Source organism: Sphingomonas sp. Leaf22, assembly GCF_001421715.1.
Taxonomy (GTDB): Bacteria; Pseudomonadota; Alphaproteobacteria; order Sphingomonadales; family Sphingomonadaceae; genus Sphingomonas.
This window is the reverse complement of record NZ_LMKP01000016.1, coordinates 1-54,694: the sequence shown is the minus strand read 5'-3', so window position 1 is coordinate 54,694 and position 54,694 is coordinate 1. Positions and strand designations below refer to the sequence as shown.

The window sequence follows — 54,694 nt, the reverse complement described above, 5'->3', positions numbered from 1 at the left end:
TCCAACGCGACGCCACTCGACCCTGGGTTATCTCAGCCCCATGGACTTCGAGCGGCAGGCGCAGGTAGCTTAACCTCGTGTCTACCAGACCGGCAGCAGCTCAGATCTCTTCATCGCTCACTCCGCTTCCCTGGCCCTCCTTCATAACTGGAATTTTCCAGCTCAAAGCGGTCCAAAAAACCGGCAGCAGGTCACTGCAGGCCAGACTCTAATCGTTCGTGGAGGAAAATCAGGGGGTCACGTCACGACGAGGCATCTGCCGGATCGATGAGCTCAGCTTCAGTCGATGATCTGGTGCGGGCGGCGACGCCGCATGAGAGTGGTTTTCGTGGCCGCCCGTGTTGTCGCCTTACCCTTCCGCAAGCAGGGCCCTTAAATTGGCGAGGACCATAATCGCTGCATTTGCTTCGGTGATATCGAGGAGCCGAGACAAGGCACGAACCGCACGCCCGGCATCGATCGGCTCTGCAGCGCGACTACCAGCCTTCGTGAACGGGCCATCCGTTTCTGTCAGCAGACGATCACGCGGCAGTGATCGGATGAAAGCCGCCTTTCCCTCCCTCTCGAGCATTTGCTCGTTGACGGAAAAATAGCAGCCCAAGTCAGCAGCTCGTCGCGCGTCCGACGCTGATCCGGTGAACCAGTGGAGCACGATCCGTCCGCGATCAGACGGCAAATGAGCCTCGACCATGTCAAGCACGGCCTTCGCCGAACGCACGCTATGCACCGACAGGATCTTTCCACCGGCGTCGGCACACGCCTGAAGGACGTGGGCGAAAACTTTCTTTTGCGCATCGAATGACGCATAATAGCGGGGACCGGCATCAAGGCCTACCTCGCCGACGTAGCGCGTTTCGGGTAGCAGCTTCTCCCACAGCCCAATTTCGCCGGCGCGCTCGCCGACGAGCTGGGGGTGAAGTCCCAAGGCGGCACGCACGTGCTTGGTCGAGGCCGTAACCTCCGCGTTCCGCCGCCATGCCTTCGGCGTCGTCGTCACCGTCAACGTGAACACGCCAGCTTGGTCGCTGCGATCTACAGCACGCTCGAAATCCGGGTAAAGGTCCAGGTGGCAATGAAAATCAACTAGGTTCGTCATCAGCTGCGTCTACTTCGGTTTTGTACGTACGCCATCCAGAAGCCGACCGACTTCCTCCAGCCCACGGGCATAGACACCGGCCATTTTAGTCTGGTCGTCGATGCCGTGATCGTAGAGGGGACCGGGCTTGTGTATCAGCACCTTGGCGAGTTCGGGCCTCGCGCGGAGCCTCGCGATCGCTAGCTGGAAGGACCGCACCTGCACCCCTTCGGCCTCAGCGCTGTTCAACGGTCGGCGCTTCATGTCGGTCAGGTAATATTCGGTCGGATCACCATCCGGGATCGATGCGCGTCGGATCAGGCACGGAAGGCAATAGCCACAATGCCCCTGCGCGTGGCCCGCCCAGCGTAGCTTTGCGGGTGATGAGCATGAAATTGACTTGTCTGCAATCGACAGCAGGAATGCCTTGTCCGCACACCCCTCGACCATCTCACCCTTGGTCATCGCCCAGTACGGGTTGGCGAGCGAGCCATCGATACCAAGCGCGGCTACGAGCTCGATCCATCGTGCCATGTAGAAGGGATGCGTCGTGCGGGTACTGAGTGCACCCAAGCGCAACGGATCCAAGGGCACGTTCAGCGCGATCAGGCCGTTCTCCGGCACCTTCAGCTCGAACCGACGACGCAGTGCCGTACCGGCTGCTACACCAAATGCGAAAAATAGGAACGAGCGCGCGCGTGTCGATGTCTCTGATCCCACGCCGTCAGCGAGATCGTGCGCGAACACCATCGGCAGGCGGACCCACTCGAAGCGGCGCTTGGGGAACCGGGCCTTTAACTCGGCATGGCACAGGTACTGCGCTTTGCTCCCTGCCCCCTCGCCCGCATGGCTGACCAAGAGGGGTTTTTCATCCTTCGTCAGGCTGTCGATCGCCCCGATCAGGCTATCAAGCCCGCCCGAGAACAGGTTGACGCCGAGGAGGTCGGTTTGAAGCAATGGCGCAGGGACCGATCCGGCCAGACGTTCCTTGCCCGCCGGTCGGTTGCGGAATTCGATTGACCAACGATCGCCGCTCAAGAAACCGAGCGCACGGATGACGATCGGCCGCGCACGCTCCCAAGCCGCAACATCGCTGACCGGCGTGACGATGCGGATCTCGCGGGTCCAACCATCCTGCGCTTCGGTCGCGCGCGAAATCCGGGTGTCGGCAGCGTAGACCAGCGCTCCGAGGATCAACAGATCGATGCCGATCTCGTCGGGCACCAGGTCGAGCTTGCGGAGGTCATTGAGTGCCGTTTGTATCCCGTAGGCGATTCCGCCCGCGTTCAGGAGCTGGACGTCTGAGCGGACCTCGTCCGTGCCCATGTCGACGGATGGTACGTCTCTGGCGCCCATAGTGCCGACTAGGAGATGACGCTTCATCGTGCGACCTCCGCATCGCCCATCGCCTGAAGGATCTGATACGCGTCCTCGTACACCGATGTCACGAACCCGTTGATCTCCGTCGGCGATAAGGCCTGAATGTTGCTCCCCGCTCGGGAGACGGCATCGCTGACGCCGCGCTGGATGAAGTCGTGCAGCATATCCTCGACGTTCTGGGCAGCCGCGGGATTGGCCGGAAGCGCGACGGCCTTGGTCCCGATGTCATTACAGATGCGCGCTTCGATGGTATGCGCTACATAGAGTTCGAAGACCGTCGTCATCTGCTCGGGCGTCAGTCCATCGATATCCGTGATGCCGGCATCGGCGAGATCGGCGATCGTCTCGAGGAAGGCGTTGCGCGCAATCCCCTGGTCGATCGAACCGTCTTCGGGGCAGACGTAATCGGCTAGGCCAGCGAACACTTCCTCGATCGGACGACCCGCAAGCGCTGTAAGGTTCAGCTCACGCAGCGTCTGGGCGATACCGTTCGCCTGGACCGATTGCAGCAGCCGGACGACATTGGCACCGGACGCGCGCGCGGTGCCCATTCGTTGTGCGGCACGCCGCGGGCTCCCCATCGACGACCGGACATAACCGGATACGGCGCGCCCGAGACTCTTACGGTCGGTCCCGCCCGATTTAGCGAATGTCGTGAATGCGCTGCGGGGTGTGCTGAAGCGGCCCGCGGGACCAGGTGGCGGTAGAGGAGGTGCGGCGCCATCGCCCTGATCGGCTCCATCACCGGCGTTACCGTCACCATCTTGGCCGTCGGCACCATCGTCGTTCCCGTCCGCGTCGCTGCGGTCGGAATCATCGATGAAGGTCGGAACGAGCGGCCGATCGTTCGTCGGTCCATCGAAGGAAGACGAGGTACCCATTAAGCTTTGATCCCCGTCCGTAAAGCAGCCGTCGCGGTCGCTTGAAGCGCCGGGTTATCGCTGATCTTGCTCCACCGCTCGATCAGGTTCTGGAAGCGGCGCTTCTCGCCCTCCTCGGTCAACACCTCGTTCCAGCCCGCGACGATCCACGGCCCGCTGGTTTCAGGCAGCATGCCTAACATATCGACCAGCGCCGATTGCAGATGCGGTTGCGTGCGGACCAAGATCGTGGCCCCATCGATCCCGGCGGGCGGACGCACAAAATCGCCTGCGGCGAGGATCCGGCGTCGAACGAAATCGAACACCAGCGACGCTTCCGGTTTCGCCAACGCTCGCAGCTCGGCGTCCATCCCCGAGACCGTCATGCGACGCCCCATCAGCCGCTCGACGACCGCGGCGAGCGGACCCAGCGCCGAGGCGGCAGCGAGGTAATCCTTTCTGTCCTTCGTGACGAAGAGATACGGACGCAGGTCGAAGTCGCTGATCGGCGGTTGCAGCTTCGCCCAGGCCTTAATGACGTCCGAGGCCCTCCATTGTGTCAGGACCGGATTTTCGGGCAGTGCCGGTGTCGGTGCCGCCTTCACCGGTGCTGCGGCTGGTTTCTTCGCCCCGATTGCGGGCTCCACTGCGGGTTTCACCGGGGCCGCCTTCGGTTCACCCTCCAGGATGCTCAGATCTTTGCATCGACCGTCTGGATCGTTCGCGGACGCGAGACCGATTTCGTCGAACAGCGTCGGAATGAACCGTTCGGCCAACATGAGCTTTGCCAAGACCGGTAGTTTGATCGCAGCCCCGAAACCCCGAGCGTCAGCGGTGCGCTCACGCAGCAGCAGACTGTTCAAGAACCGCTTGATCTGCCTCGGATTGCCGGACGTCCCGCTGGCGAGCAATGGGACGATCTGCTCGGTCAGGACGAGATCTTCGGCCACGTCCTTGGCGCGGTCGCCGAGTGCCGCTTGTACGGCACCGCTGTCGAAGCCGGTCGGGTCCCATGGCCGCTTCAACGCTGCGCGTGCTACCTTGACCAATTTGTCGAACTGCTCGTTGTCCTCGCCGAGGCGCGCACCTACCAGCAGCAAGGTGACATAGATGTACGTCTCGACGCCGCCCAGCGACGGTATCCGAAGCGGGACTTGGATCAATTTCTCGAGATAGTTGCGGGCATAATCCCGCGGACCGGTCGTATCCGGCAGATCGGGGAAATGTTTTCGGACTGAATATTCGATCATTGCCTCGTCCGCGGCGATGACGAATGCCGTACGATCCATCATCACGAACAACCGCATCGCTTCGAGCGTTTCGATTGCTGGTTCCGGCAAGCAGCGGTCGAGATCGTCGATCAGGACGACGAGTTGCTTCAGACCAGCGCGGCGCAGCAGTTCGTCGAACGCCTTGCGGAACTCTTCGACCTCCTGCGGAACCCGCCGACTTTCCTTCTTTTTCAGCAGCCCTTCGGCACCTTTAACGACCTTGTCGATCTCGTCCTTGTCGAAGTTTTTTTTGGGGTCAGCGAAAAAGCCCTTCACCATTCCCACCACGGAGCCGATCTGATCGAGGTTGGGCATCCCCGACATCGCGGTAAACGCGAGGCCGCCCCCCATCCGCGCGATCTTGAGCCAGTCGAGCCGTTTGACGACATCCATTACGGCGTCGGCGGCTTTCGTCGCGAGAGAGCGCTTCTCGATCAATTGAGTGACGACGCCCTCGATCAGGGCGATCTTGGCATCTTCGAGCCCCTGAAACCGCCAAGCGTTGAACTTGATGCAGAGGATATCGTCGTGGCCATCCAAGGCATTCTCGATCATCTCGAGCACACTCGATTTCCCCGCGCCCCAGTCCCCGTGGACGCCGACCGTTACCGCTCGTTCAGGATTCTCACTGATGAGCCCGACAATGGTGGTCGCGATCGCTTCGTTGTTCAGTAGATCGAACTTGGTTTCATTGTCTGCGAGCAGCACGTGTTCCCCCTCCCGGAACACGGCGTGCCCCCCACCCGATCCGTTCTTAAGCATCCTGCATGAAGTCAGTGTTCGATCAAGGGCGTTTTCTTGATCAATCGAGAATGGATGTTGTCCTTCGCAAAAGGCCGATGCGCCATCCAGTTCGGCTAGCGGATGCCACGATCAAGATGAATGAAGGGCCACTTACTTCACCTTGTCACCCCAAAGCGGTCAGCCAGCCTTCCACCATGAACATATATCTGATTCCCGCCAGATTTGCTGATATGCGGACCGTCTGCTGTAATCCTGAAAGCCGCCCTCACCCCGCCTTGCTGGAATGCCGGTAATGGGACGAAAGCGCAGTTCCCGCCTGTGCTTCTGCATCGCCGGACGAAGCAGCACGCCAGACGCGCGTAGTTGTCAAACGGTACGACCGATCATCCCGCCTCATCCTGTACGACCCGCTCGACTTTGCTGGCCAGCGGAGCGACAGCACGGGCACACGGTGACGGGCGGACGAGTCGCCGCGCCCCCTGCCCCGGATGAGTTTCTCACCGGGGCTGCAGCTGGTGGCAGCAGCATGGTGCTGCCAGCCAGCGAGGAACCGGCAACATGATCCGTCTCAGCGATACCCAGCGCATTCTCCTGTCCTGCGCCTCACAGCGCAGCAACGGCAGCCTCCTGCCGCTGCCGGCAATGATCAGACCCGGCGGTGGCACGTCCAGGGCCATGGCGGCACTGCTGCGCCAAGGCTTCGCGCATGAGCGCGAAACCGGCGAACCGGCTGCGACGCACCGTGTCGACGACGATATCCGCTACGGCGTGTTCATTACCGCCGCAGGTGCGGCGGCAATCGGTGTCGAACCCGAAGATCCGGGTGCAGCCAATGCCGTCGCCGTTGCTGGCAGCCCTGCTGCACCGGCGACAAGACCGCACTCGAAGACCGCAACCATCATCACCCTGCTTGCCCGCGCTCAGGGCGCAACCGCAGCCGAACTCATCGAGGCGACCGGCTGGCTGCCCCATACCACACGGGCGGCACTCACCGGCATCCGCAAAAAGGGCCATGCCATCGACCGCGGCAAACGTGAGGGCGTAACCTGCTACCGCATCGTCGAGGCAGGGTGATGGCGCTGGCAGACGAAGTGGCTTCGCTCGACACGCTCGGCATTGGCGAACTGCGCGCACGCTGGAGCAGGCTGACCGGTGGCCCGGTGCCGAAGGTCGGCACCAGCATGCTGCGTCTGGCGCTGGCATGGGAGCTTCAGGCGCATGCCCTCGGCGGCTTTCCCCGCGCCACATCGCAGGCGCTCGACCAGCTCGGACGCGGTGCGACACGCACCGCCCCGCCCCGTGCCGGTATGCGGCTGGTGCGTGAGTGGCAGGGGCAGGTCCATGTCGTCGAGATCGGCGAGGACGAGGTCATTCGCTGGGACGGACGCACGTGGCGCTCGCTGAGCGAGGTCGCCCGCGCCATCACCGGTACGCGCTGGTCGGGCCCCGCCTTTTTCGGCCTGAAGACGAAGCCGGCATGAAGACCGTTCGCTGCGCGATCTACACCCGCAAGTCGTCCGAGGAAGGTCTGGAGCAGGGCTTCAACAGTCTCGATGCCCAGCGCGAGGCCTGTGCCGCCTATATCCTCAGTCAGGCAAGCGAGGGCTGGAACGCCCTGCCAGACGTCTATGACGACGGCGGGCTGTCGGGGGGTACGCTGCAACGCCCGGCGCTGCAGCGCCTGCTCGCCGACGTCGCGGCAGGCCGGGTGGACATTATCGTCGTCTACAAGGTCGACCGGCTGACCCGGTCGCTGTTCGACTTTGCGAAACTGGTGGAAACGCTGGACAGGACCGGCACCAGCTTCGTGTCGGTGACCCAGTCATTCAACACCACCACCAGCATGGGGCGGCTGACGCTCAACATGCTGCTGTCGTTCGCCCAGTTCGAGCGCGAAGTGACCGCCGAACGCATCCGCGACAAGATTGCCGCCAGCAAGGCAAAGGGCATGTGGATGGGGGGCACTCCCCCGCTTGGCTATGCTCCCAGCGAGCGCAGCCTGACCATTGTCCCGGATCATGCTGCGCTGATCCGCGACCTGTTTGCCCGCTATCTGACGCTTGGCAGCGTGCCGCTGCTCGAGGCTGACCTGCTGGCGCAGCGGGTCACCATACCCAAACGCACGACCATCGGCGGCAAACCCATCGGCGGCGGGGCGTTCACCCGCGGGCATCTCTACCAGATACTTCGCAACGTCATCTACACCGGCCGGATCGCACACAAGGGCACAGTCTATCCCGGCAGGCACGATGCAATCATCGACGAGGGAACATTTGCGGCGGTACAGGAGCGGCTGGCCGCGAACCTGCAGGGTGAGCGTAACAGGACCCGCACAGCCAGTCCCAGCCTGCTTGCGGGCAGGATCGTCGATGAAGACGGCGATCCGCTGATTGCCACCCATGCCAGCAAGGGCAAGGTGCGCCATCGCTACTATGTCAGCAGGGAGCTGCATCACGGTCGCAGTAGAACGGGCATGCGGCTCCCGGCGCGCGAAATAGAAGCACTGGTTGCCGGCCAGCTGGCCGACCTGCTGGCAACGCCCCTGACGCTGGCCGCAAACGCTGCATTCGTCCTGAACGCAGGCCAGATCGTCAAACTGCATGCGGACTGCCAGACCCTTGCCGGACAGGTTCCGCACCCTCGCCTCCCGGTCCTTGCCGAACTGGTACAGCGGGTCCAGGTCGGGGCAGCAGACGTGTCGATCACCGTCCATGCGGCGGCACTGGCGGCGATGCTCGGCATCGGGCGGGAACCGGACGCACCTGCCACCCTCGAGCTCTGCTGCGCGGCGCGACTGACCCGCTCGGGGCGAGCGTTGCGGCTGGTGCAGGATGGCGGTGCTGTGCCGCAGGCAACGCCGGACCGGGCGCTGGTCCGGCTGCTGGTGCAGGCCCGTCGCTGGTGGACACTGCTACGCACCGGCGAGATCAACACCACCGAACTGGCGCAGCGCGAAGGGGTGACGCCGTCCTATCTGGCACGCGTCGTCCGGCTGGCATTCCTGTCGCCGGCAGTCACGCAGGCAATCCTCGCCGGGCGGCAACGTGCCGGCGTAACCGTTGCCAGCCTGACGCTCGGCGAAGGCGTCATGGCCGACTGGCAGGCGCAGAAGGGGGCGCTGCTGCCGAACTGAGCCTTCTCGCGGGGCGGTCGCTGCGCCGTGTGACATTCAGTCAAAAACTGCCCCGCCCCTGCACATTCTGCTTGCCTGTCTGCGCCAGCAGAGCAACTACACCCCTGCCCCTCGTGAAAGCCGGGGGGCGGGGCGTGAGAACCCCTCCAAACATGCTCGGTCACGACTTTGTCGAGGCCGGGTGGCATGCGCGCATGTCCAGCCGGCAACGGTAAAGGCGCATGCGCCTGACTGTTTGGCAGGTTCTCAACATCCGGCTTCTGGCCGTCGCTCCGAGAGGACATAGGCGCGACGAACGAGGTCATCGGCAACGGCGTCGCCTGCAACAGGAGATGTCATGACCGATCTGAATATCATCAGTGAGCCTGCCGGGCCCGCTGCTGTCGACTGGCGCACGCGCCAGCTTACCCACCAGTCTTCCGCGCGCGAAAACGTGTTCGAGCATATCCTGCTCGGCCAGATCGGTGCCGAACTGCTCGACCGGGGTGTCGACTATGATGAACTGCACAGCAGCGTCGACAAGGACGGCTTCGACGTCCTGCTCGAAGCCGGCAATATCCAGCGCCACATCCAGCTGAAGGTCATGGTGAAGGGCGGCAAGCGCAGCGACGTCACTATCCATCGCCGTCTGACAAATCGTCCGTCCGGCTGCGTGGTCTGGCTGACCTACGATCCGGCGCTGCGCAGCTTCTGCGACATTCGCTGGTTCGGTGGCCAGCCCGGTGAACCGCTGCCTGAACTCGGTGACCGGGTTGCGCGGCACAGCCGTGCCAATGCGCAGGGTCAGAAGGCCGAGCGCCCCGATCACCGCATCATCGTCGCAAGGCGCTTCGAGCGGATCAGGGATATTGCCGGGCTGGTTGACCGGCTGTTCGGTCGGGTCGCAGTCGATGCATAGGCCGTCGTTCGCCGCCCACGCCATCTGCGTGCTCGCCCTTGCCGGCATCGCAACCTCCGCGTCTGCACGAAAGGCGCCAAGAGCGGTCTGGCAGGTCAGCCGCACCAGCGATCCGATCACCGGTGCGTCCAGCTGCGTGGTCGCAGCATGGGATCAGGCAGCGGGTACGAGCTACTCGCGGACCGGGTCGCTCTATCCGTTTGTCGAGAACAGCAGCGTGCATGGTCTGCTGGTCGGGGTCAGCAGCGGCGGTCGCATGCGCCTCCCGACCGGCGATATCGTCTGGCGCGTCGATGACCGGCCATTCCGGACCCTCACTGCGGCGAATAACCCTCCGGGTGCAGCAGCCTCTGCCGTACCGGCGGGCAATCCGGCGATGCAGCAGCTCGTCGACCAGCAGATGCGGATCGTAGCCGCCGCCACCGCGACCAGCACGGTTGCCAGTGGCAAGACAGCACGTGCGATGCTCGACGAGTTGCTCGCCGGCAAGGGACTGATCTTTCGTTCGGCAGCCACCACGACCAGCTACGGCCTGCCGAACGATTCAGGGCAGCAGGTCGGCCTGCTTACCAAAGATGGTGTGAGACCCTACCCCATCGATGACAGCTTCAGGGCCGGGCTGGCTGCGTGCGGGATTGCAAATATCACCTGAAACCGAACAGCGGACGCTGTCCGGTACTCCAGACCTTGCTGCATACCCGCCCGTTTCCCTCTTCTTTACCCATCGCGAACACTGGTGTATTGGCCCGGGAAAGAGGAGTGACCGATGGACGGGAATGAACTGGAGCGAATAGCCGGGCCGCACGACAGCAAGGCGGCGAAGATCCGGGCACTGAACGAGGCGGGTGTCAGTACGACCGATATCTCGACCTTCCTCGGTATCCGCTATCAACACACCTACAATGTCCTGCTGCGCGCAGGACGGATCAAACGCGACAGCGATACAGGAGAACAGGCACCCGTTCTGGCGCTGGATGTCGGGTCGGACGGCACAGTAGTGCTGCCCGCATCGGTGCTCGATGATTTCGATCTACAGCAAGGTGGTCAGCTGTTCGTCCGACAGACACCGGACGGCCTGCTGCTGATGCCAAGGCAGGCCGCCATTGCCGAAATGGCACGTGTCGCAGCCGAACGCATGCCCGAGCATGCATCACTGCTGAAAAGCCTGTTGCAAGGTTACACAGATTAATACATAGCTACTCCATAATGTAACGGATGGAGGATGCAGTGTGACCAATACCCATATAAACCGGCATACGCTCGACCCGCTCAAGATCGAACTGCGGCCGCTCGCTACGCTTGTACCGGCGGCGCGCAACGCACGCCGGCACAGCGAAAAACAGATCGAACAGGTCGCCGCCTCGATCCGGCATTTCGGGTTCACCAACCCGATCATCATCGAGGCGGACGGGACCATCGTCGCAGGGCATGCCCGTTTCGAGGCGTCGAAGGCACTGGGCATCGTTGATGTGCCGACGATCCAGATCACGCACCTTACTGCGGACGAGCTGCGCGCATACCGGATCGCTGACAACAAGATCGCAGCCAATGCCGAATGGGATGACGAAATCCTGCGGCTTGAGTTCGAGGAACTGGTCGAGATCGAGACCCGCTACGACATCGAAATCACCGGCTTCTCGACTACCGAAATCGACCTTCTCCTCGATATGAGCCCGGCTGAGGCGAAACTTGAGGAACAGCCCAAACTCAACCACCGGGAGGTTTCCGGGGTTGAACGCGGCGACGTCTGGATCCTTGGCTCGCACCGGCTGCTTTGCGGGGATTCGCGTGACACCGCTTCGTTTGACCGGCTGATGAATCTCGAGCTTGCCCGGATGGTGTTCTCCGATCCGCCGTTCGACGGGCATGTCGGGGGTCTTGGCCGCACGAAGCACCGCGAGTTCGCCATGGCGAGCGGTGAGATGTCGCAGGCCGAGTTCACTGCCTTCCTGCGGACGGTGTTCGCCAATGCCGCTACCGTCAGTCAGGACGGCGCGATCCACTATCAGTGCATGGACTGGCGGCACATGGCTGAGATGCTGGAGGCAGGACACAGCGTCTATTCCGGCCTGCAGAACCTGTGCGTCTGGGCCAAGGACAATGGCGGCATGGGCAGCTTCTACCGGTCGCAGCACGAACTGGTGTTCGTCTGGAAGGTTGGCGAAGCACCGCACCTCAACACGGTGCAGCTCGGCAAGAACGGTCGCTACCGGACCAACATCTGGAACTACCGGGGAGCGACCAAAACCGGCCACGATGCCGAGCTTGCCCTCCACCCGACGGTCAAGCCGGTTACGATGGTCATGGACGCGATCAAGGACACCTCGAAGCGCGGGGAGATCGTCCTTGACCCCTTTGGTGGATCGGGCTCGACCCTGATTGCGGCCCACAAGACGGGCCGGTGCGCCAGACTGATCGAGTATGAACCGACCTTCTGTGCCGTCACCATTCGACGCTGGCAGAAGATTGCGCGCGGCAAGGCTGTTCTGGAAGCGACCGGTGAAACCTTCGCTGACGTCTACGCACGTCGCAACGCCGAGATCGAGCGGCTCGGCGAGCTTGCGCTGGAGGACGCGGCATGAGCGACCAGATCAGGCGCAGGCCCGGCGGTCAGTTTGCCGCCGGACAGTCCGGGAACTCCGCTGGTGCCAGGCTGAGGAAGCCTGACCAGCTGCTTACCCTGAAAGATATGCTTCAGACTGACCTTCGGGTGGCATCCGAAGTGGTGGGCTTCAAGGACGGCAAGCCGGTCACCCGGTATGAGAATGCCGTACGGATGCTGGCGAAAGGCGATTCGGCAAACCGGCTGGCAACCCGTGACTTCGTGGAGCACAGTACGAACGCAGCCCGGAATCTGGAGGCCCTTGAACGGAGCGAGGCCCGGCGGGAGCAGGAGCAGGCTCGCCGGGAACGAGGCCGGTAACGATGGAACGCAACGTCATTGGCAGATCTGCCCTGAAACCTCCCTGCGAAGACAGCCCCGGCGAACGTCCGGCGTCGGTGGATCCCCTCCGGCAGGAGGATGTTTTCCGGATCGTGCTGGCCACGGCCAACGTCCCGGTTTCGATCCCGCGGGGTCGCGGGCGGCGTGTGGTCACCCTGTACGAAGCCCAGATCCGCCGGCTCGCTGTCGGGCGGGTTTACCGGCGGGCAGCGGTGATGGACTTCATACGGCTTGTCCACCGGGCTGCTGCTGCCAGTTCGGACGCCGCACCCGATACGCCACACCCGCCTGCGGTTGCGCGACTTGAGGAGAGCCTCGAACGGCTGCGGGTGGTCGCGGCGTCGGCCGATGCCAGCGAACTCGATCGCAGGGCTGCGACGTTCTACGAAATGCTGCTCGATACGCTCGGCGACAACCCACCTGAATAAGCCCCGGCCCAGCCTGACAGCAGCAAATTCGAGGTATCAGTCAATAGCGGTACACCACCTCTGGAAACGCCCGGAAAACCGGGACGAAACACTGGAAATGCGTCATTTGACCCTGCAGGGCGCTGCAGGCCTGAACCCTGCCTGCAGAACTGCATGAAATTTCCTGCAAGCTTCCTGCTCCTGTGCAACCGCAATCATGCCATTGTTGGCGTAAAAGTGTTTCCGGTGCAGGTACTTGGAATGCAGAAACGCGTTCTTCGTCACCAGAAATCTGTGCAAAAAAACTGAAATGCGGAAACCCCCGTTGAAAGAGGCCAGATGCCATTTACCGGCGAAGCACGGTCTGATCCCGAAGGACAACGCAACGCGAAGACTCCGTCCGCTACCGCCGCATAACCGGAGCCTTTGATCCGGGACGTTTCCGGTGCGGCAAGACAGGAACCGGCGGCTCTGCAAACGCCGATGCGATCAACCAGTATGAAAATGCATCAGGACGAGAACCGTACTGCATGCGACTGAAGCAGAGAAAACCTTCCGCAGACCCCGTATCGACGGGTATCGGACGGCTCTCCGCACTACCGAACTGAACCGGAATGGCGCGGGAAGGCGCGCCTTCCGGCTGAATTATCCGATTTGGTCAGTCACTTACGAAGTCTTGGCGGAGCCCATTACATTTCGAACGATCGATATCGGTTCTTGTAAGTCACCGAAATCGCGAGAAATTTACTTGTAAAGCGTACCGCTGGAGAAAAGGCCCTCGAATCACGTGAATTAGGTACCGAGAGAGGCCAAATTCGTACAATTCGGAACCCACATTCCGGATTAATTTTCAGTAAAAACAACGACTTGGTGGCGGAGCGGGAGGGATTCGAACCCTCGATACGGTTTTGCCGTATACTCACTTTCCAGGCGAGCGCCTTCGACCACTCGGCCACCGCTCCGCATTGCCGGAAGGTGGGTTCCCTAGGGCGCGGCGGGGTTTCGTGCAAGCGGGAGTTGCGGGGACGGCGCGCGGCGGGCAGGATGGCCCGATGCATCTCGTCTCGCTGATCGCCGCGCTGCTTCAGGCCGCCGCTCCCGCCGCCCCGCCGACCCCGGCCGATCCGGTCGACGGCGACTGGCGGACGATCCCCGACGACGAACTGCTCGTGATGACGCTGGCCGGCGACAAGCGGGTCGTGATCCGGCTGGCCCCGCGCTATGCACCGGTGCATGTCGACAATTTGCGCAAGCTGGCGCGGGCGCATTGGTGGGACGGCAGCTCGGTATACCGGGTGCAGGACAACTATGTCGCGCAATGGGGCGACGTCACCGAGAAGAAGCCGTTGCCGTCAAGCGTCATCGCCAATCCGCCGGCCGAATATGTGACCGGCAGCTATGATGCGGTGACGCAGATGACGCGGCGCGATCCCTACGCAGCGAAGAGCGGGCATAGCGCCGACGGATGGCCGGTGGCGAGCGATGGCAAGGCGGCGTGGCTGACGCACTGTTATGCAATGGTCGGCGTCGGACGCGATATGGCACCGAGCACCGGCAGCGGTGCCGAACTCTATGCGGTGATCGGCCACGCCCCACGCCATCTCGACCGCAATGTCGCGCTGATCGGGCGCGTGGTCGAGGGGATGGAGTATCTGTCGTCGCTGCCGCGCGGTACCGGCACCATGGGATTTTACGCGCCCGATCAGACGCCTACTCCGATCCGCTCGGTACGACTGGCCAGCGAGTTGCCGGCTGGCGAGCGGCCTCATTTCCAATATCGGGCTGCCGACAATGCCCGCTATTCCGCATGGGTAAAGGGGCGCGAAAATCGCGAGCCGCCCTTTTTCGAAGTACCGGCCGGCGGGGCGGATATCTGTAACGCCATGCCGCCGGTCCGGCCGACGCCCACGAAATAGAGGTCAGACGCGCGAGACGAGCAGCGCCGCGCCGAAGCCGATGAAGATTCCGCCGGTCGCCCGGTCGAACCAGCGGCGGACGCGCGGACGGGTCAGATGGCGCGCAAGCGAGCGACCGCCCACCGCATAGGCGGCGTACCACAGGCATTCGACCACCGCGAACGTGGCGACCAGAATCGCGAACTGCACCGGCTGCGAACCCGCAGGGTCGACGAACTGCGGCAGGAAGGCGGTGGCGAACAGCAACAGCTTGGGGTTGCTGATCCCGACCAGAAAGCCACCGCGAAACAGGTGGCCGGACGGCATGGCATCGGGCGCGACGTCGAGCGGTGCCGACCGTGCCGTGATCGCGCGAAACCCCAGCCATGCCAGATAGGCGGCCCCGGCATAGCGCAACACGTCGAACAGTCCCGGCACCGCCGTCAACAGCGCCGCCAGCCCCGCCGCCGATGCCATCAACACCCCGACCAGCGCAGTCAGGCAGCCCGCCATCGCTGGCAGGGTGCCGCGCCAGCCGAGGGTTACGCTTCGGCTGAGGATATGCAACATGTTCGGGCCGGGCGTGCCGCACAGCACGACCACCGCCGCGACGAACAACAGCCAGCTATGCAGCGCCACGACGGTGTGCGATCAGCCCCGGACCCAGTCGGCGACGGCGGTCGCGACGGTGTTCGCGGCCTGGTTGATCGCCGGGCCGACGCTGTTCGCGTCGATCGTCGCGACCGGCGCGCGTGCTTCGAAGCGGCGCTTTTCGAACGCGGTCGACCCGGCGCGCTGCAGGGTCGCATCATAGACGACGACCGCTTCGCTGCGCCCGGCATCAATGCCGAATTCGCGCAATTCGCCGTTCAATTGCGCACCCGGATCGGCAAAGCCCTGCCGCGTGCTCAGCACCACCATGTTCGCGCGCGACGTCAGCGTATCGGACAGCAGCCGGGCGAACAGGCGCGCGGGCGGTTCGACCCATTGCGCTTCCTTGACATAGGCGATGCTGGTCGCGCTCGACTGCACCGGCACGCGGGTCACCGCCAGTTCCTGCGGAACGACCGGCACCTGCACCGTGATCGAACGCGCCTGCGCCGAACTCTGCGTCGCGCCGGCGGCGATCGGCGCGGCGGGGGCGAGCGTGAGCAACGCGGGTGGCGGTTCGGCACCGAAGCGGATGCACCCGGCCAGCGACAGGAGCAGCAGAACCGACAGCTTCTTCATGGGGAGCATCCTTGTCTTCCGCGTCACTTCTTGGGGTCGTAGTCGGGCAGCTTCGAACGGCCGACCAGCGCGGTCGCGCCACCCTGATCGACCTTTTCCGCGACCGAGGCGAGCGCGCCGGTCATCGCGCGCAGGTCGCCGACCAGCTGGTTCACCTGCGGGATGGTCTGCTTGCTGAACGCCTGTAGCCCCGGCTTCGCATCGCCGATCGCGTCGTTCAGCGTCTCGGCGCTCTTCTGCGCGCTGGCGATGGTGCGGTTCAGTTGCTGGATCGTCGGCTGGATGTCGTTCGACAGCACGCCGTTGGTCGTCGCCGCCAGCTCACCGATCTGTTGCGAGGCGACACCGGCGCGCTGGATCGCGATCCGCGTTTCGGCCAGCGTCGCCGCGATTTCGGGCCCACGATCTGCCAGCGCGTCAGTCAGCCGGTTGGTGCTGTCGAGGATCGCGGCGATCGAATTCTGGTTGCGGTCGGACAGCACGTCGGCCAGCCGCTCGGTCAGGGTGGTGACGCGTTCGAGCAACTGCGGCGCGGAGCTGAGCAACGCAGCGACGCCGCCCGCCTTTGGAGGGATGACCGGTACGCCCATCGGGCACGACTGTTCGGCATTCGTTTCGGGACAGGCGATCGGCGGCGCGCCCTTGACCGCGCCGTCGAGCGTGATGGTCGAGACGCCGGTAAAGCTGCCGACGATCGTCGCCGTCGTGCCGAGCAGGACCGGGGTCTCGTCCTTCACCTTGATGCGGACGCGGACGAATTGCGGGTCCTTCGGCCACAGGGCGATATCCTCGACCTGACCCGAGGGGACGCCCGAAAACGATACCGGCGACCCCTTTGCCAGGCCGTCGACGGCCTGTTTGAAGAAGACGTCATATTCTTTTTCACTGCCGCCGCCGATACGGGCGAGCCACACGGTGAACAGCGCCAGCATGACCAGCAGGATCAGCACCACCGCGCCGACAAGGACATGGTTCGACCGGGTTTCCATCAGCGCCTCTGGGCTTGCGGCGAGGCCGGCTCTGCGCCGGCGTCGCGGTCGTGGTTGCGGGCGGCGATGCGTTCCTGCGCATCGGTCGCGGCGCGGCCACGGGGTCCGTTGAAATATTCCTGGATCCACGGATGGTCCAGCGCGAGCAGTTCGTCGATCGTGCCGACGGCGATGACCTTCTTGTCCGCCAGCACAGCCACGCGGTCGCAAATGGCGTGCAGCGTGTCGAGGTCGTGGGTGATGAGGAAGACGGTGAGCCCCAGCGTCTTTTGCAGCGACGCGGTGAGGTCGTCGAACGCCGCCGCACCGATCGGATCGAGGCCGGCGGTCGGTTCGTCGAGGAACAGCAATTGCGGATCGAGCGCGAGGGCGCGCGCCAGCCCGGCACGCTTCTTCATGCCGCCCGACAACTCCGACGGATATTTCGGCCCGGCATTGGCCGGCAGGCCGGTCATCACGACCTTGTACCCGGCAATCTCGTCGAGCAGCGCAGGCTTGAGCTTCGGGTAGAATTCCTTCAGCGGCACCTGCACGTTTTCGGCGACGGTCAGCGTCGAGAACAGTGCGCCGCCTTGAAACAGCACGCCCCATTTCTTGCGGATTTCGGTCGCTTCGGTTTCCTCGCGGCCGATCGTGTTCTCACCGAACACCTCGATCGTGCCGGCGGTTGGCGTCTGAAGCCCGATGATCGAGCGCATCAGCACCGATTTGCCGGTGCCCGATCCGCCGACCACGCCGAGGATCTCGCCACGCCGCACGTCGAGATCGAGGTCCTCGTGAATGACCTGGTCGCCGAACTGGTTCTTGAGACCACGGACGCGGATGAGGGATTCGCGCTCGCTCATATCCAGCCGATCCATGCGAAGAAGATCGCGAAAAACGCGTCGAGCACGATCACTAGGAAGATCGCCTGCACCACCGCCGCCGTCGTCCGGCTGCCGACCTGTTCGGCATCGCTTTCGACCTGCATGCCGTGGAAACAGCCGGCCATGCCGATGATCGCACCGAATACCGGTGCCTTGATCAGACCGATATACAGGTCGGTGATCGGCACGACTTCGCGGATGCGGGTGACGAAGGTGATCGGCGGGATGCCGAGCTGTGCCCAGCTGAGCAATCCGCCGCCGATGATGGCGATGATCGACGCATAGAAGCCGAGCAACAGCATCATGACGATCGCGGCGATGACGCGCGGCAGGACCAGCGCCTCCATCGGCGACACGCCGATCGTGCGCATCGCGTCGATCTCTTCGGTCAGCTTCATCGTGCCGAGCTGCGCGGCGAACGCCGAGCCCGAGCGACCCGCGACCATGATCGCGGTCATCAACACGCCCAGTTCGCGGAAGGTGAGGCGACCGATCAGGTTGATCGTGAACACTTCTGCACCGAATTGTCGCAGCTGCACCGCGCCCTGCTGCGCGATGACCATCCCGATCAGGAAGCTCATCAACCCGATGATGCCGAGCGCCGAGACGCCGACGACCTCGAACCGTTGCACCGTCGCATTGAAGCGGAAACGGCGCGGGTGACGCAGGATGTTTAGGAACGCGATGACGGTCGCGCCCATGAAGCCGAGCAGGCCCAGCATCTGTCGCGCGCTGCCCGATACCGCTTCGCCGATCTCTTCCAGCACCCGCAGCGGCGGGCTGAGCGCCTTGCCCTTGCGGACGACCGGATCGTCGGCGGCCGCGACCTGATCGAACAGGTGCTGGCTGTCGGTGTTCAATCCCTCGATGGCGACGTCGCGGTCGCGCGCGAAGCGGTGGACCAGCCACGCACCGACCGTATCGATCCGGTCGACTTGCGACAGGTCGATCCGGCTGACCGGTCCGTCGACCTCGTTCAGTCGTTCGGGCAGGTCGCCGACATGGGCGAGCGACAGGTTGCCGGTGAAGCGCAGCACGCCACCGCCATCGGCCCGGTCGTGCGAAAAATCGGCGGAAGCGCTCATCGCAGCCATCCATCGGCGATTTGCGGCGTCGCGGCAAGATGGTACGCGCTTGGCGCATGCGCCACCGCGACCTCGCCATCTATGACATGGACAAGACCATCACCCGCGTCGCGACATGGACGCCGTTCCTGCGCCATGCGCTGAAGGAGCGCGGACGGGGTGCCTTGTGGCTGCTGCCGATCGCGGGGATCGCCGTCACCGGCTATGTCTTGCGCCTGTACGGTCGCGACCGGTTGAAGGAGATGACGCACCGGCTGGTGCTGGGTCGCACGGTGCCGGGCGAACGATTGACCGATACGGCGCGCGCCTTTGCGCGGGCTACGGTCGCCACCGGCCTGCTCGATGGCGCGCGGGCGCGAATCGAAGCCGACCGTGCCGATGGTCGGATGCTGGTGCTCGCCACCGCATCCTATCGTTTCTACGCACAGGAGATCGCGGACCTGCTCGGCTTCGACGCGGTCATCGCCACCAACTGCGCGCAGGAGCAAGGCGGCAACGTGCTGGCGCGAATCGATGGCGAGAATTGCTACGGCGCGGCCAAACTGCGCGCGATCGAGGCGTGGACCGCCGAACAAGGGATCGCGCGCGGCGACGTGGCGGTCCGGTTCTACAGCGATCACGTCTCGGACGCGCCGGTATTCGACTGGGCCGACGAACCGTTTCCGGTCAACGCCCATGCCCCGCTGAAGGCGCTGGCGCGCAAACGGGGCTGGCCGGTGCTCGACTGGCGCGACTGACGCTGGGGCGGATCGGGTCGGAATGGGGCGGCTCGTCTTCCGTGCGGTTCGACCGCTGTAAACGTTACGCGGGCCAAACGGTTCAATGCCCGCGGCGGACCCTTTTCCCGACATGCTCCCCCCGTCCCTCGTCAGGAAGGAGAAGAGCCTTCAGCGCTTCGACGTCCCCAGCCGCTTCGCGTTCGCCGTCGCCTTGGCATGGATCGGGGTCAGCGCCCGGCCGCCGGCACCGATCACGCCCGCGGTCAGCCGCATCGCCCGGTCCTGCCCTGCCGCGATCCGCCGTGCGGACGGCAACCGGCCGGCGGTGCCGAGCGACCAAGCGTCCTGCATCGCCTGCATCCACAGCCCCTGCATCGCCGCCATGTCCTTCGCCAGCGAATCGCCCGCCTTCGAAAAGGCCTGCGTCTTTTCGGTGACCATGCCGGTCAGTTCGACGTGATCGGCGGTCCATGGATTGCGTAGGCCGGCATCGATCATCGGCATCCGCCGGTCGATCACCACGGCGGAGGCAGCCATCGTTTCCCACAGGCGCAGGCTGGTCTGGGCAGCGTCGGTCCACATCTGCCACCACAGGGTCATTGGCATCGTCATCGCTGGTTCCTTCGACAAGGTCCGCCGCGGATCGGGTGCAGCGCCACCGCCTTACCCGATGACCATTCTTTATACCATGCGCGTGATCGTCGCTTGACCCGCATCCTGCCGCATTGCAGCAAGTGTGCCCATGACGACTCTGCCCCCGATCACCAACAATCCCGACATCCGCTTTCTCGGCCGGCTGCTCGGTGACGTCATCCGCACCTATGGCGGGGACGCGCTGTTCAAACGGATCGAGCATATCCGATCGACGTCGGTCGACCGGCATCGCGGGGTGGCCGGGGCCGATACGATCGACCTGGGGCTCGACAGCCTCAGCCTCGACGATACGATCGCGTTCGTGCGCGGGTTCATGATGTTCTCGATGCTCGCCAATCTGGCCGAGGATCGGCAGGGCATCGCAGCCGAACCGGGGGCCGATGTCGCGACCGCGATCGAGAAATTGCAGGCCGAGGGCATCGGGCGCGATGCGGTGCTGGCACTGCTCGACCATGCGCTGATCGCGCCGGTACTGACCGCGCACCCGACCGAGGTGCGGCGCAAGTCGATGATCGACCACAAGAACCGCATCGCCGACCTGATGCTGTTGAAGGATCAGGGCGCCGAGGAAACGCCCGAGGGCGACCGGGTCGACGAAGCGATCCTGCGCCAGATCGCGCTGCTGTGGCAGACCCGCGTCCTGCGCCGCGAACGGCTGTACGTCGCCGACGAGGTCGAAACCGCGCTCAGCTATCTGCGCGACGTGTTCCTGCCCACCCTGCCCGCGCTGTATGCCCGGTGGGAACGGGTGCTGGGCCAGCGCCCGCCGTCGTTCCTGAAACCCGGCAGCTGGATCGGTGGCGACCGCGACGGCAATCCGTTCGTCGATGCCGCCGCGCTCAGGCTGGCGCTGGCCAAGGCCGCCGATGCGGTGCTCGGCTATTATCTCGACCAGCTCCACAGCCTCGGTGCCGAACTATCGATCTCGACCGAGCATGTCCCGGTCGACGAGGCGATCGCGGCACTGGCCGACAAGAGCGGCGACAATGCCGCATCCCGTGCCGACGAACCGTTCCGCCGGGCGATCAGCGGCATCTATGCGCGCCTTGCCGCCACCCACCAGAAGCTGACCGGAAAGGTCGCGCCGCGCCCTGGCAATTTGACCGGCGAACCCTATGCCGATCCGGCGGCGTTCCGCGCCGATCTCGCGTCGCTCGCCCGCGGACTGGTGCAGCAGAATAACGGTCCGCTGTCGACCGGCGGCGCGCTCGGCCGGCTGATCCGCGCGGTCGAGACGTTCGGTTTCCACCTCGCCACACTCGACATGCGCCAGAACAGCGTGATTCATGAGGGCGTCGTCGCCGAACTGCTGAAGGTCGCCGGGGTTGAGGCGGATTATACGGCGCTGGACGAGGATGCGCGCGTCGAACTGCTGCGCCGCGAACTCGAAAGCCCGCGCCCGCTGACCAGTCCCTATGCCGAATATTCGGAGCAGACCGCATCCGAACTGGCGATCCTGCGCGCCGCCGCCGACGCCCATGCCCGCTATGGCCGCGAGTGCATCCGCCATTACATCGTGTCGATGGCGCAGTCGGTATCGGACCTGCTCGAAGTGCATCTGCTGCTGAAGGAGAGCGGCCTGTACGTCCCGGGCGAGACCCCGCAGGCGCATATCATGGCGATCCCGCTGTTCGAGACGGTCGCCGATCTGGAAGCGGCACCGGCGATCATGACGCGGTGGCTGGCGTTGCCCGAAGTCGCGGCGATCGCACAGAAGCGCGGCCATCAGGAAGTGATGATCGGCTACTCCGATTCGAACAAGGACGGCGGCTACCTGACCTCGACCTGGCAATTGTCGAAGGGGTCGACGGCGCTGGCGCCGGTGTTCGAAGAGGCGGGCATCGGGATGCAGTTGTTCCACGGGCGCGGTGGCGCGGTGGGGCGCGGCGGCGGGTCGTCGTTCGCCGCGATCCGGGCGCAGCCGCACGACACGGTGCAGGGCCGCATCCGCATCACTGAACAGGGCGAGGTCATCGCGGCGAAGTACGGCACGCGCGACAGTGCCGTCACGAACCTAGAAGCAATGACGTCGGCGACGTTGCTCGCCAGCCTCGAACCTGATTCGCTGAACCCCGCCGATGCGGCACGCTTCGCTGCCGCCATGGACACGCTGTCCGATACGGCGTTCAAGACCTATCGCGGCCTCGTCTATGGCACCGATGGCTTCACCACCTTCTTCCGACAAGCGACGCCGATCGCCGAGATCGCCGGACTGAAGATCGGGTCGCGCCCGGCCAGCCGGAAGAAATCCGACGCGATCGAGGACCTGCGCGCGATTCCGTGGGTGTTCAGCTGGGCACAGGCGCGGATCATGCTGCCGGGCTGGTACGGGGTCGGCGCGGCGCTGCAATCGTTCGAGGACAAGGGATTGCTGCGCGAGATGGCGACCGCATGGCCGCTGTTCGCGGCGACTTTGGCCAATATGGAAATGGTGCTCGCCAAGTCCGACATGGACGTCGCGGCGCGCTATGCCGGGCTGGTCGAGGACAAGGCGCTGTCGGAGGCAATCTTCGGCCGGATTCGCGAAGGCTGGCAGGCGACGCATGACGGGTTGCTGTCGGTCACCCGCCAGACGCGGCTGCTGGAAAAGAGCCCCGCGCTCGAAGCGTCGATCCGGCTGCGCACGCCGTATATCGAGCCGCTGAACCTGCTCCAGATCGAACTGCTCAAGCGGCACCGTGCGGGCGAGGCCGATGCCCGGATCGGCGAGGGCATCCTGCTGTCGATCAACGCCATCGCGACGGCGCTGCGCAACAGCGGCTGACGGGCGGAGCCTGTCCAGCCTGCGGCGCGGGCCACAGGACCCGATCCGGCGCAGCTGCACCGGATCGGGCGCGTGGTTACTTCGCGGCGGCCGGCGTGCCGGCGGCGGCGATACGCGATCCGTCGGCATTGAGCCCCAGGTCGCGCAGCAGCGGTCCGACCTGCGGATCGGCCCCGTTGAAGTTGCGGAACATGACCGCGTAATCCTCGGTATGGCCCTTCGACAGGATCATCTCGCGGAACCGCTGGCCATTGGCGCGGGTCATACCGCCGTTGTGCTCGAACCAGTCGAACGCGTTCGCGCTCAGCATCTTGGTCCAGCTGTACGCATAATAGCCGGCGGCATAGCCATTGCCCCAGATGTGCAGGAAATAGGTGGATCGATAGCGCGGCGGCACGTCGGCGACGTCCAGCCCGGTGGCGGCCAGCGCCTTCGTCTCGAACGCGTCGGCGTCCTGACCCCCCTGTGCGGCGGTCAGCGAATGCCAGCTCATGTCCATTTCGGCGGCGGCCAACGCCTCGCCGAACGAATAGCCCGAATTGAACGTGCCGGCGCGCTTGATCTTGTCGATCAGGGTCTGCGGAATGACCTGTCCGGTGCGGTAATGGACGGCGTAATGCGGCAGGACCTTGGGGTTCAGCGCCCAGTGCTCGTTGAACTGCGACGGAAATTCGACGAAATCGCGCGCGGTGTTGGTGCCCGAGATGCTGGGATAGGTCTGGTTCGCGAACAGGCCGTGCAACGCGTGACCGAATTCGTGGAACATGGTCGTCACGTCGTCGAAACTGATCAGCGCGGGCTGACCGGCGGCGGGCTTGGTGAAATTGCTGACATTATAGATGACCGGCTTCGTCCCGATCAACTTCGACTGGTTGACGAAGTTCGACATCCACGCGCCGCCATTCTTGTTGTCGCGCTTCCACAGGTCGAAATACATCAACCCGACCGGGGTGCCGTTCGCCTCCAGCACCTCATAAACGCTGATATCGGGATGATAGACCGGAATGTCGGTCCGCTTCTTGAACGTCAGCCCGTATAGCTGGTTGGCGGCATAGAAGACACCGTCGGTCAGCACCTTGTCGATTTCGAAATAGGGCTTCAGTTCATCCTGATTCAGGTCGTAGCGCGCCTTGCGGACCTGTTCGGAATAATAGTCCCAGTCCCATGGCTTCAACTGGAAATCGCCGCCGGTCGCGGCGATCCGCGCCTGTAGTTCCGCCGCCTCGCGCCGCTGTTCGGCGGCGACCGGCGTTCCCAGTTGCTGCATGAAGCTGAGCGCGGTCTTCGGATTCTGCGCCATCTGGTCCTGCAACACGTAATCGGCCCAGGTGGCGAAGCCGAGCAGCTTCGCCTTTTGCGCGCGCAGCGCCGCGATCTTCACGATCGTCGCGCGGGTGTCGTTCGCATCGCCCTTCGCCGCGCGTGTCCAGCTGGCGTTGAACAGCGCCTCGCGCGTCGCGCGGTTCTTCAGCGTCGCCAGTTCGGGCTGCTGGGTCGTGTTCTGCAACGTCAGCACATAGTTGCCGGCCAGCCCGCGCGCCGTTGCCGCATCGGCGGCCGCCGCGATCTCCCCCTCCGACAGGCCGTCAAGCTTCGCCCGGTCGTCGATCACCAGCGCGCCGGCCTTTGCCGCCGCCAGCAGCTTCTGCTGGAACGCCGTCTCCAGCGTCGACAATTGCGCGTTATAGGCGCTCAGCGTCTTCTTGTCGGCCGGCGACAGCAAGGCACCGGCACGGACCATCCCCTGATAGGTCAGCGTCAACACCTGCAACTGTTCGGCGTTCAGCCGCAGCGACTGGCGCTGGTCATACAGCGTCTTGACCCGCGCGAACAAGGCGGGATCGAGGTTGATCGCATCCTGATGCGCGGCATAGGCGGGGGCCAGTTCGGCCTGCGTCGCCTGCAAAATGTCGTCGGTATTGGCACCGACCACCCCGTAAAAGGCGAGGCTGGCCCGTTCGAGCAGACGGCCCGACCGCTCCATCGCGGCGATGGTGTTGTCGAAGGTCGGTGCGCTGCGGGCACGGGTGATCGCGGTGATCTCGGCACGTTGTTCGGCCATGCCAGCGCGGATCGCGGGGCCGTAATCGGCGCTCTTGATCCGGTCGAACGGCGGCGCTTCGAACGGCAGCGTGCTGGCGCGCGCGAACGGGTTGGTCGCGGGCAGCGGCGCGGCGAGGGCGGTCGTCGACAGCATCAGGAAGGTGGCGGCGGCGGTAACGGGGAAAAAGCGCATGACAGCTCCGTCGATACAGGGAGAACCGGCTGTGTCGCACCCCCCGCCCCGCCGGGCAATGCCCCGCCGGTCAGCGCAGCATCAGCCAGCCGAGGACGGTCAGCGCCGCCAGCGCCTGCCATCCCCCCTCGGTCCGGATCAGATAGACCATGCCGAGCACCCCGGCGGCGGCCAGCGCGCCCGCCGCGACCTGTCGCGTGGCGATGCGGTCGAGCACCATGATCCCGGCGACGATGTTCGCCGCGATGTTGACGACGATCCATCCATAGGACGGGATGACGCCGATCGATCCCCATAAGGGCAGCTTGATGGTCGCAAAGCCGCGCATCGTCCGTGGAAACAGGTCGGCGGCGAGATGCAGCCCAATCCCGAACGCCAGCCCCGCCGCCACCGGCCAGGTTCGCGGATCGAGCAGGGCGATGCCCGGCGGCAGGATACTGTGGAGCAGCGCGCTGCGATGGCGCAGGCGCAACGGGGTATCGAGATCGGGCAAGGTGCTGCCCGCCGCCGTCGCAAGCGTGACGGTCGCGATCAACGTCCAGTTCCCGGTACCCCCGACAAACGCCAGCACCACCGCACCCAATAGAAACAACGCCGCCGCCATCGACGCGCGTTACCTATCCGTACCCGGTTTGTCCACCGGAACGCGCGACCGCCAGATCGCCTAACACGCTGTAAACGATGCGATTCCCGACACGACCGGTCAGGGCATCGAGTAACGGTCACGCGGCACATCGGCCGGGACATCGATCGCCGGCACCGGCCGCGATGCCGCCCGGGCCAGCCACGCATCGCCGCCGTCGCGGTGGCGCGTCGATCCGTCGCCCCGCGTGGCGATCCGCCCATAGACCGGCCGGTCGCGGTCGCCGGGCGAACCGCCGAACATCGCCGCGATATTGCCATAGGTCGCCGGATCGCGCCCATCGAGGCTGAGCCGATCGTTCAGATAGCACGCCGTTGCCCATGCCGTTTCGGGGTCGGGCGTCATCGCGATGATCCGTTTCGCCCAGTACATGCGCAGGTTATTGTGCATCCAGCCAAAGCGCAGAAACTGGCGCTGACAGGCATTCCAGCTTTCGTCGCGCGTCTCGCCCCGCGCCATCGCCGACAGGTTTTCCAGATCGGGGCGCGGATCGCCGGCATGATCGGCCAGCGTCGTTCGCGCCCAGGCGGCGACCCGGTCATAGCGTTCGGGCGCGGCCAGTGCGCGCGCCTGATAGTGGAACCATTCGCGCCATCCGAGTAGTTCGTCGGCGAATTTGGTGCGGTGTTTGGCGCCTGCATCGCTATCCCCTACCGCGCGCATCACCTCGCGCGGGCCGAGGACCCCGAAATGGAGATAGGGGGACAGGCCGCTGGCCCCGTCGCGCCGGGTCGCGTCGTTGCGCGCGGTGGCATAGCCCGGCAGCACGTCGCGGACCAGCCGCGCCAAGCGTTCCTCCGCCGCCGTGCGCCCGGCGGGAAAAACTGCGCTGACCGGCAGGCTGTGGTCGATCGCCAGACCGGCAACGATGGCGTCGAGGTCGATCGTGTCGAGCCGGTCGGGCGCGAACGGCAGATCTCCGGCATAGGGCGCGACCATCGGCACTTCGACATCGGCATCGATCCAGTCCCCGCGCGCGGGATCGTGGCGGCGCAGGAAGCCCGACCGACCGCCGATCCCGTCGCCGATGACGGCGGGCGGCACCAGACAGGCGGCATTCACCGCATAGACCGCGACCGCCGCACGGTCGGCGACGCGATCCACCTGCCAGCGCGCGACGAAGGTCGGCTGATCCTCCACCACCAGCGCGGCGGCATCGGCGGCGAGGCGGTGGACCAGCCCCTTCTCACGGTGGCCCGCCCGGTCGATATGATGGACGCAGGTCAGCCCCCGCGCGCGGCACCCCGCCGCCAGGTCGCGACCGGCCCCGAGGATGAAATGGTGCAGCCGGTCGGAGGCATAAGGGTAATCCTCGCGCACGCCATGATAGACCAGCACCGGCAGTGACAGCGCATTGCCGAGGCGGATCGCCGCGTCCATCACCGGATTGTCGTCCGCGCGCAGCGCCTGTTGCAGCCAGCACAGCACATAGCGTCCGCCGTCTGCGACGCCGCACGCGTTGCGCGCCCGGACGCGCGGTGCCTCCCGCCATTCCGCCAGTGCCGGGGGCAGCGGGGCGCTCACCATGGCATGCCGCCCGCACCCGCGCATTCGGTGCCCCGCCGGCGGCAGGGGCAAGCTGTGATCGGACGGGGGCGGTGCATCGGGCAATCTCCTGTGCGCCGGATAACGATCGGGAACGGCGTCGGTCGCGCGGGCGGACGCGCCTTGTAAACGAACGCACAGTCGGTAAGCCTGTGGCAACGGCGGCGACGAAGCACGCCGATCGACAGGAGAACCCCCATGCGCACGGCACTCGGCATCGGCTTGGCCATGGTGATGCTGGCATCGCCGCTCGCCGCAGGACCGGTTCGCGACAATGTCCTGAGTGCGCAGGAACGCGCGCAGGGCTGGCGATTGCTGTTCAACGGGCGCGACCTGTCGGGATGGCGATCGTTCGACGGCGGGACACCGCCCGCGACGTGGACGGTCCGCGACGGTGCGCTGACGCTGATCAAGGCCGACGGACAGATGAGCGGAACCGATCTGGTGACCGCCGGTCGCTATGGCGCGTTCGAACTGACGCTCGACTGGAAGGTGGCGCGCGGCGGCAATAGCGGCATCCTCTATCTTGCGCAAAAGGTACCAGGCGCGCCGCTGCTGTATCAGACCGGGCTGGAGATGCAGGTGCTCGACGATGCCGGCCATTCCGACGGCAAGATCCCGACGCACCGCGCCGGCGCGCTGTACGACATGACGGTGCCCCCCGCCGGCGCGGCGCGACCGGCCGGCAGCTGGAACCATGCCCGCCTGCTAGTGGAGCGCGGCCGGATCCGGCAATGGCTGAACGGGACGCCGACCGCCGACGTTTCCTATGGCGACAAAGGCTGGCGTCGCCGGGTGGCGGGATCGAAATTCGCCGGGATGCCGCAGTTCGGCACCTTCCCCAGCGGGGTCATCGGCCTGCAGGACCATGGCGAACCGGTCGCGTTCCGCAACATCAAGCTGCGCCCGATCGGGCCATCGGCCACCGGGGCGGCCAAATGACCGGCGCGGCCGACGCCGCGATCGACGTCGTCATCGTCGGGTCGGGCGCGGCGGGCGGGATGGCGGCGTACAGCCTGACCAAATCGGGGCTCCGCTGCCTGATCCTGGAGGCCGGGCGCGACTATGATCCGCAAAAGGAGGTGAACATGTTCGCCCCCGAAAGCGCGGCACCGCTGCGCGGCACGGGCACCCCCGACAAGCCGTTCGGCTATTTCGACGCGACGGTCGATGGCGGCTGGCAGGTCGATGGCGAACCGTACACGATGCGCGAAGGCACCGATTTCCGCTGGTATCGTCCCCGGATGCTGGGCGGACGCACCAACCACTGGGGGCGGCACGTGCCGCGCTTCGGTCCGTACGACTTCAAACCCTTTTCCCGCGACGGGCTGGGGGTCGACTGGCCGATCGGCTATGACGAGGTCGCGCCGTTCTACGACCGGGTCGAACGGATGATCGGCGTCAATGGCGGGCCGATCGGACTGGAAAACCACCCCGATTCGCCGGCGGACTGCCTGATGCCGCCGCCCAAGCCCCGCGTGCCCGAAATGCTGATCGCCGCGGCGGCCGAAAACATCGGCATTCCCGTGCGCGCCGCGCATACGGCGGTGCTGACCCGCGACATGCCGGACCCAGTCGCGCCGCGTAGCGCCTGTTTCAACGCGACGCCGTGTACGCGCGGTTGCACCATCGGTGCGATGTTCCAGACCACGACCTCGCTGCTGCCGATGGCGAAGGCGACCGGGCGGCTGCGCGTCGTCACCGATGCGATGGTGTCGCGGATCGTGATGGCGTCGGGCAACCGCGCCGGCGGCGTCGAATATGTCGATCGCAAGACCGGCATGCGCCACCAGGTCACGGCGCGCGCGGTCGTGCTGGCGGCCGGTACCGGCGAGACGACGCGCCTGCTGCTCAATTCGGGGCAGGACGGGCGCGCCCTTGCCAACACCTCGGGCGAACTCGGCCGCAACCTGACCGATTCCACCGGCGCGTCGTTCCGCGCCTATATTCCCGGCCTCGCCAACCGCCCGCGCTATAACGAGGACGGGATCGGCGGGCAGCACATCTATATCCCGTTCTGGCTGTACGGACAGCAGCATCGCGGCGAACTGGATTTCGCGCGCGGCTATCATTTCGAAATCAACGGCCGGTTCGGCATCCCGCCCGACGCCGCATTACCAAGCACATGGGGACCGGCGTTGAAACAGGCGGTGCGCGAACGCTCCGGCGCGACGATCGGGCTGGTGCTGCGCGGCGAGATGATCCCCAACAAGGATTCCTATTGCGAGATCGATCCGGGGGTGAAGGACCGCTTCGGTATTCCGGTGCTGCGCTTCGCGTTCAAATGGTCGCAGCATGAGATCAATCAGGTCGCGCATGGCCGTCGTGCCGCGCATTCGGTGTTCCGCCGGCTGAATGGCACCATCCTCGACCCCGACCTGCCGCCCGAAAAGATCATGACGGCGGGCGGCGAGATCATCCACGAACTCGGCACCGCGCGCATGGGCAGCGACCGGCGATCCTCGGTCGTCGACGGCTATGGCCAGACTTGGGACGTCGACAATATCGTGCTGATGGACGGTGCCGCCTTCGCATCGGGACCGCACAAGAATCCGACCCTGACGATCCTTGCGCTTGCGCTGCGCGCCTCGGAACGATTGGCGACGCGCCTGCGGTCGGGAGCGCTCGCATGACCTTCAGCCGCCGCACGACCCTGCAATGGTTCGCGACCGCGACCGCCCTGACGCTTACCGCACGGCTGCCGGCCGTTGCCCCGGTGGCGAGCGACGCCGGCATCCCGCCGCCCTTCGCGGTGGTCGACTGGCCCGCGCAGGTCCCCGACCTGCCGCCGGCAAAGGGCTATGGCCGCGATCCCGACCAGACCGATCCCAAGGTGCCATGGCCGCTCACCCTGACCAAGGGGCAGCGCGCCACCATCGACCTGCTCGGCGACCTGATCCTGCCCGCCGACAAGGCATCGCCCGCGGCCGGCACGCTCGGCGTGGGTGCGTTCATCGACGAATGGATCAGCGCCCCCTATCCGCGACAGCAGGAGGATCGCGGCAGGGTGCTCGCCGGTCTCCTGTGGCTCGATGCGCAGAGCCGGGCGCTGCACGGCGCGACGTTCGCCGCATCGACGCCCGCCCGCCGAACGATGCTGCTCGACGCGCTGACCGTCGCCACCCCGTCGCCGGCCATGGCCCGGCCGGTCGCGTTCATGGACCGGCTGCGTAACCTCTTCATCCTGGGCTTCTACAGCCTGCCCGAGGGGAAGGCGGATATGGGCTATATCGGCGACCAGCCGACCGAGGGCCCCTATCCCGGCCCGACCGATGCCGCCCTGACGCATTTCGCCGCCTTGCTCGACGAACTGAAGCTGACGGACGCGACCCGGCGGGCATAGCCGGTCGTGACGCCCATACCGTGCCCGCACCGGCACCGGCATCGCCCTGTCTGCACGGCGTTTTGCGTACCGATGTCAGATTTTTCCGCCAATCAATATGCACGACCGTTGGAAAGGTCGGGTATGGCGGTAAACGTCGGGTTGTGACCGAATCGGAAGCCCTTGCCCGCCTGACACCGCGTGAACGCCGCTGCCTCGAACTGGTGGCGCTGCATTACGACACCGGACAGATCGCTGTCGAACTCGGCATTTCGGTTGCGACCGTCAATGGCTATCTCGCCGATGCCCGTCAGAAACTGGGGGCGCGCAACCGTAAGGAAGCGGCGCGGATGCTGGGTGCCACCCCCGTTTCGCCTGCGGAAACCGTCGTTTCGGCGGCCCCCATCGATGATAGGGGTATGTTCGAACGGGTTGAGCCGACCCCCGCCCCCGGCCCACCATCCGCTACGCAGACCGGGAATCGATCCGGCGGTACCTTGTCCCGCCTGCTCTATCTCGAACGGACGACCGAACCGCACCGCATCGGCATGGGGGGTCGCACGTTGATGATCGTCGGGCTGGTGGTGGCGCTGTGCGCCGCGCTGGCGATGGCCGTCGTCGCTGCCGTGGGTCTCGTGTCGATCTTCGCGAGCCTGCGTCCTTGAGCGACGAAGGGGGTAAGCCATGTACCAACCACTGCATCCGGTGGTCACCGATATCACCCACGGCCTGTTGACCGCCGAACGGTCGAACGACGACGCCATCGTGTCGGCCGCGGCGATGATCCAGGCAATGGTCGCCGATCGCGGCCAGCTGCAACTCCAGTTCGGCACGATCCAGGCACCGCTGACCGATGCGGCCAAGGCGATGATGCTCGCGGTCGAGGCCCGCGCCCATCTCGGCCGCTGTCACAAGCGGATGCACGAGATCGGCGTCGAACACGCGTTCTTCACGTCGACCTCGCACGGCGATGTCTTTCCGACGACCGGCGATCCCGAACCAACCCGTTCCACGCTGCCGCTGGCGGCCTGAACGGTCCGCCGGTCACGTGAACGCCTGGCTCTATCTGACGCTGCTCCTGACCGTATCGGTCTGGACGCTCCGCCGCGGCGGTGCCCCCGAACGGATCGCGACATCGGCGATCCTGTTCGCGGTCGCCGCCACGATCGCGGTCGCATCGAACCGGATCTTCGGCAGTCGGGAAATCGGCATTTTCGTGGTCGACATGGTGTTGACCCTTGTGATTTGTACGCTGGCGATGCTGGCGGAAAGGTTTTGGCCGGTATGGCTAAGCGCGATTCTGATCGTCGGCGTGATGCTGCAACTGGCGATCTGGTACGCTCCCCATTATTATCGGGACGTCTATCTGATCCTGCACGCGATGAGCGCGTATCCGACGCTCCTCCTGATCCTTGCGGGGACACTGCGCCACCGCCACCGGCTGCGGCGCGACGGGCACGATCCGGCATGGTCGAGGACGGCCCGTCGGAAAACGCCGGACGCGCCCGCCGCCTGATCGCAATGAAGAACCGCATCGCCGGCCTGTATCCGGTGAAGGTGACCGATCCGGTCTATGACGCGCTGTTCCAGCTCTACATCGCCGAGGAAGAAGGCCGGCCGATGTCGGTATCGGCGGTGGCACCGATGATCCGGGTGCCATCGACCACCTGGCTGCGCTGGGTATCGTTGATGGAAGAGGCCGGGCTGGTCGTGCGTCAGCCCGATCCGGCCGATGGTCGCCGCTGCTGGATCGCACTGACCCGCGACTGCAAGGCGCGACTGGACCAGTTGATCACCGATCTATGGTAAGCGGCGATTGTGCGATACCGTACATTGGCCATCGATTGCATCCGCTATCACCATGGTGCGAGCAAAACCGGCTCGACCGCCACAGCATCGGCACGCGCAAGACAACCGCCTGAAAGCACAATATAAATATCACTTAGCAATTCGTCTGACATCGAATTTGCAACGGTTCGTCGCGAAGCATCCCGAACGATATGGTAGTTTGCTACTAGTCCTTACGGCAGAAATACCAGGAACGGTAATCCGGCCGGTCGGTTGATGCGCCCGAACCGGTCGCATCTTACGCCCCGGTCGGAGGAACCGACCATGAAACCATTGGCGCTGATCTTGATCGGTGCGGCCACGCTATCGGCATGTGCTGCACCCGCCACCCGTATCTCTACGGGCTTGCAGCGTTATGGTCTCGATGCGCCGCGTGCCGATTGCGTCGGTACCCGCCTGCAGGGCGATCTGTCGCTCGGACAGTTGCAGCAACTCGGCCGCGCCGCCGCCGCATACGGCAAGAACGATCCCAATCCGGGCGTCCTGACCGTCGGCGATCTGATCCGCGTCGCCGGCGAGCTGAAGGACCCGGCGATCCCGCTGGCGGTCGGCAAGGCCGCGGCGGGTTGCAACGTCCTGTCCTGACGCCCCGATCCCATTCATGCATACAGGAGACGATCGATGAATAGCGACGAATTCGAAGGCGGCATCCGCTATGCGACCGGCAAGGTCGAAAAGGCCGTGGGCGATGTCGCCGGCCGCCGCCACTGGCAGGCCGATGGCGTGGTCGATCAGGTCGCGGGCGGTGCGCAGCACGGCTATGGCCGCGCCAAGTCGATCCTGAACGACGCGATCGACAGCGCACCGGGCCTGCTGAAGGACGCCCGCGACCGTCTGGAATCGACCGGCCGGCAGGTGGCCGATGCCGCACAGCGCGGCGGCGAGACCACCGTGCGCGCCGCACAGGAACAGCCGCTGGTCTGGGCACTGGGTGCGATCGCGCTCGGCTATGGTCTGGGCTGGCTGATCCACGGACGGCACGACTGATCGCAGCATGACGAAGGCGTCGTTCACCTCGCTGCGCGAGACGGCCGATCTGCGGCATTTGCGGCAGATCATCGTCGGTCTCGACGAAGGCGTGATCCTGATCGATCCCGATCAGAGCCTGTTATGGGCGAACGACGCCGCGCTTGCGATGCACGGCGTGAAAAATATTGCCGATCTGGGGGCGACGGTCGACGAATACCGGTCGCGCTTTCAGCTGCACTATCGCAACAACCACCGCCTGTCCGCCGACGACTATCCGATCGACCGGGTCGTATCGGGCGACCGTTTTTCGGAAGTCGTGGTCGAGGTGACGGTCGCGGGCGAGGACAGGCCGCGCTGGACGCACCAAGTGCGCAGCCTCGTCCTGAACGATGCCGACGATGCCGATCCGGCCTGTCTGGTGCTGATCGTGCAGGACGTGACCGCGCAATATGAGGCCGAGGACCGGTTCGAACAGTCATTCAACGCGAACCCCGCCCCCGCCGTCATCTGCCGCCTGCGCGATCTGCGGTTCGTGAAGGTCAATCAGGGGTTCCTCGACATGACCGGCTATGACCGCGATCAGGTGCTGGACCGTACGGTGTACGACATCGACGTGCTGCGCGGTGCCGAGCGGCGCGATCTGGCCAAGGAACGGCTGGCCAACGGGCGCACCATTCCGCAGATGGAGGCCGAACTCGACCTGCCGAACGGCGAGACCAAGCTGGTGATCGTCGCCGGACAGCCGATCGAGATGGGCGACGAACCGTGCCTGTTGTTCACCTTCGCCGATCTCGAACCCCGCCGCCGTGCACAGGATGCGCTGCGCCACAGCGAGGAACGCTTCACCCGGACGTTCCAGATGGCACCGGTGCCGATGGCGATCGGCGCGCGCGACGGCCATCTGCTGTGCGAGGTGAATGCCAGTTTCGTGCAGATGACCGGCTATTCGCCCGAGGAGATCATCGGCCGGCCGCTCGGCGACGTCGGTCTCTGGGAAAGTCCTGCGGTCCGGTGCCGTGTCGAGGCAGCGATCGATGCCGGGCAGGCTCTGCGCGAGGAAGAGGTACGCATTCATGCCAAGGACGGCGCGATCCTCGATTGTATCGTGTCGACCGAAGCGATCCGGCTGGGCGACGGTGCCTGTGTGTTGTGGGCGATGCAGGACATTACCCAGCGCAAGGCGACCGAAGTCGAGCTGGTCGAGGCGATCGAGGCGGTGATGAAGGATACCAGCTGGTTCAGCCGGTCGGTGATGGACAAGTTGGCCCGGCTGCGCACGCCGCCGGGGGACAGGAGCGGTCCGGGCCTGAACGACCTGACCGCGCGCGAACGCGACGTGCTGGCGCTGATCTGTCGGGGTCAGGACGACAAGACGATCGCGCGCACGCTGGACGTATCGTCCAACACGGTGCGCAACCATGTCGCCCGCATCTACGCGAAAATCGGTGTCAATCGCCGGATCGCGGCGGTGGCATGGGCACGCAGCCGCGGCTTCGACGACGGCGCGCGGCTGGAAACCGGCGATCGGGAGGCAGCCGAATGAACGACAAGACTTCCCCCCGCCCCAAGGGTGCCGACGACAAGCCGTCGGTCTGCGACGCCAGGGGATCGGTCCACGAAGCGATCGGCAAGCTGATCGGCGACGACATCGCCCGCGATCGCGGCTCGGCCGAAAAGGCCGCGGGCGAAACTGCCGACAAAGATAAATCCTCGCGGCGCTGAGCCGCGAGCGATCCGTAACCAACAGGAGTAACTATGGCGACCAATCAGAACACCGGCTACCGGCCGGCAGACCCCGCATATGTCGACAAGACGCCGACTCGTATCTCGTGGGGCGCGGTATTCGCCGGGGTCGTGATCGCGGTCGCGGTACAGCTGGTGCTCGGCATCCTCGGTGCCGGCATCGGCCTGACGATGGTCGATCCTGTGGAGGGCACCACCCCCGGTGCCGCCGGCTTCGGCATCGGCGCGGGCATTTACTGGCTGATCACCACCGTCGTCGCGCTGGGCGCGGGCGGCTATGCCGCGGCACGCGTATCGGGCGTGACCGAACGGTTCGACGCGCTGGTCCATGGGCTGGTCGTGTGGGGCGTCACGCTGATCCTGACGCTGTATCTGCTGACCTCGGCGGTCGGTGGCATCATCGGCGGCGCGTTCCGCACCGTCGGCGCGGTCGCCGGTACGGCCGGCAGTGCGGTGGGTACGGTCGCGTCGGCAGCACCCGCTGCCGCGTCGGTCGCCGGCGTCGATGCCAATGACGGGAAGGACGTCGCGCAGGACGTGCGCGGCGAAGCCGCCGCCTATCTGTCGGACGCGCCGAATGATCCGGCGCAGATGACTCCGGAACAGGCGCAGACCGAAATCGCCAAGCAGCTGCCCGCGCTCGCCCGTGGCGGTGCCGATGGCCAGCGTGCCGAGAGCCGCATCGTCGATATCGTCGCGGCACAGCGCAAGATCAGCCGCCCCGAGGCGCAGGCACAGGTGACGCGCGCCAAGCAGCAGTTCGTCCAGACCAGGGACGAAGCGGTCGCGACCGCCAAGTCGGCGACCGACAAGGCAGCCGGCGCGGCTGCAGGCACCTCGTTCGTTCTCGTGCTCGCACTGCTGATCGGTGCGGCAGCGGCAAGTTTCGGTGCAACCACGGCGGCACGTCGTAAGTTGCGCTGAGTGTAGGTGGCGGGTCGGCGTATCTCGACCCGCCACAACCCGGTTTTACCAAGAAGGAGAATCATCATGACCCGCAAGATCGGTCTCATCGTCGCCCTTGCCGCCACCGTCACGCTCGGCGCGTGCAACACGGTGAACGGCGCCGGCAAGGACCTGAAGTCGGCCGGATCGGCGATCGAAGGCGCCTCGGGCACGGACAAGAAGTAAGTTCGGCGACGGGCGGGGCATGGAAGCGCCCCGCCCGCTTTGCAGTCGTGCGACCGCGATCCTACATCGTGGTTCGTGCGAAACCTTCCCGCTCCCCTGTCCGACTGGTTCGCCGCACGCGGCTGGACCCCCCGCCGCCATCAGCTCGAGATGCTCGAACAGGCGCGCGCCGGACGCCATGCCCTGCTGGTCGCCGCGACCGGGGCGGGCAAGACGCTGGCCGGTTTCCTGCCGACGCTGGTCGACCTGATCGACACCCCGCGCGACGGACTCCATACCCTCTACATCTCGCCGCTGAAGGCGCTTGCGGTCGACGTGCAGCGCAACCTGCTGACCCCGATCGCCGACATGGGGCTGCCGATCCGGGTCGAGACGCGCACCGGCGACACCCCCTCCGACCGCAAGGCACGCCAGCGCGCCAAACCCCCGCATATCCTGCTGACGACGCCGGAATCGCTCAGCCTGCTGCTGTCCTATCCCGACAGCGACACGCTGTTCGCGTCGCTCTCGTCGATCGTCATCGACGAAGTCCATGCCTTTGCCACCGACAAGCGCGGCGACCTGTTGTCGCTGTGCCTGACCCGGTTGCAGAAATTCGCGCCCGCGCTGCGCCGCGTCGCGCTGTCGGCGACGGTCGCCGATCCCGATGGCTATCGCGCATGGCTCGGTCCCGATGGCGATATCGATACGGTGGCACTGGTTCAGGGCGAGGCGGGGGCCGAACCCGATATCCGCATCCTGCTGCCACAGGAACGCATTCCATGGTCGGGCCATTCGGGGCGCTACGCCGCCGAACAGGTGATGCGCGAAATCCGTGCCCACCGCACGACCATCGTCTTCTGCAACACCCGCAGCCTCGCCGAACTGATCTTTCAGGATCTGTGGAAGGCGAATGACGACCAGTTGCCGATCGGCGTCCACCACGGCAGCCTCGACCGCGAGGCGCGGCGCAAGGTCGAACAGGCGATGGCCGACGGCCGATTGCGCGCGCTGGTCGCCACCGCCAGCCTCGACCTCGGCGTCGACTGGGGCAATGTCGACTGCGTGATCCAGATGGGCGCGCCCAAGGGGTCGTCGCGCCTGCTCCAGCGGATCGGCCGCGCCAACCACCGGCTGGACGAATCGTCGAAGGCGCTGCTGGTGCCCGGCAACCGCTTCGAATTTCTGGAGGCGCAGGCGGCCCTCGACGCGGTCGATGCCGGCGAACTCGACCGCGACGTGTTTCGCCCCGGCACGCTCGACGTGCTGGCGCAGCATCTGATGGGCTGCGCCTGTGCCGAACCGTTCGATACCGCCGAGATGCTCGACGAAGTGCGTGGAGCCCTGCCCTATTCGGCCCTCGACAGCGATACGTTCGACCGCGTCCTGCACTATATCGCCGAGGGCGGCTACGCGCTGAAGGCATATGATAAATTCAAGCGCCTGCGCTTGGGGAGCGACGGCCGCTGGACCGTCACCAAACCGGGTTTCATCGCGCAACACCGCCTGAACGCAGGCATTATCGTCGACGCCCCGACGCTCGACGTGCGGTTCAAGAACGGGCGGCGGCTGGGCACGGTCGAGGAATATTTCGCCTCGACCCTGTCGCCGGGCGATACCTTTTTCTTCTCCGGCTTGAGCCTAGAGGTCGAGAAGATCGAGCTGACCGATCTGGTCGTCCGCGCGACCAGCAAGCCGGCGCGCATTCCCAAATATGGCGGCACGCGCATGGCGCTGTCGACCAACCTCGCCGACCGGGTGCGCGGCTTCCTTGCCGATGCCGGCGAATGGCACCGCTTCCCCGACGATGTGCGTGAATGGCTGGAGATACAGGCGCGGCGATCGGTGCTGCCGCGCGCGGGTGAATTGCTGGTCGAAACCTTCCCGCATGACGGGCGGCATTATATGGTCGCCTACAGCTTCGAAGGGTGGAACGCGCACCAGTCGCTCGGCATGCTGATCACGCGGCGGATGGAGGCGTTGGGGCTGATGCCTATCGGCTTCGTGTCGAACGACTATGCGCTCGCCTGCTACGCGCTCGAACCGATTACCGATCCGGGGGCGTTGTTCTCCCCCGACATTCTCGAACATGAATTCGTCGACTGGGTGCAGGGCTCCGCGCTGCTCAAACGCGCCTTTCGCGAAGTGGCGGTGATCGGCGGCCTCGTCGAACGTCAGCACCCCGGCAAGCGCAAGACCGGCAAGCAGGTCACCTTCTCGACCGACCTGATCTACGACGTGCTGCGCAAATACGAACCCGGCCATCTGCTGTTGCAGGCGGCGTGGGAGGATGCGAGGGCAAGAATGACCGATGTCGGACGATTGGCGGTCTTGCTCGAAACCGCCCAGTCCCGGATGCGGCACGTCACGCTCCAGCGGGTCAGCCCGCTGGCGGTGCCGGTGCTGGTGCTGATCGGCCGCGAACGGGTGACGCAGGCGTCGGCGGACGACGCGCTGCTGGTCGAAGCGGAAGCACTGGCCGCGCAGGCGATGGCGCTGGATTGACGCTTCTGCACCGCCCGTTGCGTCGGAGGCGTGCATTCGCACCAACGCCGGTCAGCCGCCGGTTGCGCTGGATGCAGGAATCGGGTCACGTACCGCCGACCGAAACCGGCGGGGGGACGATATGCGCGGCAGGTTGATGGCGGTGGTGCTGGCGCTGCCGGCGGTATTGCAGGCGCAGGACGTGCGACAGGTGACGACGCCCGGCAATCCCGTTCTCGACACGCCGTCGTCGACCGACCCGGCGCCGTTGGTCGACGGCGACACGCTCTACATCCTCGCCGGGCGCGACCAGGCTCCGGCGGGCGTCAACGATTTCATCATGAACGAATGGCAGTTGCTGTCGACCACCGCACCGGCATCGGGCAAATGGACGCACCGTCCCAGCTTCGCCCGGCCGGAAACGATCTTCGCCTGGGCCGAACCCGGCCGCGCCTATGCCGCGCAGATCGTCAAGGGGCCGGACGAGCGCTTCTATCTCTATGCCCCGGTCCTCGAACGCGGTCCCGATACCGGGGACCGGTTCGCGATCGGCGTCGCGGTCGCCGATACGCCGACCGGCCCGTTCCGCGATGCGCACCCCGCCGGCCCGATCGTGTCGCAGAAGCGGCCGGTCGCCAATGCGATCCACAATATCGACCCGACCGCGCTGGTGGCCGCCGATGGCCGGGTGTGGATGTATTGGGGGTCGTTCGGCCGGTTGCGCGGGATCGAGCTGCAACGCGACATGGTGACGACGATCGGCGAACCCTTCGCCGTGACGGGATTGACCGGCTATTTCGAGGCACCGTGGATCCTGCAACGCGACGGCACCTATTATCTGATCTATGCCGGCAACCATGCCGGGCCGACATCGGATTGCACCGCGGCAGTCTATTACGCCTGTCTGGCCTATGGCACCGCCTCCGACCCCCGGGGGCCGTGGACCTATCGCGGGGTCATTCTGAAACCGGTCAGTTCGACCACGTCGCACGCCGGGATCGTGCCGTTCAAGGGCCGCTGGTACATCGCCTATCACACCGCCGACGGCATCGGCGGCGGTCATTTCCACCGCAGCGTGGCGATCGACAGGCTGTGGTGGGACGATACCGCCACGCCAGCGCGCATCCTGCCGGTGGTCCCGACCCGACGTCCGCTGCCCCCGCGCCCGCCGACCCGCAACCGCGCGCCGTCCGCCATAGCGACCGCATCGAACGTGCCGATCCCCCTGCAATATTGGATCGGCGCGCTGAACGACGGCAAGATTCCCGGCAATCCGCTGCCCCCCGACCTGTGGGGCAGCTGGACCGACCACAACCCGCCGCAACAATGGATCGAGTATCGCTGGCAGGCACCCGTCACGCTGAACGGGTCGCGCATCTGGTTCTGGGCCGATCAGCCCGCCGGATCGGGGGTGGGCGTCGCCCCGTCGGCGCGATGGCGGATCGAATATTGGGCCGGCCGGTGGAAACCGGTCGTGGCGCAGACGCGCTATGGCACCGCAGCCGACCGCGCCCAGACGGTGCGCTTCGAACCGGTCACGACCCGGCGGCTGCGCGCGGTGTTCGACGCCAGCCATGCCGGCGGCACCTATGCAGCGATGGCGGTAAAGGAGTGGGAGGCACTGTCGCCGACGGTCGCGCCCGCCACGCCCCGCGACAGTGTCGCTTCCCCAGGAAGATAACCGACCCGTCGGGCTGAACCGGCGTTTGCCCGATGCCGTTCGTCATGTTGGTATCGGCATCGCGGGTCCGCACATCCCCGGCCTATTGCTTGCCGGCTCCGCCGAACGCTGCTGCATCCACGATCGCGGTCGGCAACGTCGCCTGCGCTGCTGCCGTCGGATCGCCCCCCGCCGCGACCGCCCCCGCAGCCTCGCGCTTCCCCCGCGCGCGAGGCCGCGGTCGCCCGGCGATGCCGGCTGAATGCGGGCACCGGCCGAGACGATCGGCCGGTGCCCGTAAGCGCGCTTACCGAACCGCGCCGCGACGAAAGAGGTTGATGATCGCGAGCAGCACGATCGCCCCGACCAGCGAAACCAGGATCGACGGAACGCTGATGACACCGCTGGTGATCGGCGCGCCGCCGATCAGCGGCGTGACGAGGAAACCGGCGAGCAGCGCGCCGACGATGCCGACGACGACGTTCAGGACGATGCCCTGTTGCCCGTCGGTCCGCATGATCAGGCTGGCGACCCAACCGATAATACCGCCGACGACGAGGAGTATGAGGAGACCCATGACCATTCCTTTTTCTTAAGCTGAGGACCATGGTGAAACGGGCGATGCATTCCTTCGGTTCATGACCCGCCATCGGCGACCATCGCAGCGCATGGTGCAACAGCACTATTGTAACTGGTACGATGCCGGGAACGCAGCGCCGCCCGCAGCGGTTGAAGGGCCATGCCTGATCCCGCTGCCCCGCCCACGCTTCGCCACCTCGAACAACTGATGGCCCAATTGCTCGACGGCGTCATCGTCGTCGATCCGACCGGAGTCATCCTGCGCGCCAATCCCGCCGCGTTAAAGATGCACGGTATCGATCGCGTCGAAGACCTGGGCGCGACTGCCGAGGGCTATGCCGAACGCTTCACCCTGCGGTCGGGCACTGGCCGCCTGCTCAAACGCCGCGAATATCCACTGTTTCGGCTGCTGGCCGGCGAGGCATTCCCCGACGAGACGGTGCAGGTCGCCCCGGCGGGCGACGATGAGGTGCGATGGGTCCATGAAGTCCGCGACGTGACGATGGACGTCGATGGCGGCGATGCGGATTATCTGGCGCTGGTCCTGAGCGACGTGTCCGCACGCTTCAACGCCGAACGGCGGTTCAGGGCGATGTTCGAAGCCAATCCCGCCCCCGCCCTGATCGTACGCCTGCGCGATCTGCGCATCGTGCAGGGCAATCCCGGGTTTCTAGCCCTCACCGGCTTCTCGCAGGAACACCTTGCCGGAAAGAGCCTGTTCGGGCTCGACCTGCTGGGCGGACTGGCGGACCCGGCCGCCACGCGGGCCCGGATCGAACAAGGTCAGGTCCTGCCACAGTCCGACGCCGAACTGCTCGTCGCCGACGGAACCCGACGACTGGTCGTCTTTGCCGGCCAACCCATCGACGTCACCGAGGAGGACGCGCTGCTGCTGACCTTTGCCGACCTGCAACCACGTCGCGAAGCCGAGAACGCCTTGCAGGCAAGCGAGCGGCATCTTCTCGCCGTCTTCGACATGGCACCGGTCGCCATGGTGGTGACGCACCATGCCGACCATCGCATCGCGCGGGTCAATGCCGCCTTCCGGTCGCTCACCGGTCTTGGCGACGAACGCGTGCTGGGAAAAACCGCCGACGAACTGGCGCTCTGGCAAACGGCGGCCGAACGGGCGGTCGCGGAAGCGGCCCTGACGGCGACCGGATCGCTCCACCAGCAAGAAGCCCGATTGCTGGCGCGGGGGCACGACCCCATCGACTGCCTCGTCTCCGCGCAAGCCGTCGACATGGACCAGCAGCCCTGCGTGCTATGGGTCTATCAGGACGTTACCGAGCGGCGACGCAACGAAGTGGAACTGGCTGCGGCCATAGACGAAGTGATGAAGGACGCCAGCTGGCTCAGCCGCTCGATCCTCGACAAGCTCGCGACGTTGCGGCGACCGGGGCCGATCGCCCCCGCCATCGACCTCAGCGCCCGCGAACGCGAAGTCCTCGGCCTCATCTGCGACGATCTCGACGATGGCGACATTGCGCAGCGGCTGCACCTGTCGCGCAACACGGTCCGCAATCATGTTGCCCGGATCTACGCCAAGCTGGGCGTCAATCGCCGCGGCGGTGCCGTCATCTGGGGCCGGGAGCGCGGTCTCGGCTCGCACGGACTGTAGCTGCGAGGCCTGTCCCCGGACGGGTGAACCATGCCGTCCTGCCCGAGTCCGGGTGGGCGGTTGAACCAACGAGATAGTGCTGCCGCACCATCGCTCCGAAGCGCGCCGGTGAACCGTCCACGCCCCGGCACGTTCGAACCTGCCTGGGCACAGCCCCATGGACCGCACCCGTTGCGCTCCACCCGACTGTGCTCCGGCAAGACAACTCGATTGGAGAGACAGCATGAGCGATGGCAACCGGAACGGATACGGGGACAATGCTACCGACGACGGCATCGCCCGGCAGTCCGAAAGCGCGTTCGACCGCCACGACGATCCCAACCGCGGCCCGCTCGATCGTGCCGCGAACGCCGTCACCGGCGGCAGCGGTGGCATCGACGGTGCGCTGCATCGCGACGATCCGAACCGCGGTCCGTTCGACCGGGCCGAAAATACCCTGCGCGGTCAGGACGATCCGAACCGCGGCCCGCTCGATCGCGCCGCGAACGCCGTCACCAGCGGCAGCGGTGGCGTTGCCGCCGCCACGGCCGGAACGTCGCGCGGAACGGGCCAGACGGTCTCGGCAATCTTCGACACCGAAGCCGAAGCGCAGCGGGCGGTGGCCGACCTGCGCAGCGCCGGGGTCGGCGACAGCGCGCTGTCGGTGATCGCACGCAGCAACGGCACGACGACGGCGCGCGACGTCGATGGCGAGATCACCGACGAGCATCATGAAAGCATCGCTCGCGGCGTGCTGGGCGGTGGTGCCCTCGGTGCCGGTCTCGGCGTACTTGCGCTGGCGATCCCGGGCGTCGGCCCGCTGGTCGCGGCCGGTGCGATCGCTGCCACCGCCGTGCCCGGCGCAATGGCGATCGGGGCCGCTGCCGGTGCCGCCGCCGGGACCTTTAACGAAGTGTTGAAGGGCCATGGCATCAGCGACGAGGATGCGTCCTATTACGGCGAGCACCTGACCGGTGGCGGCGTTCTCGTCACGGTCGACGCCGCCGCAGCGAATGTGACTGTCAGCGACATCCTGCGCCGCAACGGCGGCCACAGCGTGAACAGCCCACGCGCCACCGCGCTCTGACGTCCGGAAGTACCGGGAATTACGCTCCCGGTCCTACCTTGCACGGCGATCTGCCCTTCAGCGCCTACCCACGATCCGCCTCCGCCGCGCGCTGCGGCAGGATCGCCAGCAGCAGCACGATGGCCGTCGCCAGCACGACCGATGCGAGGGGGCGGCTGGACGCCAGTCCGCCATGATCGACCGGCTTGTCTAGGAAATCGCCGACCGCCGCGCCCGGCGGGCGGGCCAGGATGAAGCCTCCCCGAAACACCGAACCGGCATCAAACGTCGAGATTGGCGACGTTCAGCGCATTTTCCTGAATGAAGTCGCGCCGCGGTTCGACGACGTCGCCCATCAACCGCGTGAAGATCTCGTCCGCCACATCGGCCTGATCGATCGCCACCCGCAGCATCGACCGGTTCGACGGGTCGAGCGTGGTTTCCCACAGCTGCTCGGCGTTCATCTCGCCGAGCCCCTTGTACCGCTGGATCGACAGCCCCTTGCGCCCGGCCGCGAGGATCGCGTCGAGCAACTGGCTCGGCCGTGCGACCAGCGTCTCGCCCTTGCCGGCGACGGTCGGCGCTTCTTCCTCGGCGTCGGCCAGCGGATCGGCGGCGCTGCGGGCGCTGACCAGCTTCGACACGCCGGCATAGCTCGCCGCTTCCTCGGCGGCGAGGCTGTGGAGCTTGCGCCCTTCTGCCGACAGCAGGAACGCCGGTTCGATATTGTGGGTGTCGGTCACCCCGCGCCAGCGGCGCTGGAACTGCAGCCCGCCATCCTCGGCCACGCGCGCGGTCCAGTCCGCCTCGACATCGGTCCGTCCGATCCGCGACACCGCATCCTGCAACCGGGTCTGGCGGTCGGTGTCGCTGATCTGCGGATCGAGCACGCCGGCCAGCGCCAGCACCTCGACGATCCCCATATCGTAGCGGCGCGGCACATAGCGCATCAGCGTCCGCATCCGCCGCGCATGCCCCAGCAGCGCCTTCAGATCGTCGCCGCTGCGCGCGCCCGCCGGGCTTTCCAGCACATGCGCGTTCACCCCGGCCTCGACCAGATATTCGTCGAGCGCGTTGTCGTCCTTCAGATACACTTCGGACCGGCTCTTCGTGGCCTTATACAGCGGCGGCTGCGCGATATAGAGGTGCCCCGCCTCGATGATCTCGGGCATCTGGCGATAGAAGAACGTCAGCAGCAGCGTGCGGATATGCGCGCCGTCGACGTCGGCGTCGGTCATGATGACGATCTTGTGGTAGCGCAGCTTGTCGAGGTTGAAGTCGTCGCGGATGCCGGTGCCGAGCGCGGTGATGATCGTCCCGATCTCGCGGCTGGCCAGCATCCGGTCGAAGCGCGCACGCTCGACGTTTAGGATCTTGCCCCGGAGCGGCAGGATGGCCTGGAAATGGCGGTCGCGGCCCTGCTTGGCGGAACCACCGGCCGAGTCACCCTCGACGAAGAACAGTTCGGACTTGGCCGGATCGCGCTCCTGGCAATCGGCCAGCTTGCCGGGCAGCGACGCGATGTCCATCGCCCCCTTGCGCCGGGTCAGCTCGCGCGCCTTCTTGGCGGCCTCGCGCGCGGCGGCGGCGTCGATCACCTTCTGGATGATCGATTTCGCATTCGCCGGATTTTCCTGAAGATACTCGGCCAGCTTGTCGGCCATCAGCGCTTCCAATGGCTGACGGACTTCGGACGAAACCAGCTTGTCCTTGGTCTGCGACGAGAATTTCGGATCGGGCAGCTTGACCGATACGATCGCGGTCAGCCCCTCGCGCATGTCGTCGCCGGTCAGGCTGACCTTTTCCTTCTTCAACATGCCCGACTTGTCGGCATAGTTGTTGAGCGTGCGCGTCAACGCCGCGCGGAACGCCGCCATGTGCGTGCCGCCGTCGCGCTGCGGGATGTTGTTGGTGAAGGCGAGGACGTTCTCGTAATAGCTGTCGTTCCATTCCAGCGCGACGTCGATGCCGACATCGTCGCGGAACCCGTGGATCGCGATCGGATCGGGCATCAGCGGCGTCTTGGTCCGGTCGAGATATTTCACGAACGCGGCGATCCCGCCTTCGTAGAACAATTCGACCTCGCGCGTTTCTGCGTGCCGGGCATCGACCAGCACCAGCCGCACGCCCGAATTCAGAAACGCCAGTTCGCGGAAACGATGTTCCAGCTTGTCGAAATCGAATTCGACGATCTTGAACGTGTCGGGGCTGGGCAGGAAGGTGACGCGCGTCCCGCGCTTGTCCGACGGCCCCACCATCTTCAGCGGCGCCTCGGCATCGCCGCGGCGGAAGCGCATGTAATGCTCCTGCCCGTCGCGCCAGATCGTCAGGTCGAGGAAGTCGCTGAGCGCGTTGACCACCGACACGCCGACGCCGTGCAGGCCGCCCGACACCTTGTACGCATTGTCGTCGTTGGTGTTTTCGAACTTACCGCCGGCGTGCAGCTGGGTCATGATGACCTCGGCCGCCGACACGCCTTCTTCGCTGTGGATACCGGTCGGGATGCCGCGGCCGTTATCCTCGACCGAGACCGACCCGTCGGCGTTGAGCGTGATCAGGATGCGGTCGCAATGTCCGGCCAGCGCTTCGTCGATCGCATTGTCGCTGACCTCGAACACCATATGGTGCAGGCCGGAGCCGTCGTCGGTGTCGCCGATATACATGCCGGGGCGCTTGCGGACCGCATCCAGCCCCTTGAGCACCTTGATCGAGTCTGCGCCGTAGTCGTTCTGATTGGGGTTCGTTGCCATAGCGAGTATATAGGGTTTCAGGGCACGGAACTAAAGCAAAACCCGCATGTGCGCCCCGACCGTTCCGGCCCGATAATGAACGGCAGCTAACAGGCGCATTCAGTATCGGCTCAAGCGAATCGGCGCATACCCCGAATCACAGACGGACCACCCGCCCGGGACTTTCGGACCGTCGCCAGATTTGAGGGAGAAGACCCATGTTCAAGAAGCTGACGCTCGCTGCCGCCGCACTCGCCACGGTCGCCACCGCCGCCGCTCCCACCGCCGCATCGGCACAGAGCTGGCGCGGGGACCGCTACGAGCGGGACTATCGGGACGGCCGCAGCTATCGCGAATATCGCGGCGACCGCGGCTATTATAACGACCGCAACTATGCCCGCCGCAGCAACAATCGCGGATGCGAGAATGGCGACGGCGGCACGGTGATCGGCGCGATCGCCGGCGGCCTGCTCGGCAACCAGGTCGGTGGCAATGGCAACCGCCTGCTCGGCACCATCCTTGGCGGTGGCGTCGGCGCACTGGCCGGCCGGGCGATCGATAAGTCGGACGCCCCCCGCTACTGCCGCCGCTAAGACGTTCCCGACCCCCGGTAGCGTAACGGGGTCAGGGAAAGGGCCGGTCCTCCGACACGGAGGGCCGGCCCTTTTTCATCGCGCTCAGTCGCCGAAGCGGAAGCGCAGACCCACGCCATAGTAGCGACCCTCGTCGCGCACGTCGATCGGCGACGACCGGCCGGGCTGGAAGTTGACATAGTTACGGAACGGTCGCGCCAGGATGTTGCCGATATCGGCGCTGACGGTGATGTTCTTGTTGATGTCGTAGCTCGCCCCGGCGTCGAGCCGATCGCGGGCATAGGTCGATTCACCCGAATATTGGAAGCCGCTCAACTGGTCGGTATTATACCGGTTCACCCAGTCCGAACGCCGGTTGTACGAGACGCGGGCGACGAGACCCGACTTCTCGTAAAACAAGGCGGCGTTATACGTCCATTTCGACAGGCCGGGAATGGTCAGATACGCGCCCTCGCCTTCGAACGTGTCGGTATTCGGGTTGTAGCCATTGGGGTAACGGTTCTTTCCCGTCAGGTAGCTGACGTTGCCCGAGACACCGAAACCGCTCAAAGCGCCCGGCAGGAAGTCGAAGAAGGTCTGGAAATTGGCTTCCGCGCCCTTGATGTTCGCATCACCCGCGTTGATCGGGCTCGACAACGACAGGATGCCGAATTGCGGATCGTTGCGGAACCGCTGCACCCCGGTCGTGAACCCGAAAATGTCCCGCTGGAACACCGACGCGCTGACGAAGCCCGTTTTCGAGAAATACCATTCGAGGCTGATGTCGTAGTTCGTCGACGTGAACGGCTTGAGCGACGGATTGCCCTGCGACCCGCTATAGTTCGGGTAGATGCGGCCCGGAATCCGGCAGCTGGTCGTGTCGTTTGGGTTGTAGTTCGGGGCCGTCGGGTCGAGGCACGGCTGGTAGATCACCGGCTGAATGTTCAGCGCCGGATTGAGGTCGCCGAAATTCGGCTTGGTCCGCGTCTTGGTATAGCCGAGACGAAGTTGCAGTTCCGGCGTGAATTTGAAACGGGCACTGACGTTGGGCAGGATGTCGAGATAGTCCTGCTTCTCGGTCCGCTCCGACAGCGAGCGGATGCAGGTGTCATCCCGCGGATCGGCCGGCGTGCCGCCATCGTTCAGGGTGCAGATGTTCGATACACCGAAGCTGGTGCCGTGGGTCATGACGGCGCGAACGCCGACGACGCCATCGATTTCCAGCCCGCCCAGCGCGAAATTATACTTGCCCTGCGCATAGGCGGCATAGGTGCTTTCGTCGGCCTGCCATCCCGAGGTCGTCGGCGGCTGCACCGTGTCGGTGCTCCATTCGGCCAGCCGGTCCTTATACCCCTGATCGTTCGGGAAACGCGCGACAAGCTGCGCGAGCGTGTCGTAGGTGAATTTGCGCAGCGCCGCACGATTTTCGTAAATGCCGGCGCGTGGCGGCTGCAGGTACGAGACGAAGCCCTGTGCACTGCCGCGAAACGGGTCGATCGTCTTCGACAGCTCGCCGATCGGCAACGATGCATAGGGGATCAATGCCGCCGACAATTCGGCATAGCGTGAACCATCGGTGGTGCGCTCGCTGTGATGCTTGGTCGCGCGCAGACCGAACTGGATCTTGGGCAGAACCGCCCAGTCGGTGTCGAGACCCAGGTCGCCGCGCCACTGCCAGTCGTCACCCTTCACGTCGTACGTGGCTTCGTAATAGCCGCGGAACATATAGTTGGCGGGGTTGAACGGGTCCCAGCTCGGAAAGTTGAACGACACGCCACCATCGCGATTGAACGCGACGTCGACCGACTTTGCGCCGATGGTACGGAAATCGAGACTGTAATTGTCGCGGGTGTAGCGGCTCCGGCTATAGGCGAGGTCGGTCGACAGCGTCGCCCGATCGGTCTGCCAGCGCGCACCGGTCGCGATCTGATAGGTGTTGGTCTGATCCTGCGTCGTGTTGCGATAGCCCTGCGGCTCGGAGCCTGACGTCTTTGACAGCGATACCGCCTGCGGTACCGTCGTCACGTCATAGGGCGGCTCCTTGCCGGGAAGCAGTTTGATGTCGTTGTACGACTGCCCGTCCATCAGCACGACGTTGGTGAAAACCGGTGGGGTCGAATTCGGACCCCATTGCTCCAGCGGCACGTCGAAGTTGTCGGCATAGCCGCGGCCGCGATAGCCCTGGTAGATGCCCTCTACATAGATTTCGGTGTCGGGGTTCGGTTTATACTGCAGCGAGAAGTTGCCGGACGGACGATACCGTTTGCCGCCATCATTATACAGGCCGACATTGTTCGGGAAGAAGAAGAGGCCGTTGGCGTTGCCCTTGTCGAAATTGTCGCGAACCTTCGCTCCCTGCACACCGAAGTCCGAGTAACGGGAATCGCGGACATAGCTCGCATTGTAGCGGACGCCGTTATAATATTGCGACTGTGCGAAAGTGGCGTTGACCAGCAGGCCCATTTCGCCGTCGCCCACCTTCCAGCGGTCCGAAATCAGCACGTTGCCGCCCGGATCGTACTTGCGGCTCTGGTCATTATAGGTACCGCGGAAGCCGCCGGCGATGACGCGGCCGTTGAAGTCGAGCGGACGACGCGTGCGGACGTTGATCAGGCCGGCAAGACCCGGTTCGACCAGATCGGCGGTACCCGACTTGTACACTTCCATGCTGGCGATCGCCTGTGCCGGAAAATCCTGCAACTGCACGCGGCGCAGTTCGGCAGTGAACAGTTCGCGACCGTTATACGACGTCGCAACGTCGGGCAGGCCACGGATCAGCACCCCGTTCACTTCGTCGCTGAAGCGGGTGACCTGGACACCGGCGATACGCGCCAGGCTTTCGGCGGCGGTGTAATCCGGCAGCTTGCCGATATCGTCGGCGACGATCACGTCGATGATCGAGTCCGAATTGCGCTTGATCGCCTGCGAGCTGGCAAGGCTGCGGCGAAGACCACGCACCAGGATTTCGGACTGTTCGTCGTCCTTCTTGGTCGCGTCCGGCACTTCGACCGTTTCGCCGGCATCGGCACCGACCGGTCTGTCGGTCGGCGAAACCTGCGCGAATGCTGGCGCGGCAGCCAGCATGATTGGCACGACGGCGACCGACGCCATCAGCGTGAAACGACGCATTATACCCCCCCCTTTTTGTATTTTATGTTCTATATGACAAATCGCTATTATCTATTTGTCCTACTTTCAAGCGGTATTTGTTGCTGAAGGGTTGCTGATATCGCTACCAATTGCGCATGTGCGCCGAACCCGACGGTCGACGCCGGATCGATATCGCACTAACCCGTGCCACATGCCGGGATCGGGCAAGATCGTTGCCGATAATACGATATTCGAACGATCGGCCGCCGGTGATTCGATCCTGAACCGGCAAAGGAGGGGGCCATGCCAAAACCTGCGACTGTGTCGACAACGGATGCATTAGTACGGCAAGTCGTTATCGTCGGTGGGGGAACGGCAGGCTGGATGGCGGCGACAGCGCTGTCGCGCGCGCTCGGACCGGTCGGGCGTCATATCACGCTGATCGAATCCGACGCGATCGGTACGGTCGGCGTCGGCGAAGCGACCATTCCGCCGATCCGTGCCTTCAACGCCATGCTCGACATCGCCGAGGACCGCTTCCTGCGCGAAACGATGGGCAGCTACAAACTCGGCATCGAATTCGTCGATTGGGGCCGGATCGGGCAGCGTTATTTCCATCCCTTCGGCGCGGCGGGACAGGATTTCCACGGTGTGCCATTCCACCAACTGTGGCTGCGCCACCGGGCGCGCGGCGGCGATACCGGGCTGACCGATTATTCGATGTGCACCGTCACCGCGCGCGAGGGACGGTTCGGGATCCCGCCGGCGGGCGACCGCACCCCGCTCGCGCATATCGCCCATGCCTATCATTTCGACGCGACCCTCTATGCCGCGCTGCTGCGCCGCGTCGCCGAGGAACAGGGCGTCGTCCGCCACGAGGGGCGGGTCGTACAGGTCGATCGCGACGGCGGGACGGGCGACGTCACTGCGGTCCGGTTGGACGACGGCCGGACGATCGCCGGCGATCTGTTCGTCGATTGCTCGGGGTTTGCCGGGCTGCTGATCGAAGGGGCGCTGGTGACCGGCTATCACGACTGGCGGCATTGGCTGCCGATGGACCGCGCACTGGCGATGCCGACGACCCGGCTCGATCCGCTGCCGCCCTACACCCGCGCCACTGCCCATTCCGCCGGATGGCAGTGGCGGATACCGTTGCAGCATCGCACCGGCAACGGGCATGTCTATTCCAGCGGCTTCACCACCGCCGACGATGCCGAACGCCTGCTGCGCGACCATGTCCCGGGGGAGCCGTGCGGCGATGTCCGGTCGCTGTCGTTCACCACCGGCATGCGGCGCAAGGCCTGGTCGCACAATGTCGTCGCGCTGGGTCTTGCCGCCGGTTTCGTCGAACCGCTCGAATCGACCAGCATCCACCTGATCCAGCATGGCATCCAGCGGCTGATCGCGCTGTTCCCCGGTGCCGCCGTCCACCCGGCCGAGCGCGACGCCTATAATGCCGACATGGCCCGCGCGTTCGAAGCGGTCCGCGACTTCGTCGTGCTGCATTACAAGGCGACGACCCGCGACGACAGCGACTTCTGGCGTACGATGCGGGCGATGACCGTGCCCGACAGCCTTGCCCACCGCATCGAATTGTGGCGCGCACAGGGACGGTTGATCCCGCAGGCGGGCGATATCTTCGCGGTTCCCAGCTGGGCGGCGGTGCTGACCGGACAGGAGCTGTGGCCCGCCGCCTACGAACCGGGCGTCGACCGGCTGAACGCCGATTCGGTCGAAGCCGCGCTGCGCGACATGCACGCCGCCTATCGCCGCGCTGCGCGGTCGCTGCCGATGCACGCCGCGGCACTCCCCCGATAGAATCGCCCCGCCGCGCGGTTGCCGCGTTTCGCCACGATCCGGTCGGAAACGTTGCCTACTGCGCGCTCGCAACGATGATGGAGCGCGCTGCATGACGGGATACGGGCGGGACGGCTGGCGGATGCTGGCCGGGGTGGCATTCGTGTTGGCCCCTGCCCCGCTACTGGCGCAGGACGATCCCGAACCGACCAGCGACGACAGGCACAAGGACGACATCGTCGTTACCGGCAAGCGTCCGCCGGGATCGGCGCTGGGCGAGGCCGCGCCGGTCGCGGTGCTGGACGCGGAGGCGATCCGCGCCTTGGGCGTGACCAGCATCAACGACCTGCTGAAACTGCTCAAACCACTGACCACGTCGAACAGCGGCGGCGAACCGGTGTTCCTGCTCAACGGCCGCCGCATCTCCGGCTATCGCGAGATCCAGACCCTGCCACCCGAAGCGCTGGAGCGGACCGAGATCCTGAACGAACAGGATTCGGCGCGGTTCGGGTTCCCGGCCACGGTCCGCATCGTCAATTTCGTCACCAAGAAACATTTTCGCGCGCTGACCATCGAACAGGGGGCGGGCACCACCACCGATGGCGGCGGCGGCACCGCGCGCGTCGAACTGGGCACGACCCGGATCGAGGGGGACCGCCGCACCTTGCTGTCGATCAAATACGACCGGCAGAACCCCCTGTTCGCCGATGAACGCCCCTATCAGATCGACAGCGACACGGTGTTCGACCGTACCGGCAATCTGCGCGGGCTGAACGGCGGCAGTATCGACCCCGCGCTCGATCGCCTCGCCGGCCGCGCGGTCACCGCCACCGCCGCGCCGACCGATCCGGCGCGGCGCGACAGCCTGAGCGCCTATACCGCCGGCACGACCCGCGCGACCGATCTCTCGCCCTTCCTGTCGCTCCGCAGCAACGACCAGCTGAAGGTCGACATGACCCATGCCGTGCCGATCGGCAAAACCCTGACCGGATCGCTGAACCTGATCGTGGACGCGCAACGCGGTTTCGCGCTGGCCGGGTTGCAGGGGGCCGCACTGCGCCTGCCCGCCGCCAATCCCGCCAGCCCGTTTGGCGGCGACGTGATGCTCTATCGCTATCTGGACGAAGCCGGCGCGCTGACCCAGCGCAACGACAATCTGACGCTGCACGCCGGATCGGCCGTGCAGGGCGGAATCGGTCGCTGGATGTGGACGGTCAGCGGCGAATTCGACCGCGTCCGCGCCCGCGCCTCGGTCGATCGCGGCGTCGATCCGGCGGTGTTGCAGGCGGCGGTCGATGCCGGTGCCGATCCGTACGACCTGTCCGGTCGCGTCGCCACCGCCGGCCGGATCATCGTTCGCAGCCGCACCCTGACCAACACCGCCACGGCCAAGGCGACCGCCAACGGCCCGCTGTTCGATCTGCCCGCCGGACAGGCGCTGCTGACCCTGAACGCCGACTATGCCACGTCGAACAGCACCGGGCGGCTGGCCGACAATGTCGGGGCGGCGACATCGCTCACCCGGACGATCGCGGGCGGCAGCGCCAGTCTCGACCTGCCGATCACCTCGGCCGATCGCGGCGTGCTGGACGCGATCGGCACGGTTTCGGCCAATGCGACGCTCGGGCTGACCGGCGTATCGGAGTATGGCAACCTGACCAGCAGCAACCTCGCGCTGCGCTGGAATCCGTGGCGTCCGATCCAGATCACCGCATCGATCAACACCGCCCAGACGCCACCGGCGATCGCGGCGCTGACCAATCCGATCGTCACCGTTCCCAATACGCCGTTCTTCGACTTCGTGACCGGCACCAGCACGTTGATAACGGTGACCGGCGGCGGCAATATCGACCTCGCGCCCGAAGAGCGGCAGATCCGCACCCTCGGCGTCGACTGGCAACCGATCAAGGGCCGCGAGCTGCGCCTGAACCTCGCCTATGTCGACACGCGGATCGCCGATCAGCTGGTCTATCCGGGCAGCGCGACCGCGGCGCTGCAAGCGGCATTTCCCGAACGGTTCCCCCGCGATGCCGCCGGACAATTGCTGCGCGCCGACCTGCGCCCGATCAACGCGCTGCGCGAACGCGAACGCAAGATCACCACCGGCTGGTCGTTCTTCGGGCAACTCGGCCCCAAACCGCCCGCGCCGACACCCCCGGCCAAGGACGCACCGCCCCCGCCACCGCCCCGGCAGCGCCCGATGCTGTGGAGCTTCACCACCCTGACCGTCCGGCTCGACGATCGGCTGGTGCTCGCCCCCGGCCAGTCGCAGCTCGACCTGCTGGATGGCGCATCGCTCGACGGCAATAGCGGCCGGCCGCGCTATGAATTGCAGGGCAATGTCGGCGGTTCCTACGGCCCGGTGCGGCTGGGCACCTATATCTTCTGGCAGGCACCGACCCGGATTCGCAGCATCATCGCCGCATCCGACCTGCGCTTCACCCCGGCGACGTTCATGGGCCTGTATTCGCAGCTCGAAGGCCAGCAACTCGCCCCCAAGGCGGCGTGGGCAAAGGGCACGACGTTCCAGTTCGAGGTGCAGAATATCCTCAACGACCGCCCCGACGTCCGCGACCGGAACGGCGCGGTGCCGTTCCGCTTCCAGCCGTCGTTCCTCGACCCGTACGGGCGGATCGTGAAGCTGTCGGTGCGCAAGCTGTTTTGAGGCTTCTTCCCCCCCCCCCCTGACAAGGGGGAGTGTTCACTTCGGACTCTGTAGACGTTTTCTGGCGAGGAAGATGTCGAGGGTGATCTCGAGCATCTGTTGGGTCTTGGAGGCGCGTTTGG

Annotated in this window: 49 protein-coding genes and 1 tRNA gene; 32 read left to right on the top strand and 18 right to left on the bottom strand. The window is 65.5% G+C overall.

What is annotated here, in order from left to right; genetic code table 11:
- Positions 1 to 349: 349 nt before the first annotated feature.
- From qatD to qatA, 4 genes are read right to left on the bottom strand one after another with little or no spacing between them, the layout of a single operon-like run.
- Positions 350 to 1,096, bottom strand: coding sequence for a Qat anti-phage system TatD family nuclease QatD (gene qatD, locus ASE70_RS09605; protein ID WP_056504011.1), 747 nt, complete (start codon positions 1,094 to 1,096; stop codon positions 350 to 352).
- A 9-nt stretch (positions 1,097 to 1,105) separates the two neighbouring features.
- On the bottom strand, positions 1,106 to 2,458 hold the full coding sequence (gene qatC, locus ASE70_RS09600) for a Qat anti-phage system QueC-like protein QatC (protein ID WP_056504007.1): 1,353 nt from the start codon (positions 2,456 to 2,458) through the stop codon (positions 1,106 to 1,108).
- Positions 2,455 to 3,336: a Qat anti-phage system associated protein QatB gene (gene qatB / locus ASE70_RS09595; RefSeq protein WP_056504005.1), complete on the bottom strand. Its 882-nt coding sequence runs from the start codon at positions 3,334 to 3,336 to the stop codon at positions 2,455 to 2,457. Before qatB ends, qatC begins: the two co-directional genes overlap by 4 nt.
- On the bottom strand, positions 3,336 to 5,294 hold the full coding sequence (gene qatA / locus ASE70_RS09590) for a Qat anti-phage system ATPase QatA (protein ID WP_056504040.1): 1,959 nt from the start codon (positions 5,292 to 5,294) through the stop codon (positions 3,336 to 3,338). The genes qatB and qatA overlap by 1 nt, the downstream gene beginning before the upstream one ends.
- 594 nt (positions 5,295 to 5,888) lie before the next feature.
- Between qatA and ASE70_RS09585 the strand changes: the two genes are divergently transcribed.
- The 9 genes from ASE70_RS09585 to ASE70_RS09545 all read left to right on the top strand — a co-directional run bounded on the left by ASE70_RS09585 (position 5,889) and on the right by ASE70_RS09545 (position 12,733).
- Positions 5,889 to 6,404, top strand: a complete 516-nt coding sequence (locus ASE70_RS09585; protein ID WP_082450930.1) for a DUF3489 domain-containing protein — start codon at positions 5,889 to 5,891, stop codon at positions 6,402 to 6,404.
- Positions 6,404 to 6,811, top strand: a complete 408-nt coding sequence (locus ASE70_RS09580; protein ID WP_056503999.1) for a DUF2924 domain-containing protein — start codon at positions 6,404 to 6,406, stop codon at positions 6,809 to 6,811. Before ASE70_RS09585 ends, ASE70_RS09580 begins: the two co-directional genes overlap by 1 nt.
- Positions 6,808 to 8,463 (top strand): recombinase family protein, encoded by a 1,656-nt coding sequence (locus ASE70_RS09575; protein WP_056503995.1) that lies wholly within the window; start codon positions 6,808 to 6,810, stop codon positions 8,461 to 8,463. Before ASE70_RS09580 ends, ASE70_RS09575 begins: the two co-directional genes overlap by 4 nt.
- A 337-nt stretch (positions 8,464 to 8,800) precedes the next feature.
- The gene (locus ASE70_RS09570) at positions 8,801 to 9,361 is read left to right on the top strand and encodes a hypothetical protein (protein ID WP_056503991.1); all 561 of its coding nucleotides are present in this window, start codon (positions 8,801 to 8,803) and stop codon (positions 9,359 to 9,361) included.
- Complete coding sequence (locus tag ASE70_RS09565; protein WP_235519736.1) at positions 9,324 to 10,013, top strand: hypothetical protein; 690 nt, start codon at positions 9,324 to 9,326, stop codon at positions 10,011 to 10,013. The genes ASE70_RS09570 and ASE70_RS09565 overlap by 38 nt, the downstream gene beginning before the upstream one ends.
- A gap of 114 nt (positions 10,014 to 10,127) precedes the next feature.
- Positions 10,128 to 10,550: an AbrB/MazE/SpoVT family DNA-binding domain-containing protein gene (locus ASE70_RS09560; protein WP_056503986.1), complete on the top strand. Its 423-nt coding sequence runs from the start codon at positions 10,128 to 10,130 to the stop codon at positions 10,548 to 10,550.
- A 40-nt stretch (positions 10,551 to 10,590) separates the two neighbouring features.
- On the top strand, positions 10,591 to 11,943 hold the full coding sequence (locus ASE70_RS09555; RefSeq protein ID WP_235519735.1) for a site-specific DNA-methyltransferase: 1,353 nt from the start codon (positions 10,591 to 10,593) through the stop codon (positions 11,941 to 11,943).
- Positions 11,940 to 12,284, top strand: a complete 345-nt coding sequence (locus tag ASE70_RS09550) for a hypothetical protein (RefSeq protein ID WP_056503984.1) — start codon at positions 11,940 to 11,942, stop codon at positions 12,282 to 12,284. Before ASE70_RS09555 ends, ASE70_RS09550 begins: the two co-directional genes overlap by 4 nt.
- Positions 12,285 to 12,286: 2 nt before the next feature.
- Positions 12,287 to 12,733, top strand: coding sequence for a hypothetical protein (locus ASE70_RS09545; RefSeq protein WP_056503981.1), 447 nt, complete (start codon positions 12,287 to 12,289; stop codon positions 12,731 to 12,733).
- A gap of 850 nt (positions 12,734 to 13,583) precedes the next feature.
- Here ASE70_RS09545 and ASE70_RS09540 read toward each other — a convergent pair.
- Positions 13,584 to 13,674: transfer RNA gene (locus ASE70_RS09540), tRNA-Ser, on the bottom strand.
- Between the two features lie 90 nt (positions 13,675 to 13,764).
- On the opposite strand from ASE70_RS09540, the gene ASE70_RS09535 reads away from it, so the two are divergent.
- The gene (locus ASE70_RS09535; protein ID WP_200925617.1) at positions 13,765 to 14,628 is read left to right on the top strand and encodes a peptidylprolyl isomerase; all 864 of its coding nucleotides are present in this window, start codon (positions 13,765 to 13,767) and stop codon (positions 14,626 to 14,628) included.
- 3 nt (positions 14,629 to 14,631) lie between these two features.
- Here ASE70_RS09535 and ASE70_RS09530 read toward each other — a convergent pair whose 3' ends face one another.
- Genes ASE70_RS09530 through ASE70_RS09510 form a run of 5 tightly spaced genes read right to left on the bottom strand, consistent with a single transcriptional unit; the run spans position 14,632 to position 18,777 of the window.
- Positions 14,632 to 15,246, bottom strand: coding sequence for a LysE family translocator (locus tag ASE70_RS09530; protein WP_056503977.1), 615 nt, complete (start codon positions 15,244 to 15,246; stop codon positions 14,632 to 14,634).
- A gap of 12 nt (positions 15,247 to 15,258) precedes the next feature.
- Positions 15,259 to 15,837: an ABC-type transport auxiliary lipoprotein family protein gene (locus ASE70_RS09525; RefSeq protein ID WP_056503965.1), complete on the bottom strand. Its 579-nt coding sequence runs from the start codon at positions 15,835 to 15,837 to the stop codon at positions 15,259 to 15,261.
- A 23-nt stretch (positions 15,838 to 15,860) separates the two neighbouring features.
- Complete coding sequence (locus tag ASE70_RS09520) at positions 15,861 to 16,826, bottom strand: MlaD family protein (protein WP_056396233.1); 966 nt, start codon at positions 16,824 to 16,826, stop codon at positions 15,861 to 15,863.
- On the bottom strand, positions 16,826 to 17,686 hold the full coding sequence (locus ASE70_RS09515) for an ABC transporter ATP-binding protein (RefSeq protein WP_056396236.1): 861 nt from the start codon (positions 17,684 to 17,686) through the stop codon (positions 16,826 to 16,828). Before ASE70_RS09515 ends, ASE70_RS09520 begins: the two co-directional genes overlap by 1 nt.
- Positions 17,668 to 18,777, bottom strand: a complete 1,110-nt coding sequence (locus ASE70_RS09510) for an ABC transporter permease (RefSeq protein ID WP_056396460.1) — start codon at positions 18,775 to 18,777, stop codon at positions 17,668 to 17,670. The genes ASE70_RS09515 and ASE70_RS09510 overlap by 19 nt, the downstream gene beginning before the upstream one ends.
- A 56-nt stretch (positions 18,778 to 18,833) precedes the next feature.
- Here ASE70_RS09510 and ASE70_RS09505 point away from each other — a divergent pair, with 56 nt between their 5' ends.
- Positions 18,834 to 19,514: an HAD family hydrolase gene (locus ASE70_RS09505; protein WP_056396239.1), complete on the top strand. Its 681-nt coding sequence runs from the start codon at positions 18,834 to 18,836 to the stop codon at positions 19,512 to 19,514.
- Positions 19,515 to 19,664: 150 nt separating this feature from the next.
- On the opposite strand, the gene ASE70_RS09500 is transcribed toward ASE70_RS09505, so the two are convergent.
- On the bottom strand, positions 19,665 to 20,108 hold the full coding sequence (locus ASE70_RS09500) for a hypothetical protein (RefSeq protein ID WP_056396242.1): 444 nt from the start codon (positions 20,106 to 20,108) through the stop codon (positions 19,665 to 19,667).
- Between the two features lie 130 nt (positions 20,109 to 20,238).
- Between ASE70_RS09500 and ppc the strand changes: the two genes are divergently transcribed.
- Positions 20,239 to 22,914: a phosphoenolpyruvate carboxylase gene (gene ppc / locus ASE70_RS09495; protein ID WP_056503963.1), complete on the top strand. Its 2,676-nt coding sequence runs from the start codon at positions 20,239 to 20,241 to the stop codon at positions 22,912 to 22,914.
- A gap of 76 nt (positions 22,915 to 22,990) precedes the next feature.
- Here ppc and ASE70_RS09490 read toward each other — a convergent pair whose 3' ends face one another.
- From ASE70_RS09490 to ASE70_RS09480, 3 genes are all read right to left on the bottom strand, one after another.
- A complete protein-coding gene (locus ASE70_RS09490; RefSeq protein ID WP_056503960.1) occupies positions 22,991 to 25,150 on the bottom strand; it encodes a M3 family metallopeptidase in 2,160 nt (719 codons plus the stop codon).
- A gap of 70 nt (positions 25,151 to 25,220) precedes the next feature.
- Positions 25,221 to 25,754 carry a hypothetical protein gene (locus ASE70_RS09485; protein WP_056503957.1) on the bottom strand — a complete coding sequence of 178 codons (534 nt, stop codon included), beginning with the start codon at positions 25,752 to 25,754 and terminating at the stop codon, positions 25,221 to 25,223.
- Between the two features lie 99 nt (positions 25,755 to 25,853).
- Positions 25,854 to 27,320, bottom strand: a complete 1,467-nt coding sequence (locus tag ASE70_RS09480; RefSeq protein ID WP_056504022.1) for a deoxyribodipyrimidine photo-lyase — start codon at positions 27,318 to 27,320, stop codon at positions 25,854 to 25,856.
- Between the two features lie 216 nt (positions 27,321 to 27,536).
- Here ASE70_RS09480 and ASE70_RS09475 point away from each other — a divergent pair, with 216 nt between their 5' ends.
- The 15 genes from ASE70_RS09475 to ASE70_RS09410 all read left to right on the top strand — a co-directional run bounded on the left by ASE70_RS09475 (position 27,537) and on the right by ASE70_RS09410 (position 40,495).
- Positions 27,537 to 28,280 carry a 3-keto-disaccharide hydrolase gene (locus ASE70_RS09475; protein ID WP_200925616.1) on the top strand — a complete coding sequence of 248 codons (744 nt, stop codon included), beginning with the start codon at positions 27,537 to 27,539 and terminating at the stop codon, positions 28,278 to 28,280.
- Entirely contained in the window at positions 28,277 to 29,971 is a 1,695-nt protein-coding gene (locus ASE70_RS09470) for a GMC oxidoreductase (RefSeq protein WP_056503950.1), read from the top strand. The genes ASE70_RS09475 and ASE70_RS09470 overlap by 4 nt, the downstream gene beginning before the upstream one ends.
- A complete protein-coding gene (locus ASE70_RS09465; RefSeq protein ID WP_056503946.1) occupies positions 29,968 to 30,681 on the top strand; it encodes a gluconate 2-dehydrogenase subunit 3 family protein in 714 nt (237 codons plus the stop codon). The genes ASE70_RS09470 and ASE70_RS09465 overlap by 4 nt, the downstream gene beginning before the upstream one ends.
- A gap of 143 nt (positions 30,682 to 30,824) precedes the next feature.
- Positions 30,825 to 31,325 (top strand): helix-turn-helix domain-containing protein, encoded by a 501-nt coding sequence (locus ASE70_RS09460; protein WP_056503943.1) that lies wholly within the window; start codon positions 30,825 to 30,827, stop codon positions 31,323 to 31,325.
- A 19-nt stretch (positions 31,326 to 31,344) separates the two neighbouring features.
- Entirely contained in the window at positions 31,345 to 31,692 is a 348-nt protein-coding gene (locus ASE70_RS09455; RefSeq protein WP_056503939.1) for a hypothetical protein, read from the top strand.
- 16 nt (positions 31,693 to 31,708) lie between these two features.
- The gene (locus ASE70_RS20180; RefSeq protein ID WP_056503936.1) at positions 31,709 to 32,176 is read left to right on the top strand and encodes a hypothetical protein; all 468 of its coding nucleotides are present in this window, start codon (positions 31,709 to 31,711) and stop codon (positions 32,174 to 32,176) included.
- Positions 32,128 to 32,469 (top strand): MarR family transcriptional regulator, encoded by a 342-nt coding sequence (locus ASE70_RS09445; protein ID WP_056396276.1) that lies wholly within the window; start codon positions 32,128 to 32,130, stop codon positions 32,467 to 32,469. Before ASE70_RS20180 ends, ASE70_RS09445 begins: the two co-directional genes overlap by 49 nt.
- 303 nt (positions 32,470 to 32,772) lie before the next feature.
- Positions 32,773 to 33,093 (top strand): hypothetical protein, encoded by a 321-nt coding sequence (locus tag ASE70_RS09440; protein WP_056504017.1) that lies wholly within the window; start codon positions 32,773 to 32,775, stop codon positions 33,091 to 33,093.
- Between the two features lie 36 nt (positions 33,094 to 33,129).
- Positions 33,130 to 33,495, top strand: a complete 366-nt coding sequence (locus tag ASE70_RS09435) for a CsbD family protein (RefSeq protein WP_056503934.1) — start codon at positions 33,130 to 33,132, stop codon at positions 33,493 to 33,495.
- 7 nt (positions 33,496 to 33,502) lie between these two features.
- Positions 33,503 to 35,020 carry a helix-turn-helix transcriptional regulator gene (locus tag ASE70_RS09430; RefSeq protein ID WP_056396283.1) on the top strand — a complete coding sequence of 506 codons (1,518 nt, stop codon included), beginning with the start codon at positions 33,503 to 33,505 and terminating at the stop codon, positions 35,018 to 35,020.
- Positions 35,017 to 35,199, top strand: a complete 183-nt coding sequence (locus tag ASE70_RS09425; protein ID WP_056396286.1) for a hypothetical protein — start codon at positions 35,017 to 35,019, stop codon at positions 35,197 to 35,199. Before ASE70_RS09430 ends, ASE70_RS09425 begins: the two co-directional genes overlap by 4 nt.
- A 33-nt stretch (positions 35,200 to 35,232) precedes the next feature.
- A complete protein-coding gene (locus tag ASE70_RS09420) occupies positions 35,233 to 36,144 on the top strand; it encodes a hypothetical protein (protein WP_056503933.1) in 912 nt (303 codons plus the stop codon).
- A gap of 66 nt (positions 36,145 to 36,210) precedes the next feature.
- On the top strand, positions 36,211 to 36,351 hold the full coding sequence (locus ASE70_RS19160) for an entericidin A/B family lipoprotein (RefSeq protein WP_082438795.1): 141 nt from the start codon (positions 36,211 to 36,213) through the stop codon (positions 36,349 to 36,351).
- Between the two features lie 75 nt (positions 36,352 to 36,426).
- Entirely contained in the window at positions 36,427 to 38,835 is a 2,409-nt protein-coding gene (locus ASE70_RS09415; RefSeq protein WP_082450926.1) for a ligase-associated DNA damage response DEXH box helicase, read from the top strand.
- Positions 38,836 to 38,956: 121 nt separating this feature from the next.
- Entirely contained in the window at positions 38,957 to 40,495 is a 1,539-nt protein-coding gene (locus ASE70_RS09410; protein ID WP_056503926.1) for a family 43 glycosylhydrolase, read from the top strand.
- 286 nt (positions 40,496 to 40,781) lie between these two features.
- Here the strand turns inward: ASE70_RS09410 and ASE70_RS09405 are convergent, their stop codons facing one another.
- A complete protein-coding gene (locus ASE70_RS09405; protein ID WP_056396467.1) occupies positions 40,782 to 41,051 on the bottom strand; it encodes a GlsB/YeaQ/YmgE family stress response membrane protein in 270 nt (89 codons plus the stop codon).
- Between the two features lie 162 nt (positions 41,052 to 41,213).
- Between ASE70_RS09405 and ASE70_RS09400 the strand changes: the two genes are divergently transcribed.
- Together ASE70_RS09400 and ASE70_RS09395 are read left to right on the top strand one after the other, a co-directional pair.
- On the top strand, positions 41,214 to 42,674 hold the full coding sequence (locus ASE70_RS09400; RefSeq protein ID WP_056503923.1) for a PAS domain S-box protein: 1,461 nt from the start codon (positions 41,214 to 41,216) through the stop codon (positions 42,672 to 42,674).
- 223 nt (positions 42,675 to 42,897) lie between these two features.
- Entirely contained in the window at positions 42,898 to 43,740 is an 843-nt protein-coding gene (locus ASE70_RS09395) for a hypothetical protein (protein ID WP_056503921.1), read from the top strand.
- Positions 43,741 to 43,804: 64 nt separating this feature from the next.
- Here ASE70_RS09395 and ASE70_RS09390 read toward each other — a convergent pair whose 3' ends face one another.
- Positions 43,805 to 43,990: a hypothetical protein gene (locus ASE70_RS09390; RefSeq protein ID WP_056503918.1), complete on the bottom strand. Its 186-nt coding sequence runs from the start codon at positions 43,988 to 43,990 to the stop codon at positions 43,805 to 43,807.
- 10 nt (positions 43,991 to 44,000) lie between these two features.
- On the bottom strand, positions 44,001 to 46,469 hold the full coding sequence (gyrB, locus tag ASE70_RS09385; protein WP_056503915.1) for a DNA topoisomerase (ATP-hydrolyzing) subunit B: 2,469 nt from the start codon (positions 46,467 to 46,469) through the stop codon (positions 44,001 to 44,003).
- 197 nt (positions 46,470 to 46,666) lie between these two features.
- Here gyrB and ASE70_RS09380 point away from each other — a divergent pair, with 197 nt between their 5' ends.
- Positions 46,667 to 47,041 (top strand): glycine zipper 2TM domain-containing protein, encoded by a 375-nt coding sequence (locus ASE70_RS09380; protein WP_056001271.1) that lies wholly within the window; start codon positions 46,667 to 46,669, stop codon positions 47,039 to 47,041.
- Between the two features lie 84 nt (positions 47,042 to 47,125).
- On the opposite strand, the gene ASE70_RS09375 is transcribed toward ASE70_RS09380, so the two are convergent.
- Positions 47,126 to 50,149: a TonB-dependent receptor gene (locus tag ASE70_RS09375; protein ID WP_200925615.1), complete on the bottom strand. Its 3,024-nt coding sequence runs from the start codon at positions 50,147 to 50,149 to the stop codon at positions 47,126 to 47,128.
- Positions 50,150 to 50,413: 264 nt separating this feature from the next.
- Between ASE70_RS09375 and ASE70_RS09370 the strand changes: the two genes are divergently transcribed.
- A complete protein-coding gene (locus tag ASE70_RS09370) occupies positions 50,414 to 51,928 on the top strand; it encodes a tryptophan halogenase family protein (RefSeq protein WP_056503913.1) in 1,515 nt (504 codons plus the stop codon).
- Positions 51,929 to 52,019: 91 nt separating this feature from the next.
- The gene (locus ASE70_RS09365) at positions 52,020 to 54,572 is read left to right on the top strand and encodes a TonB-dependent receptor (protein ID WP_156356121.1); all 2,553 of its coding nucleotides are present in this window, start codon (positions 52,020 to 52,022) and stop codon (positions 54,570 to 54,572) included.
- Positions 54,573 to 54,694 lie beyond the last annotated feature (122 nt).

Coding starts and splice junctions, on each gene's coding strand:
- ASE70_RS09365 (WP_156356121.1), top strand. CDS start 52,020: ATGACGGGATACGGGCGGGACGGCTGGCGGATGCTGGCCGGGGTGGCA.
- qatC (WP_056504007.1), bottom strand. CDS start 2,458: ATGAAGCGTCATCTCCTAGTCGGCACTATGGGCGCCAGAGACGTACCA.
- ASE70_RS09370 (WP_056503913.1), top strand. CDS start 50,414: ATGCCAAAACCTGCGACTGTGTCGACAACGGATGCATTAGTACGGCAA.
- ASE70_RS09545 (WP_056503981.1), top strand. CDS start 12,287: ATGGAACGCAACGTCATTGGCAGATCTGCCCTGAAACCTCCCTGCGAA.
- ASE70_RS09430 (WP_056396283.1), top strand. CDS start 33,503: ATGACGAAGGCGTCGTTCACCTCGCTGCGCGAGACGGCCGATCTGCGG.
- qatD (WP_056504011.1), bottom strand. CDS start 1,096: ATGACGAACCTAGTTGATTTTCATTGCCACCTGGACCTTTACCCGGAT.
- ASE70_RS09445 (WP_056396276.1), top strand. CDS start 32,128: ATGGTCGAGGACGGCCCGTCGGAAAACGCCGGACGCGCCCGCCGCCTG.
- ASE70_RS09420 (WP_056503933.1), top strand. CDS start 35,233: ATGGCGACCAATCAGAACACCGGCTACCGGCCGGCAGACCCCGCATAT.
- ASE70_RS09395 (WP_056503921.1), top strand. CDS start 42,898: ATGAGCGATGGCAACCGGAACGGATACGGGGACAATGCTACCGACGAC.
- ASE70_RS09375 (WP_200925615.1), bottom strand. CDS start 50,149: ATGCGTCGTTTCACGCTGATGGCGTCGGTCGCCGTCGTGCCAATCATG.
- ASE70_RS09535 (WP_200925617.1), top strand. CDS start 13,765: ATGCATCTCGTCTCGCTGATCGCCGCGCTGCTTCAGGCCGCCGCTCCC.
- ASE70_RS09585 (WP_082450930.1), top strand. CDS start 5,889: ATGATCCGTCTCAGCGATACCCAGCGCATTCTCCTGTCCTGCGCCTCA.
- ASE70_RS09520 (WP_056396233.1), bottom strand. CDS start 16,826: ATGGAAACCCGGTCGAACCATGTCCTTGTCGGCGCGGTGGTGCTGATC.
- ASE70_RS09550 (WP_056503984.1), top strand. CDS start 11,940: ATGAGCGACCAGATCAGGCGCAGGCCCGGCGGTCAGTTTGCCGCCGGA.
- ASE70_RS09485 (WP_056503957.1), bottom strand. CDS start 25,754: ATGGCGGCGGCGTTGTTTCTATTGGGTGCGGTGGTGCTGGCGTTTGTC.
- ASE70_RS19160 (WP_082438795.1), top strand. CDS start 36,211: ATGACCCGCAAGATCGGTCTCATCGTCGCCCTTGCCGCCACCGTCACG.
- ASE70_RS09470 (WP_056503950.1), top strand. CDS start 28,277: ATGACCGGCGCGGCCGACGCCGCGATCGACGTCGTCATCGTCGGGTCG.
- ASE70_RS09425 (WP_056396286.1), top strand. CDS start 35,017: ATGAACGACAAGACTTCCCCCCGCCCCAAGGGTGCCGACGACAAGCCG.
- ASE70_RS09580 (WP_056503999.1), top strand. CDS start 6,404: ATGGCGCTGGCAGACGAAGTGGCTTCGCTCGACACGCTCGGCATTGGC.
- ASE70_RS09570 (WP_056503991.1), top strand. CDS start 8,801: ATGACCGATCTGAATATCATCAGTGAGCCTGCCGGGCCCGCTGCTGTC.
- ASE70_RS09435 (WP_056503934.1), top strand. CDS start 33,130: ATGAATAGCGACGAATTCGAAGGCGGCATCCGCTATGCGACCGGCAAG.
- ASE70_RS09405 (WP_056396467.1), bottom strand. CDS start 41,051: ATGGGTCTCCTCATACTCCTCGTCGTCGGCGGTATTATCGGTTGGGTC.
- qatB (WP_056504005.1), bottom strand. CDS start 3,336: ATGGGTACCTCGTCTTCCTTCGATGGACCGACGAACGATCGGCCGCTC.
- ASE70_RS09410 (WP_056503926.1), top strand. CDS start 38,957: ATGCGCGGCAGGTTGATGGCGGTGGTGCTGGCGCTGCCGGCGGTATTG.
- ASE70_RS09525 (WP_056503965.1), bottom strand. CDS start 15,837: ATGAAGAAGCTGTCGGTTCTGCTGCTCCTGTCGCTGGCCGGGTGCATC.
- ASE70_RS09475 (WP_200925616.1), top strand. CDS start 27,537: ATGCGCACGGCACTCGGCATCGGCTTGGCCATGGTGATGCTGGCATCG.
- ASE70_RS09500 (WP_056396242.1), bottom strand. CDS start 20,108: ATGACGATGCCAATGACCCTGTGGTGGCAGATGTGGACCGACGCTGCC.
- ASE70_RS09440 (WP_056504017.1), top strand. CDS start 32,773: ATGAAACCATTGGCGCTGATCTTGATCGGTGCGGCCACGCTATCGGCA.
- ASE70_RS09515 (WP_056396236.1), bottom strand. CDS start 17,686: ATGGATCGGCTGGATATGAGCGAGCGCGAATCCCTCATCCGCGTCCGT.
- ASE70_RS09480 (WP_056504022.1), bottom strand. CDS start 27,320: ATGGTGAGCGCCCCGCTGCCCCCGGCACTGGCGGAATGGCGGGAGGCA.
- ppc (WP_056503963.1), top strand. CDS start 20,239: ATGACGACTCTGCCCCCGATCACCAACAATCCCGACATCCGCTTTCTC.
- ASE70_RS09505 (WP_056396239.1), top strand. CDS start 18,834: ATGCGCCACCGCGACCTCGCCATCTATGACATGGACAAGACCATCACC.
- ASE70_RS09400 (WP_056503923.1), top strand. CDS start 41,214: ATGCCTGATCCCGCTGCCCCGCCCACGCTTCGCCACCTCGAACAACTG.
- ASE70_RS09510 (WP_056396460.1), bottom strand. CDS start 18,777: ATGAGCGCTTCCGCCGATTTTTCGCACGACCGGGCCGATGGCGGTGGC.
- ASE70_RS09380 (WP_056001271.1), top strand. CDS start 46,667: ATGTTCAAGAAGCTGACGCTCGCTGCCGCCGCACTCGCCACGGTCGCC.
- ASE70_RS09575 (WP_056503995.1), top strand. CDS start 6,808: ATGAAGACCGTTCGCTGCGCGATCTACACCCGCAAGTCGTCCGAGGAA.
- ASE70_RS09560 (WP_056503986.1), top strand. CDS start 10,128: ATGGACGGGAATGAACTGGAGCGAATAGCCGGGCCGCACGACAGCAAG.
- gyrB (WP_056503915.1), bottom strand. CDS start 46,469: ATGGCAACGAACCCCAATCAGAACGACTACGGCGCAGACTCGATCAAG.
- ASE70_RS09490 (WP_056503960.1), bottom strand. CDS start 25,150: ATGCGCTTTTTCCCCGTTACCGCCGCCGCCACCTTCCTGATGCTGTCG.
- ASE70_RS09465 (WP_056503946.1), top strand. CDS start 29,968: ATGACCTTCAGCCGCCGCACGACCCTGCAATGGTTCGCGACCGCGACC.
- ASE70_RS09455 (WP_056503939.1), top strand. CDS start 31,345: ATGTACCAACCACTGCATCCGGTGGTCACCGATATCACCCACGGCCTG.